We start from the raw sequence: 56,762 nt of genomic DNA, 5'->3' as shown, positions 1-56,762 counted from the left end.
TGGCGCCTTCCACGAGGACTGCACCGTGATGATCGGCAAGCGCATCGCCAGCGAGATCAAGCCGAAATGGCTGCGCATCGGCGGCTATTGGTATCCGCGCGGCGGCATTCCGATCGACGTGTTCTGGCAGACCGGCCGCGTGCCCAAGGGCCTGTGGGTGCCGGAGCAAGGCGTCGCGCCCTATCGCGGACGGGGCTGACGACAACGCGAACAGACGCGCGTGGATATGCTCACACGCGACGCGCTACTTGGTGACGGATGACCTTTCCCAGGGACGTTTGCCGTTGGCATCTCTGTCCCATGGACGCGTGGTCGGCGCGCTCTTTTCCTCGGCAGCAGCTTTCGCGCGGTCGGCTTGCACCTGCTCGCGATCGGTCACGGGTGGCTTGGGCTGTGCTTCAGACGTCTGCGCGGCGACCGGAGCCATGGCATGCAGCATGGCGAGCAGCGCGGCGATCACAAACTTTGTCATTCCCGGCTGTAGCACGCTGAAGGTCAGTCCGTCCGATTTAGTTGCAGGGTTCCCGAGCGACTTTCGTCAGACCCGCGCGTCAGACGGCGCACGCTGCTTGAGCAGCCGGGCACAGACGACGCCCAGCACCACCATGACCGCGGCGCTGGCAAACAGGGTCGGCATCTTGCCGGCATGCTGGAGCCCGAAGCCGTAGGCGAGCGGTCCGACGGTCTGTCCCATGAAGAAGAAAAACGAATGCAACGATAGCGCGGTGGCGCGCGCTTCGACCGAGAGCTCGCTGGCGAAGACCTGCAGACAGCCGTGGGCGATGTAGAAGCCCCACCCCATCACGATGAGATTCAGCGCCTGCACTTCCCAGCGCGGGCCGAAGGCGACCGCAACGAGCTGCGAGGCCACCAGCGTCATGCCCGCGATCATCATGCCCTTGACGCCGAGCCAGGGCAGCAGGCGGGACACCGTCAGCGTGTAGAACAGGCCGCCGACCGCAAAGCCCGCGATGACCATGCCGGCGATCGAGAGCGAGGTCTGGCCGAGCTCGAACAGGAACGAGGCGATGTAAGGAAACAGGCCGAGCACGCAGCAGCCTTCGATGAACACCGCCGAATAGCAGACATAGGCGTTCGGATTGGTGAAGATGGTGCGATAGCCGGCCTTCAGTGCCGACAGGCTCGTCTTCGGCGGATGCTGGACCTTGGCGCCGCGAAAGCCGGCGGCGACCGCGATCGAGGCCACGATCACGAGCGCGCCGAGCACTGCGAGCACGCCGCGCCAGCCGAGCAGATCGCCGATCAGGCCGGAGGCCGAGGCGCCGAGCAGATTGCCCGTCATGGCGCCGGCCAGCGTGCGGCTGATCGCGACCTGGCGCTTCTCGGGCCCGACCAGATCGCTGGTCAGGCTGAGCGCCACCGGAAACACGCCGCCCGAGCCGATGCCGGCGAGGATGCGGGTCGCGAACAGAACCGAGAACGAGGACGAAAGCGCGCCCAGGATGTTGGCGAGGCCGAGCAGCGCGAGGCAGCCGATCATCAACCGCGTCTTGCCGAACAGATCAGCGGCAGCGCCGACGATGGGCTGGATGATCGAGAAGGTGAAGGCGAACACCGCGGCAAAGCCGGCGGCGGTCGCGATGCTGACGCCGAAATCCTCGGCGACGTGCGGCAGCACCGGATCAAGCGCGCGCGCCGACAGCGCTGCGGCAAAGCTTGCTCCTGAGATGACGTAGAGCGCCGTCGGCAGACCGTGATCGTGCGGCCGCGCCTCGCCCTTCTGCATCAGCGCGGGTTCTTTGCCAGCGCGTCGAACCCCATCAATCTCGCGATCAGCCCTTCGAACTCGCGCAGCGGCACCATGTTGGGCCCGTCGGAAGGCGCGCGATCAGGATCGGGATGGGTCTCGATGAAGACGCCGGCGACGCCGACCGCGACGGCGGCGCGCGCCAGCACCGGCACGAATTCGCGCTCGCCGCCCGACGAAGTCCCCTTCCCGCCCGGCTGCTGCACCGAATGGGTGGCGTCGAAGATCACGGGCGCGCCGGTGGTGCGCGCCAGGATCGGCAGCGCGCGCATGTCGGAGACCAGCGTGTTGTAGCCGAAGGACACCCCGCGCTCGGTGACGAGCACGTTGGGATTGTCAGCGCTGGTGATCTTGGTGACGACGTTCGCCATGTCCCAGGGCGCCAGGAACTGGCCCTTCTTGACGTTGACGACCTTGCCGGTCGCGGCCGCTGCCAGCAGCAGATCGGTCTGCCGGCACAGGAAGGCCGGGATCTGCAGGATGTCCACGGCCTGCGCCACCTCGGCGCATTGCGTGGCCTCGTGCACGTCGGTCAGGACAGGCAGGCCGAGCGAGGAGCGGATCTCGGCGAAGATCGGCAGCGACTGCGACAGGCCGAGCCCGCGCGCCGCCGACGCGCTGGTGCGGTTGGCCTTGTCGAACGAGGTCTTGTAGACGAGGCCGATGTTCAGCCGCGCCGCGATCTCCTTCAGCGCGGAAGCGACCTCCAGCGCATGCTGACGGCTTTCGAGCTGGCAGGGTCCGGCAATGATCGAGATCGGCAGATCATTGCCGAATTTGACGCTGCCAATGGTGACGACCGGCGCCGCTGAATGCGAAGAGCTCAAGGCAAATCCCTCGTTTCGGCGCGACCATAGCCGCGATGAGGGTCGGATCAACCCTATTCGCCCCGGGCCATCAGAATATCAGGGTTGCGCCGGAGTTCCCCGCTGCGGCGGGAATCGCTACTTCACCGCCGAGAATGCGGTGGGCGTGAGGATCTGGCTGACGATGTTGCCGACGATCTGGCCGTCGGCTTCGCTCTCGGCGCGGGCCTTCATCCAGTCCGGATCGGTCATGAACGCGCCCCACTTCTTCTCGCGCTCGGCGAGCGAGTCCCAGGCCAGGAAATAGGTCAGCTCCTGGTTGGATTCACCGATCATCGTCGTGAAGAACCCGGCCTGCTTGATGCCGTGCTTCTCCCAGATTTTCAGCGTGGCGGTCTCGAAGCGCTTGAGGAGCGCCGGCAGCCGGCCGGGCACGCAGCGATAGATGCGCATTTCGTAGATCATTGGACTAACCTCCCTCAAATTGCCGGCGAGTTATAGCGGCGGTGGCCGTGGCTGTCTTGAGGTCGAGCGCACATGGCACCCCTGCCGTTTGCCGCTCGCAATTGAGGGAGCCACGCCCAGATTGTATGTACAGAAAAATGGCCGCTTCGATCGCGCGAAGGACTTGGCGAACGTCGCGAAGCACGGCGTCTCGCTCGCGCGTTGGTCCGATATGGAAATCCGGGCGATCGTTCCAGTTGGACCGTTCGATCATGGCGATCCGCGTTATCGAGCCTACGGGTTCATTGATGGCATTGCCTGGTGTTCACCATTCGCGATGAGCGATATCGACCGATCAGCCTGCGACGCGCCCATGCCAAGGAGGTGAAGCGCTATGTCCCGGAAGACTAAGCAATCCGCCGTGGACGAGAACCCCGAGTGGACCCGAGCCGAATTCGCGAAGGCGGCAAAATTCCCTGCCGGTGTCCGGTTGAAGGATATCAAGCCCAATCAGCTCACTTCCATGGTCGGCAAACGCGGACCACAGAAGACTCCGACCAAGATTCCAGTGTCGATCCGGCTCAGCCCGGAAGTCGTGAAGCACTTCAAATCCACGGGGCCAGGCTGGCAGTCGCGGATCGACACTGCGCTACGCAGAATGATCAAGAAGGCAAGTTGAGCCGGCTACACCAGCCGGCTCTGCTTCGCCGCCGCCTCGATGAACGAGGCGAACAGCGGATGCGGCTCGAACGGCCGCGACTTCAGCTCGGGGTGGAACTGGACGCCGATGAACCAGGGGTGATCCTCGTACTCGACGATTTCAGGCAGCACGCCGTCGGGCGACAGGCCTGAGAATTTCAGGCCGTGCTGCTCGAGGCGATCCTTGTAGGCCGTGTTGACCTCGTAGCGATGACGGTGACGCTCGGAGATCTCGGTGGCGCCGCCATAGACCTGGGAGACGCGGCTGCCGCGATTGAGCGCGGCGGGATAGGCGCCGAGCCGCATCGTGCCGCCGAGGTCACCGGCTTGCGAGCGCTTCTCGAGCTCGTTGCCGCGCAGCCATTCCGTCATCAGGCCGACCAGGGGCTCCTTGGTCGGGCCGAACTCGGTGGAGTTGGCGTCCTCGATGCCGACGAGGTTTCGCGCGGCCTCGATCACCGCCATCTGCATGCCGAAGCAGATGCCGAAATACGGTACGTCCCGCTCGCGCGCGAATTGCGCCGCCTTGATCTTGCCCTCGGCGCCACGCTGGCCGAACCCGCCGGGGACGAGGATGCCGTTGACGTGCTCGAGGAACGGCGCGGGATCTTCCTTCTCGAAGATCTCGCTCTCGATCCAGTCGAGATTGACCTTCACCTTGTTGGCGATGCCGCCATGCGAGAGCGCCTCGATCAGCGACTTATACGCATCCTTCATGCCGGTATATTTGCCGACGATCGCGATGGTGACGTTGCCCTCGGGATTGCGCACGCGCTCGTTGATCTGTTGCCAGCTGCGCAGCTCCGGCGGAATCCGCGAGCCGATGCCGAAGGCGGCGAGCACTTCGTCGTCGAGACCCGCATTGTGATAGGCCTCGGGCACCGCGTAGATGTTGTCGACGTCGCGCGCCTCGATCACGGCACTTTCGCGCACGTTGCAGAACAGGCCGAGCTTGCGGCGCTCCTCCTTCGGGATCTCGCGGTCGGTACGGCAGAGCAGAATATCAGGCTGAATGCCGATCGAACGCAGCTCCTTCACAGAATGCTGCGTCGGCTTGGTCTTCAGCTCGCCTGCGCTCGGGATAAAGGGCAGCAGCGTCAGATGGATGTAGACGGCGTGATCGCGCGGCAGCTCGTTCTTGAGCTGGCGGATCGCCTCGAAGAACGGCAGGCCCTCGATGTCGCCGACGGTGCCGCCGATCTCGACGAGGACGAAATCGTAGTCGTCATTGCCATCGAGGACGAATTCCTTGATGGCGTTGGTGACGTGCGGAACCACCTGGATGGTCGCGCCGAGGTAATCGCCGCGGCGCTCCTTGGTGATGATGTCCTGGTAGATGCGTCCCGTGGTGATGTTGTCGGCCTTGGTCGCAGGCCGCCCGGTGAAGCGCTCGTAGTGACCGAGATCGAGATCGGTCTCCGCGCCGTCATCGGTCACGAACACTTCGCCGTGCTGATACGGCGACATCGTTCCGGGATCGAGATTGAGATAGGGGTCGAGCTTGCGGAGGCGGACCTTGTAGCCCCGGGCTTGCAACAGCGCACCGAGTGCCGCTGAAGCCAGACCCTTGCCGAGCGAAGAAACCACGCCGCCGGTGATGAATATGTACCGCGCCATGGGACTTAACCTCTAATCCCTCGAATTCGATTCGCCAAAGCGATTCGTATTCCGCCCCAAAAGATTCTGCGGGCCTGTGGGTGAGCCAAAACTAAGAGTGGTGACAGTGCCTTGATGGGGATTGTTGATGCAGGACGGTAGCTATCGCCCTGCATGGCCCCCCTGCTTTATTGCGAACGCGGCACCTGCGGGCCGGTCGGAGCCGGCGCCTGCTGCTGCTCGTCGGCCTTCTTCAGCGAATCCAGGATGCCGCCCGAGGTCGGCGGCGCGATTGGCGAGCCGCCGGCCGGCTGGCCCTGCGACGCCGGCGTGCCGATGATCGACGACGGCGCGCGGCTGTAGCCGGCGTGCCAGGACAGGAACATGCTGGTGAGGAAGAAGCCCGCGGCGAGGACCGCGGTGGTCCGCGTCAACAGGTTCGCGGTGCCCCGGCTCGACATGAAGCCCGCGCCGCCGCCCATGCCGAGGCCGCCGCCTTCCGACTTCTGGAGCAGGACGGCGCCGATCATGACGGCGACGATCATGAGGTGAATGACGATGACAACGGTCTGCATAGTGCCCTTCCGTCACAAGCGGGCGGCGCCTGACGGCGGCCGATCGCGCTTCGCGGGTTTTCCTGAAGTTGCGCGGTGTTACACGATCGGAGGGGGTATTGCCACCCCCGATCGGCTCCGAACCAACGGTTTGAATGAGTTAGGGGCAGCCCTTGGCAATCGCAAGGAAATCGGCCGCCTTCAGGCTGGCGCCGCCAACCAGCGCCCCGTTGACGTTCTTCACGGCCATCAATTCGGCCGCGTTCGAAGGCTTGACCGAGCCGCCGTAGAGGATGCGCATCCGGCTACCCTCGGCCTTGAACCTGGCGGTCAGGAATTCCCGGATAAACCCATGAATCTGCTCGACATCCTGGGACGTGGGGGTCAGGCCGGTGCCGATCGCCCAGACCGGCTCATAGGCCACGATGAGATTCGCGGCGGTCGAGCCATCGGGAAGCGAGCCGGCGAGCTGCCCGCGCAGAATGTCCAGGGTCTGGCCGGCGTCGCGCTGGCCCTGCGTCTCGCCGATGCAGACGATCGCGGTCGCCCCGGCGCGCCAGGCCGCTTCCGCCTTCTGGCGGATCAGGCCATCGCCCTCGCCGTGGTCGGCGCGGCGCTCGGAATGGCCGACAATGATGGCGCCGGCCCCGGCATCCACCAGCATTTCGGCGGAGATATCGCCGGTATGGGCTCCGGAGGCCTTGGGATGGCAATCCTGGGCCCCGACCGCGACCGTCTTGCCACGCGCCTTCTCGGCAAAGGCTGCGATCAGGGTCACCGGGGGGCAGACCAACAGATCGGCTTTTGCGGCCACATCTGCCGCGCCGGTGAGCATGGCGTCGAACTCGGCAGCCTGGGCCTTCAGGCCGTTCATTTTCCAATTGCCGGCGATCAGGGGGCGGATGGCGTCGGTCATGTCAACTTCCAGCAAAATGAGGTTTGCGCATGCGCTAGCAGAGCTGCCGCGGCAGTTCCAGAGACCAGAGGCCTTTAACCGCAGTCTCCAGCGGTCACTGGGCCTGAGGTTGCGGGGGGAAAGCCGCCACTTTATGATGATTGATCAATTTGGTGACGCGCTTTTGCGGAATCTGCATTAAGACGCGCTCCCGTTCCCCTCCTGCTCAGACAAGTTGGACCAAATGCTTCGAGGAATGCGCAAGGCCTCATCAAACTGGCTCGGCAAGACCATTATGGCCGTGGTGATGGGCGTGTTGATCATCAGTTTCGGCATTTGGGGCATCGCCGACATCTTCAAGGGCTTCGGGCAGTCCACGGTGGCCAAGATCGGCCGCACCGAGATTTCGCTGAACGAGTTCCGCCAGATCTATACCGACCGCCTGCAGCAGATCAGCCGCCAGTTCGGCCGTCCGCTGACGCCGGATCAGGCCCGCGCCTTCGGCCTCGACCGCCAGGTGCTGCAGCAGACCATCGCGGAAGCAGCCCTCGACGAGGAGGCGCGCCGGCTCGGGCTTGGTCAGTCCGATGACCAGATCCGCCAGGTCATCATGAACGACCCCAACTTCAAGGGCGTCGGCGGCAATTTCGATGCGAACCGCTTCCAGGCCATGATCCGCAATTTCGGCTATACCGAGCAGCGCTACGTCGCCGAGCAGCGCAAGGTGTCGCTGCGCCGGCAGATCACCGGCACGATCGGGGCCGGCCTCGAGCCGCCGAAGGCTATGATCGACGCGCTGACGCGCTTCCAGAACGAGCAGCGCGCCATTGAATTCGTCAGGCTCGATGCCGCCCAGGCAGGCCAGATCGACGCGCCCTCGCCCGAGGCGCTCGCGGCCTATTTCGAGGATCACAAGGTCCAGTTCCGCGCGCCCGAATATCGCAAGATCTCCTTCGTGGTGCTGTCGCCGGAAGAAATCGGAAAATGGAGCGAAGTCTCGGACGAGGACGCCAAGAAGGTGTTCGAGCAGCGCAAGGACCGGCTCGGCACGCCGGAGAAGCGCCAGATCCAGCAGATCGTCTTCCCCAACGCAGCTGAAGCGCAGGCCGCCCGGGAGCGCCTTGTGGGCGGCATGTCGTTCGAGGACCTCGGCAAGGAGCGCGGACTGAGCGCCTCAGACGTCGATCTTGGCCTCGTCACCAAATCCTCGCTGGATGCTGTGGTCGGCGAAGCCGCCTTCGCGCTTCCCGCCGGCGAGATCAGCCAGCCGATCCAGGGCGCGCTCGGCACGTCCATCGTCAAGGTCGACAAGATCGAGCCGGGTGCCGAGGCCGACTATGCGAAGCTTGCCGGCGACATCAAGCGCGAGATCGCCACCGAGCGCGCGCGCGTCAAGGTCAACGATCTCCGCGACAAGATGGAAGACGAGCGTGGCGGCGGGGCCAGCGTGATCGACGCAGCGCAGAAGCTCGGCCTCACCGCCGTGACCATCGATGCCGTCGACCGCTCCGGCCGCGCCCCGAACGGCCAGCAGGTCGCCAACATCCCGCAGGGCCTCGACGTGGTGTCGCAGGCCTTCAACACCGATGTCGGCGTCGACAACGACTCGATCTCGTTCAAGGGCGGCTATGTCTGGTACGACGTGCTCGCCATCACGCCCTCCCGCGACCGCAATCTCGACGAGGTCCGCGACCAGGTCGAGGCGCGCTGGCGCCAGGACCAGATCGCGACCAAGCTCAAGGCCAAGGCGACCGAGATGGTGCAGAAGCTCGAAGCGGGCGGCAAGCTCGCCGATGAAGCCTCCGCCATCGGCGCCAAGGTCGAGACCGCGACCGGCTTCAAGCGCGACGATACGCCCGCCAGCGTGCCTGCAGCGGTCGTCGCCGCTGCCTTCCGCGCCGCCAAGGATGGCGTCGGACAGACGCCGGTGACCGGCGGCACCGAGGTCATCGTCTTCCGCGTCACCGACATCGTCGATCCCGCGGTCGACGTTGCCTCCGACGCGGTCAAGAAGCTGAAGGAGAGCCTCGACCGCGCCCAGACCGAGGAGCAGGTCGCCTCCTACGTCAACAAGCTTGAAACCGACATCGGGACCACCATTAATCAGGCCGCCTTCGCGCAGGTGACCGGCGCGAACCAGCAGTAAGTTGAAAGCACGCGATGGACGACCTGAAATCGATCATTGGAAAAGTGGCGACCGGCGCCAGCCTGTCGCGTGACGAGGCCGCCTCCGCCTTCGACGCCATGATGAGTGGCGAGGCCACGCCCTCGCAGATGGGCGGCCTGTTGATGGCGCTCAGGGTGCGCGGCGAAACCGTGGACGAGATCACCGGCGCGGTATCGGCGATGCGCTCCAAGATGCTGACCGTGACGGCACCGCCCGATGCCGTCGACATCGTCGGCACCGGCGGCGACGGCTCCGGCTCCGTCAACGTCTCGACCTGCGCCTCCTTCATCGTGTCAGGGGCCGGCGTGCCCGTGGCCAAGCACGGCAACCGCGCCCTGTCGTCGCGCTCGGGCGCCGCCGACGTGCTGGCTTCGCTCGGCGTCAAGATCGACCTCAGGCCCGATCAGGTCGGCCGCTGCGTGCGCGAATGCGGCATCGGCTTCATGTTCGCTCCCGCCCACCATCCCGCCATGAAGAACGTCGGCCCGACCCGGGTCGAGCTTGCGACGCGCACGATCTTCAATCTGCTCGGCCCTCTCTCCAATCCGGCCGGCGTGAAGCGGCAGATGGTCGGCGTATTCTCCCGGCAATGGGTGCAGCCGCTGGCGCAGGTGCTGAAGAACCTCGGCTCCGAATCCGCCTGGGTGGTGCACGGCTCCGATGGTCTCGACGAGATCACCCTCACCGGACCGACTTTCGTGTCCACGCTGCACAATGGCGAGATCCGGAATTTCGAGGTGACGCCCGAGGACGCCGGCCTGCCGCGTTGCGACGCAGGCGCGCTGAGGGGCGGTGACGCCGATGCCAATGCGATCGCACTGCAAAGCGTGCTCGACGGCAAGCCGAGTGCCTACCGCGACGTCGCCCTGATGAACGCCGCGGCCGCGTTGATCGTCGCCGGCCGCGCCAAGGACCTCAAGGAAGGCGTCGCGATCGGCATGAAGTCGATCGACAGCGGCGCAGCCAACGCGAAGCTGAAGCACCTGATCGCGATCTCGAACGGCTGAGCCTGACATGTCGGACATCCTGACCAAGATCGAAGCCTACAAGCGCGAGGAGATCGCAGCCGCCAAGCGCGCGCAGCCGCTCGCGGCGGTCGAGGCGCAGGCCAAGGCGCAAGGGGCCCCGCGCGGCTTCGTGCGCGCGATCAAGGCCAAGCACGCCCATGGCGACTACGCGCTGATCGCGGAGGTGAAGAAGGCTTCCCCGTCCAAGGGCCTGATCCGCGCGGATTTCGATCCGCCCGCCCTCGCGAAAGCCTATGAGGTCGGCGGCGCGGCCTGTTTGTCGGTGCTGACGGACACGCCCTCGTTCCAGGGCCATCTCGACTTCATGGTGGCGGCGCGCGCGGCAACGTCGCTGCCGGTGCTGCGCAAGGATTTCATGTTCGACACCTACCAGGTGGTCGAGGCCCGCGCGCACGGCGCCGATTGCATCCTGATCATCATGGCGGCGCTCGATGATGCTACCGCCCGGGATCTCGAAGACGCCGCGATGGCCTACGGCATGGACGTGCTGATCGAAATCCACGACCGCGCCGAGCTCGACCGGGCGCTGAAACTTCGTTCGCCGATGATCGGCGTCAACAACCGCAATCTCCGCACCTTCGAAACCACGCTCGCGACCAGCGAGGCCCTGGCGCCGCTGATTCCCGCGGACCGGCTAACGGTCGGCGAAAGCGGCATCTTCACGCCGGCTGATCTCGCCCGGCTCGAGCGCGTGGGCATGTCGACCTTCCTGGTCGGCGAGAGCCTGATGCGGCAGGCCGACGTGACCGCGGCGACGCGCACGCTGCTCGCGCGCGAAGGCGCAACGCGCGCCACGGGTACGCGCTGACATGGCGCGCAAAAATATGGCGCGCAAGCCGTCCAAGAAGGCCGTCCCTGCCCTCACCCATATCGGCGCCTCCGGCGAGGCGCGCATGGTCGACGTGTCGGACAAGCCGGCGACCGAGCGGCTCGCGGTCGCGGAAGGCCGCGTCATCATGACCAAGGCGACGCTCGATCTCATCGTGTCAGGCAACGCCAAGAAGGGCGACGTGCTGGGCACAGCCCGCATCGCCGGCATCATGGCCGCCAAACGCACCTCGGAGCTGATCCCGCTCTGCCATCCGCTGGCGCTGTCGAAGGTCATCGTCGACATCGAGCCCGATGCAAAGCTGCCGGGCTGTGTGGTACGCGCCAGCGTCAAAGTGACGGGACCGACCGGCGTCGAGATGGAGGCCCTCACCGCGGTGTCCGTCGCCTGCCTCACCATCTACGACATGATCAAGGCGGTCGAGCGCCGCGTGCGTATCGAAGGCATTCACCTCGTCGAGAAGCTCGGCGGCAAATCCGGCCACTATCGCGCCTGATCGCGCGGTCCGGTCTATTTCGCCTCGCGCTGCCGCTCGCGATAGGCGCGCGTCTTCATCCGGTTGCCGCACAGCGTCGACATGCACCAGCGCCGCGTCGACGGTTTCGACCGGTCGAAGAACACCCGCCGGCATTCCTCCGACGCGCACATCTTCAGCCGGTCCAGCGTTCCCACGAGCGTTGCATCATGAAGCTCGATCGCGATGGCCGACAGGCCGGCGAGCGCATCCTCGCGCGCAGCCGACAGCGTTGCGCCGCGGCCTGCGCGCGCCTCCACCTGCAACGGAAACGGCGCGAGCGCGTCATTGAGCGCGCCGAGAACGCTTCTGTTCCGGAGCCGCTCGCTCGGCTCACATTGCAGATAGGCACGCAAAGCGCCCCGCAGCTTTAGCGCAAGCTCGAACATCGCGGGCGTGACGCGACCGCCCTCGGCGCCGAGGCCGCGTTCCCGCATCCAGTCCGCCAGCTCCTTCGGCCCGCCAAGCTCATCGCTCTCCGGATGTTCAACGCCGAAATGCGTGAAGTGACGAACATCGAGCGTGTTGGCGAAGTCGTAGACGTTCGCGAGCTCGTCTGGAACCTGGAATTTGCGTGACTCTTTCGACATCGGAACACCCGGAAATGGAACACCAGTAAAACAGATTTACCGGTTGACGGCAAGCGACACCAGTATAATGATTATGATGGTGTTTACAGAGTCGCCTGGGGATCGTGTCCCTCTGCGATCTCATCACTGGAGAACCGCGCCGTGACCGACGCCCTGCACTACCTCGAACTCACTGCGCTCGCCGCACGGCTCAAGGCGCGCGAAATCTCTGCGCTGGAGGTGACGCGCGCACAACTCGACCGCATCGACGCCATCGACCGCGACCTCGGCAGTTACGTCCACGTGATGGCGGAAACGGCCGTCACGGAAGCGAAAGCCGCGGACGCCGAGATCGCGCAGGGCCGGTATCGGGGCCCGCTGCATGGCGTGCCGATTGCTCTCAAGGACCTGCTCTGGACCAAGGGCACTCCGACGGCCGCGGGCACCACGCTTCATCGCAACTTCCGTCCAGATGAAGACGCAACCGTCGTGCGCCGGCTGAAGGACGCCGGCGCCGTGATCCTCGGCAAGGTGCAACTCACCGAAGGCGCCTATGCCGACCACCATCCGCGGGTGAAGCCGCCGAAGAATCCCTGGAATGCAAGTTACTGGCCGGGTATCTCGTCGAGCGGCTCCGCCGTCGCCACAGCCGCCGGGCTTTGCTACGGCTCGCTCGGCTCCGACACCGGCGGCTCGATCCGCTGGCCCTGCGCCGCCAACGGCTTGACCGGACTGAAGCCGAGCTGGGGTCGCGTCAGCCGCCACGGCGCGTTCGAGCTCGCCGCAACGCTCGACCATATCGGACCGATCGGCCGCAGCGCGGCCGACGCCGGCGCGCTGCTCGGCGCCATCGCCGGACAGGATCCGAACGACCCGACGTCGCTGTTCGATCCAGTGCCCGACTATCTGGCTGCGGCTGCACGGGACGTGCGGGGATTGCGGATCGGCGTCGATGCCGCCTGGAACAGCGACGACGTCGACGTCACGACACAGCATGTGTTGGCGGACGCTATCGATGCTTTCCGCACGCTTGGCGCCGACATCGTCGATGTCCGATTTCCCGACGTCGTGCAGGCCATCGCCGATTGGACGCCGAATTGTGCGGTGGAAGCTGCGGTCGCGCACGAGGCGACCTATCCTGCCCACCGGGACGAGTATGGTCCGATCCTCGCCTCCGTGATCGAGGCGGGGCGCGCGCTCTCTGCCCTCGACTATCAGAAGATCCTGCTGCGCCGGCTGGCGTTTCGCGGCCGGGTGACCGCGCTGTTCGAGATCATCGACCTCCTGCTGACCCCGGTGCAGCCATTCCCGCCACTGACGCTCGCCATGATTCAGACGCTCGGCGAGCAGCCGGACCTGATCGCAAAGCTGCAGCGCTACACCTGCCCGTTCGACATGACCGGCCATCCCACGATCACGCTGCCAGGTGGTGCGTCGGCGGACGGACTGCCGATCGCGTTCCAGCTGGTCGCCGCCCGTCTCGACGAAGCCATGCTCGTGCGTGCCGGCGCCGCGTTCCAGCGGGCGACGTCCTGGCACCGCCGCCGTCCTTCCCTCATTTCGCGGAGGCCGCAATGACCATTCAATCCACGATCACCCGGCAAGGCATTTTCCATGGCTGGTTCGTCGTCGCAGCAGCCTTTACCGTCACGTTCGTTGGTTTCGGCTCCGCCTACACATTCAGCGCGTTTCTGGAGCCGCTCCAGCGCGATTTCGGCGCCTCGCGCGGTTCGATCTCGCTGGTGTTTTCGATTGCGGGCTTCCTGTACTTCGCGCTCGGACTCGTCAGCGGGCCCCTCGCCGACCGGCTCGGTTCGCGTTCGCTGGCCGTCGCCGGCATGATCCTGGTCGCGGTCGGACTTGCGGCCGCGAGCGCTGCACGCTCCCTCGTCGAGGTCTATCTCGCCTATGGGCTCGGCATCGGCCTCGGCGTCGGCTGCGCCTATGTTCCCGCCATCGGCGCGGTACAACGCTGGTTCGTCAGGCGCCGCGGCTTTGCCTCCGGGCTCGCGGTGAGCGGCATCGGGATCGGCACGCTTGCGATGCCGCCGCTCGCCTCATTGCTGATCGCATCGATGGGCTGGCGCGGCGCCTATATAGTGCTGGGCGCGATCGTGCTGGTGCTGGGTGGCGGGATGTCCCTGCTCATAGAGAACGATCCGAAGGACCGTGGCCTCGGACCCGATGGCGATCCGCCCCGCGATGCCGCGGCTGCAAACAACGCCGGCGGCGCATCGGTGCGCGAGGCCGTCCGGTCGACGCGATTCGCCGGCCTCTATGTGTCGTGCCTGGTTTGCTCGTTCGGCGCCTTCATCCCGTTCGTCCATCTCGTGCCTTACGCACGCGACCACGGGGTCGCGGCGTCCTCCGCGGTGTTGCTGCTCGGCGTAATCGGCGCCGGCAGCACCGCGGGCCGCTTCTTTCTCGGCGCGCTGGCCGACCGGATGGGCCGGGACCGCTCGCTGATCATGGTCCTGATCGGAATGGCGTTCGCGATGGTGATCTGGGCGATTGCCGCTGACGTCTGGACCCTCGCCGCCTTTGCCTTCGTCTATGGCGCGTTCTACGGCGGATGGGTCGCGGTGCTGCCCTCTGTGGTCATGGACTATTTCGGCGGACGCAACGTCAGTGGAATCATCGGCATCCTCTACACCAGCGTGGCGTTCGGCACGCTTGTCGGTCCGAGTGCGGCCGGTTTCGCCTACGACGTCAACCACAGCTACGTGTTGCCGATCCTGGTCAGCGCCGCCGCCAACGTCATCGCGGCGCTGGTCGTGGCGGCGATACTGGCGCGCAATGGCCCTCCGCGATCAGCGCAATGAAGCGCTGATGGCGGTGAACTTGGCGTTGAGCTTGGTGCCCAGGCCATTCACGACGGTGATGATCGCAAGCGCGATGCCGGCGGCGATCAGCCCGTATTCGATCGCGGTCGCACCACGCTCGTCGGCAATGAAGCTCTTCACAATGTTCGTCATGATCGCGTCCCTCTCTGTTGTCGGTGGCTGACGTGTTCGCAAATCACGTGCCAATACGCTTTCGAGCCCCGCCAACACGTTAGATGGTTAAGCCTTGGTTGATCGCGGCGCGGCCGGCAGGAAATGACCGGCATTGCGGATGCGGGCGGCAATTCCTGCCCGGTCCTGGCGCCCAGCGCATCGATTGCTTTTATGCGCGGCCGTTCACATCGCATTAACCGCGCTTCCTAACTTCGCCTCCATACCGTTCCCGTAAACCCACGGATGCTTTCGGGACCAAGAATTGACCCCGACGTGTGCACGGCAATGACCCAGCATGATGACGAGATTCGGCAGTCGCCTCTTTGACCAGGCCTTCGTGCGCAGCGGACCGATCCGCTGGCTGGTGGTGGGCGGCACGCTGCTGATCGCGGCCATCGCCGTAGGCTCCGTCCTGATGGCGCAGAATTTCCGCGAGCGGGCGCTGCGCAATGCGGGCCGCGAGCTGGAAAATACCGTGCTGCTGCTCGCCCATCATTTCGATCAGCAATTGCAGGATTTTGCGGTCATCCAGCGAGACTTCGTCGATCACGCGCGTACGATCGGCATTGCCAGCGTTGCAGACTTCCGCACGCGCCTCTCTGGTCAGGGCGTCCACCAGATGCTGCGTTCGAAGATCGATGCACTGCCCTATATCGGCGGCGTCAACATCATCGATGCCGACGGCAATCTGATCAATTCGTCGACGGCGTGGCCGGTCCCAAAGGTCAACATGGCCGACCGCGCCTATTTTCGCACTTTCAAGTACGACCCCAATTCGCCTGAAGTCCTGATCGAGCCGCTGCACAGCCGCATCTCGGGTGCCTGGACCGTCCTGATCGTGCGCAAGATCGTCGGGCCCAACGGCGAGTTCCTGGGTGTCGTCGGCCGCGGCATCGAGCCCGCCAACTTCGAGAAGTTCTTCGCCACCGTCGCGCTCGGCGAAAGCGCGACGATCTCGATGCTGCATCGGGACGGCACGCTGCTCGCCCGTTATCCGCACTCGGGCGAATTGATGGGACGAAACTTCAAGACGGGTTCGTTCGAACAGCAGAGGGTTTTCGGCCTCGATCACTTCGCCGGCCGTTTCACCAGCCCGATCGACGGCGAAGACCGGCTGATCTCCTCGCGCGCACTGCCCCATTTCCCGATCCTGATGATGGCGACCACGACGCGTGCGGCGGCCCTGAGCGACTGGCGCGAGCAGATCGGCATGCTGATCTCGGTCGCCGCCGCCTCCGCGCTCGCCATCGCAGGCGTGCTGATCGCGGTCGTGCGCAAGCTGCTGGAGCAGCACCGCGCCTCGCGCGAGCGGCTGACGCTGGAGAAGCAGCGGCTCGACCGCGCCGTCAACAACATGACGCAGGGTCTCTTGCTGTTCGACGCCGAGCGGCGGCTGGTGGTCTGCAACCAGCGCTACATCGAAATGTACGGATTGTCGGCCGAGATCGTGAAGCCCGGCTGCAGTTTCCACGACATCATCGCCCATCGCAAGGCAACCGGCTCCTTCACAGGCGACGTCGACCGCTATGTCGTTCGCGTGCTGAAGGGCATCCACGCACGCAACTCCATGGTGGTCGACACCTCCGATGGCCGCTCGATCCACATCCTCAACGAGCCGCTCGCGGACGGCGGCTGGGTGGCGACCCATGAGGACATCACCGAGCGCCGCCGCATCGAGGAGCGCATCACCCATCTCGCCCATTACGACGCGCTGACCGATCTGCCCAACCGCACCATGTTCCACGAGCATCTGCGCGAGGAGCTCGCCGCCCTCGGCAACGGCGAAGAGATCGCGGTGCATTACATCGACATCGACGAGTTCAAGGGCGTCAACGACGCGCTCGGCCACCTCGTCGGCGACGAGCTGTTGAAATCGGTTGCCACGAGCCTGCGTCGCTGTGCGGGTCCGGCGGATTTCGTCGCGCGGCTCGGCGGCGATGAATTCGCCATCGTCCAGAGCGCAGTGACGTCGCGTGATCAGGTCGATGAGCTGGTCGCGCGGGTGTTCGCGGCCATCCGCGCGCCGTTCGACTGCATGGGGCATCATCTCACCACCGACGCCAGCATCGGCATCGCACTCGCGCCGGAGCACGGCACGGCGCTCGACCAGATCCTCAAGAACGCGGACATGGCGATGTACGCCGCCAAGTCCGCCGGACGCCGTACCTATCGCTTCTTCGAGCCGGAGATGGATGCCAAGGTGCGCGAGCGCCGCCAGCTCGAGAGCGACCTTCGCCATGCCATCGCCGAAGGGGGTCTCGAAGTCTACTACCAGCCCTGCCTCAGCCTGAAGGATGATCGCATCACCGGCTGCGAGGCCCTGGTGCGCTGGCGCCATCCCGAGCGCGGCATGGTCTCGCCGGCGGAGTTCATCCCGATCGCCGAAGACACCGGCCTGATCAACGAGATCGGCGAATGGGTGCTGGCGACCGCCTGCCGGGACGCTGCGAACTGGCCCGACGATATCCGCCTCGCGGTCAACGTCTCACCGGTGCAATTCAAGAGCGGCACGCTGGCGCTGAAGATCATGGCGGCGCTCGCTGCTTCGAACCTGCCGGCAAGCCGGCTGGAGCTCGAGATCACCGAGGCGGTGCTGATCCGCGACGACGATGCCGCGCTCACGATCCTGCACCAGCTCCGTGCCATAGGCGTGCGCATCGCGCTCGACGATTTCGGCACCGGCTACTCCTCGCTGAGCTATCTGCACCGCTTCCCGTTCGACAAGATCAAGATCGACCGCTGCTTCGTCGATGACATCGCCGGCCCCGACGGCTCCGCCAGCATCGTCCAGGCCGTCGTCAATCTGGCGGCGGCGCGCCGCATGACCACCACGGCAGAGGGCGTCGAGACCGAGGAGCAGCAGCGCCTGCTGCGTGCGCTCGGCTGCTCGGAAATGCAGGGCTATCTGTTCAGCGCCGCCAAGCCCGCCGACAAGGTGCTGGAGCTGTTCGCGCTGCATCGCAGCCGGCTTGCCCGGCGCGAAGGCAACGGCGGCCGCCGCCGCGAGGCGGGTTAGAATTCGTCCGTCCCGTCAGGCTTGACGATGACGACCGGCCAAAGTATCTCCCGACATGCAGCTGCCGAGACGGCGCTGCCGTAGGCGTTACCGTCATCCAACGCGTCCTTTGTCGAGAGGATCCCAGCAGGGAGTTCTCGATTCACGAGACGCCACGGTCATGCCATCACTTTTCCTGTCAGCGGATGTTCACCCGTTCGAGACCCTTAAGCCGGCGCACGCGCCGCGCTGCCGGCCGTCTTGCCGGATCGCTCGCCATGAGGATTTGCGGGATTGCCGTGGCCTTTCTCAATCGAAAGGCGACCCCATGAAGATGACTGGCAATACGATCCTTGTCACCGGCGGCACCAGCGGCATCGGCCGCGCGCTGGCCGAGGCTTTTCACGATCGCGGCAATCGCGTCATCGTCACCGGCCGGCGGCCGGCCCTGCTCGAGCAGATCGCGGCCGAGCGGCCTGGCGTGATCGGCCTGCCGCTCGACCTCGACGATCCCGCATCGCTGTCGCGCTTGTCGGCCGATATTCAGGCAGGCTCTCCCGGGCTCAACGTTCTGATCGCCAATGCCGGCATCTCGCGGCCGGAGGACCTTGCTGCGGAAGGCTGGGATGCCTCGGATGCGGAGGCCATCGTCGAGACCAACATTCTCGGCGTGCTGCGCGCGACGGCGGCGTTCCTGCCGATCCTGAAGAGGCAACCGGAGGCGACGATCATCGCAACCAGCTCGAACCTCGCCTTCGTGCCGCGAGCCGATTTCCCGACCTACTGCGCCAGCAAGGCATTCCTGCACTCCTGGCTGCAGTCGCTGCGGCACCAGCTCCGCAGGATTCCCGTCGAGGTGCTGGAGCTCGCGCCGCCTTATGTACAGACCGAGCTGACCGGGGCGCAGCAGGCCAGCGACGCGCGCGCCATGCCGCTGGCCGCTTACATCGCGGAGGTCATGCAATTGCTGGAGCTGCGGCTTCACCCGCGCGACGAGGTGCTGGTGGAGCGTGACCGCGCCCGCCGCTGGGCCGAGCGCGACGGCCGCTACGAGGCGACCTTTGCGGCCATGAATCCAAGCTGAGGCGACGTTCCAGACGAATTCGCCCGGAAGCGGCTATCCGCTTCCGGGCGATCCGTAGACTGGGAGTCGCAGAATTTAGTTCGGCACCGCGCCTTTCGAGGCAGGCTTGGCCGCAACCGCGTTCGCGGTGACGCCGTGCAGGAAGTCGTAAGCCGCATGCAAGGCCTTGTCGTCTTCCTCCTTGGGCGGGACGTAGGACTGCGACCCCGTCTGCTCGCCACCCTCACCCGCCGACAGATGCCCGCGCATCTGGGACTCCGCCATGGTGTCCATGCGGCCCTTCAGCTCCGGCGGCACGTCCTGCAGGATCTCGATGTCGGGGGCGATGCCCTGGGCCTGGATCGAGCGGCCCGACGGCGTGTAATAGCGCGCCGTGGTCAGCGCCAGCGCGCCATTGCCGGCGCCGAGCGGAATGATCGTCTGCACTGAACCCTTGCCGAACGAGCGCGTGCCGATGATCGTCGCGCGCTTGTGGTCGTGCAGCGCGCCGGCGACGATCTCCGAGGCCGAGGCCGAGCCGCCATTGACGAGCACCACCAGCGGCTTGCCCTTGGTGAGATCGCCGCCATGCGCGGTGAAGCGCTGGGTCTCCTCCGGGCTGCGGCCGCGGGTCGAAACGACCTCGCCGCGCTGCAGGAACGCGCTCGACACCGACACGGCCTGGTCGAGCAGACCGCCCGGATTGTTGCGCAGGTCCACCACGTAGCCGACGAGCTTCTCCTGCGCGACGTCCTTGGTGATCGAGGCGATCGCCTTCTTCAGGCCGTCGGTGGTCTGCTCGTTGAACGAGGTGATGCGGACATAGCCGATGTCGCCGTTCTCGACATGGAAGCGCACCGGGCGCACATGAATGATCTCGCGCTTGATCGCGACGTCGAGCGGAGCGTCGGCGCCCTTGCGCACGATGGTGAGCTTGGTCTGGGTATCGACCGGGCCCTTCATCTTGTTGACCGCCTGCTCGAGCGTCATGCCCTGCACGGCCTCGCCGTCGATCTTGCTGATGAGGTCGCCGGACATCAGGCCGGCCTTCGAGGCGGGGGTATCGTCGATCGGCGAGACGACCTTGACGAGGCCGTCCTCCATCGTGACCTCGATGCCGAGGCCGCCGAACTCACCGGAGGTGGTCTCCTGCATCTCGGTCCAGGCCTTCGCGTTCATGTAGCGCGAATGCGGATCGAGCGAGGTCACCATGCCGGTGATCGCGCCTTCGACCAGCTTGGCATTGTCGGGCTTCTCGACATAGCTCGCCTTCACGCGCTCGAACACTTCGCCGAACAGGTTGAGCTGGGAATAGGCATCATTCGCGTTAGCTGCCGCCCGCGCCGCCCATACGCCGCCGTGCGGGCTGGCTACCAGAAGGGTGAGACACGCTCCGGTGAGCGTGCCCAGAGGGAACAGCAGGGATTTCCGCATGGATGGGCTGGCCTTTTCGCTGGGCGGTTCGCTTTAAGCTTGTCTCTCGAGACTTGTCTTTCAACACTCGTCCTTCAAGACTTGTCTTTCGGGACTTGGAAGGCGCCATGCAATTGGCGATCCAGTCTGCTTCTCACAATACCATTCTGGTTTCTTCAAGGCCGGGATGCCGCGCCGACGGGTGCACCGCAGAAATCGCTTCGCCCGGACCTAAACTTTTGGCAACGTTGCAGGACTGGCCGGCCCGCAAGGGGAATCATCGGCCGGTCCACGCCCTGCTGCTATGCGATTTTAGGATAGTTTTGGAGGCCTGGACGGGTTAGGCGATGACATAAGGCTTCAAATTCTCGGGAGGATAACAATGAACGAAGCACCCCGCATCCGGCCAGAACGGAACGTCGAGCTCGGCGCCAGCAACGAGCCGTTCCAGAATCTGCACGAATTCATCCGGAAAGCGCGGGCCAACCTCAACCAGAACGCCTGGGACTACATCGTCGGCGCCGCCGAGACCGAAACCACGATGCGCCGCAACCGCATGGCGCTGGACGAGATCGCCTTCCGCCCGCGCGTGCTGCGCGACGTCCGCAAGGTCGACGGCGCGGTTCAGCAATTTGGCCGCAAGATGCGCCTTCCGGTGGTGCTGGCGCCCGTCGGCGCGCTCGAAATCTTCGATCCGGACGGCGCGGCGAGCGTCGCGCGCGGTGCCGGCACCTTCGGTGCGGCGCACATGCTGAGCTCGGTGTCCGAGCCGGGCCTGGAGAAGACCGCCGAGATGGCCCCCGATGCACTCCGGCTCTACCAGCTCTATGTCCGCGGCGACGATTCCTTCGTCGCGGATGTCGTCAGCCGAAGCGAGAAGAACGGCTATGCCGCCTTCTGCCTGACCGTCGACACCGCCCATTACAGCCGTCGCGAACGTGACATCGCCAAGCGCTACGTTCGCGAGAGTCGCCTGCGCGCCACCGGCGGCGATTTCCAGAAGGGCCTGGAGTGGCGGACCGTGAAGATGATCAAGGACAAGTTCAAGATCCCGCTGATCCTGAAGGGCATCGCCACCGCCGAGGACGCGCTGATCGCGGTCGATCACGGCGTCGAATGGATCTACGTCTCCAATCACGGCGGCCGCCAGCTCGACCATGGCCGCGGTGCCATGCATGTGCTGCCCGAAATCGTCGAGGCCGTGAAGGGCCGCGCCAAGATCATGGTCGACGGCGGCATCTGTCGCGGCACCGACATCGTCAAGGCGATCGCGGCAGGGGCAGATCTCGTCGGCATCGGCCGGCTGCAATGCTGGGCGCTGGCGGCAGCCGGCGAAGCCGGCATCACGCGGATGCTGGAGCTGCTCGAGGACGAGGTGCTGCGCTGCCTCGGCCTGCTCGGCGCCACGTCGTTTGCCGAGGTCGACAAATCCTGCCTGCATCCGGCGACCGCCACCAACGCGCCGAGCGTGTTCAGCGCGTTTCCGCTGTTCGACCACGAACCTTATCGGTACTGAGTAAGAGGATTGCAGGTGACATCGCTCTCTCCCGGCAGCGCGGATGCGCTTCTGTTCGATCTCGGGCGCGTGGTGCTCGACATCGACTTCTCCAAGGCGATCGCTTGCTGGGCGGGACATGCCGGCTGCCATCCCGAAAGCATCGTCGCGCGCTATGTGCGCGACGAGGCCTACCGGCTGCACGAGATGGGCAAGATCAGCGACGAGGATTATTTCGCCTCGCTACGCGCTTCGCTGGGGATCGGCATTTCGGATGCCCAGTTCCTGGAGGGCTGGAACGCGATCTTCGCCGGCGAGATGCCTGATATCGCCGAGTTGTTGCCGCGGGCGGCGAAACAGATGCCGCTCTACGCCTTCTCCAACACCAACCGGCCGCATGTCGATTATTTCTCGAAGGAATATGCCGATCTGCTCGGCCATTTCCGCGAGCTGTACCTGTCATCGAGCATCGGCCTGCGCAAACCGGATGCGGAGGCTTTCGACCATGTCGTCGCCGCGATCGGCGTTCCCGCCGAGCGCATCGTGTTCTTCGACGACCTCGCTGAGAACATCGAAGGCGCGCGAGCCCGCGGCCTGACGGCCGTGCATGTGACCTCGCCGCGCGACGTCGGGAAGGCCTTGAAAGCATTGGGCATCTGACGCCAGCCGCGGGTGCCACCCGGCCTCCCGGCAGCGACATCTTCCGGAACTAAATCTGCTGGAATTTTGGAACCTGATCACTTTGTGCATTTTTATACAGAGTTCCGGGAACGGAATACCGCCCTTCGGACTCTTGAGTCCGTTGGGACTTCTACATCGGACTGATCGACGTGCTGGGCAAAACCTATCTCACCAAGCAAGCCTCTCTCCTGCTTGAATTCGCAAGAAACACCTCGGATTCTGACCTTTCCGCCAAGCTGATCAGCAAGGCCGCCGACCTGAAATCGCAGGCCGATCCGCTCCCCGACAAGGATCAAGGGCCCAAAGCGCCCGACGTCGCATTTGAGATCAGTCCGGACGATCCGGCGGCACGGTGACCGTATCGGTGTTGGCGCTCGTGATTCTCGTCCTTCACGGCGCGCTGTCTCGGCTTCCAGATCATGCCCTGACGAACTTGCACTCCTCCACCACGGAGATCACGCAGGATAGATCATCCCGCGCGCTGCTTTGCCTCGCGCCTGCGGTCGGCTAGAACTCTCGCCGCCCCATTGAACGATGTGCGAGCAGGAGTTTTGCCCGTGGCCCTGATGCCGGTTTCCGACGCCCTTGCCGCGGTGCTGGCAGGTGCAGAGCCGCTGCCTGAACAGATGGTTGCACTCGACGAGGCCTATCACCGCGTGCTGGCACATGATGTCGCGGCGCGGCGCACGCAGCCGCCGCAAGCCATGTCGGCGATGGACGGCTATGCGGTGCGCGCGGCCGACGCGGCAGCGATCGATTCCCGGCTGACGGTGATTGGCGAGGTCGCCGCCGGCCGTCCTTTCGCGAGAGCGGTCGGCGCCGGCGAAGCCGTGCGGATCTTCACCGGCGGCGTCGTTCCCGACGGTGCGGACGCGGTCGTGATCCAGGAGGACACCGTCGTGGACGGCAACAGCGTCACGATCAAGGAAGCCGCCATCATCGGACGGCACATCCGCCCGGCCGGCGTCGACTTCCGTGAGGGTGACGTCCTCCTCCGCAAGGGGACGCGTCTGACCGAACGTGACCTCGCGCTCGCTGCCGGAATGAACTACCCGCAGCTCGCCGTCTGCCGCCGTCCCAAGGTCGCGATCCTCGCCACCGGTGACGAACTGGTGATGCCGGGCTCAGCGCCAAGGCACGGCCAGATCGTCTATTCCAACGGCTACGCCCTGCACGCGCTCGCCCGCAGCGAGGGCGCCGACACCGTCGACCTCGGCGTCGCCGCCGACACGCTGGAGGCCACCACATCAGGCATCCGCCGCGCTCGCGAGAGCGGTGCCGATATCCTGATCACGACCGGCGGCGCGTCGGTCGGCGACCACGACCTGGTCCAGCAGGCACTCAGGGACGAAGGCATCGCGATGGCGTTCTGGAAGATCGCCATGCGGCCGGGCAAGCCGATGATGCACGGGCGGCTCGGCGCCATGCGCGTGATCGGCCTGCCCGGCAATCCCGTGTCGTCCTATGTGTGCGCCTTCCTGTTCATGGTGCCGCTGATTCGCGCCTTGTCAGGCCGCTCGGTGATTCATCATCGTCGCGAACGTGCCGTGCTCGCCTGCGATCTCGGTGCCAACGACCAGCGCGAGGATTACTTGCGCGCGCGCCTCGAGCTGCGCGACGACGGCACGCTGGTCGCGCTTCCCGTCAGCCATCAGGATTCCTCTCTGCTTGCGAATCTTGCTGCGGCACAGGTACTTCTCGTGCGCCCACCGTTCGCGCCGAAGGCCAAGGCCGGCAGCCCCTGCGAGGTGCTGCGGCTCCCCGTCTGAGTGCACGGCCACACGCATTCCGCGAACCGCGCTTCGTTCACGGTAAATTAAGCAGTTGCGGAACATGTATCGAACATATAGTGTCCGTTCATGATTTGTTTCGAGGATGTAGCTGCTTATCGCTGAACTCATCGTCTCGGAATCGAACGACATCAACCGGGGGACTTTGGTCGAGATGTTAACGCGCAAACAATACGAGCTTCTGCGGTTCATCAGCGAGCGTTTGAAGGAAAGCGGCGTGCCGCCCTCCTTCGACGAGATGAAGGATGCGCTCGACCTGCGCTCGAAGTCGGGCATCCACCGCCTGATCACCGCGCTCGAGGAGCGCGGCTTCATCCGCCGGCTGCCCAACCGCGCCCGCGCCATCGAAGTGATCAAGCTGCCGGAGCTCCAGGCTGCCGCCGGCGCCCGGCGCGGCTTCACGCCGAGCGTCATCGAGGGCAATCTCGGCAAGATCCGCGCGAGCTCCAGCCCGCCCGTGGACGAGGGCGAGCGGCCCGTTGCGGTGCCCGTGATGGGCCGGATCGCGGCCGGCACGCCGATCGAGGCGTTGCAGACCCGCAGCCACACCATCAGCGTGCCGCCCGACATGCTCGGCTCGGGCGAGCATTACGCTCTCGAGGTGCGCGGTGATTCCATGGTCGAGGCCGGTATCCTGGACGGCGACATGGCGCTGATCCAGCGCAACGAGAGCGCCGACACCGGCGACATCGTGGTGGCGCTGATCGACGACGAGGAGGCTACGCTCAAGCGCTTCCGCCGCCGCGGCGCGTCGATCGCGCTCGAGCCTGCCAATGCCGCCTATGAGGTGCGTATCCTGCCGCCGAACCGGGTGAAGATTCAGGGCAAGCTAATTGGGCTTTACCGGAAGTACTGAGTCCGGAAGGACTCAGTCCGAAAGTAGTTTTGGCGCCTGCGTGCCGCCTTCGATCGGCGTCGCCGATCTGAGATTGGAGCGGATGAATGTCCGCTCCGGCTGGATGATCATTCTGGTTCTGCACAGATTATCCGGCCCCTCCTCCACGGCCATCTTCGGCGGACCGCAGCGACATCGCGTCTGGGCGTTTCGGGTTCGGAAGACCAGATCGTTTGGGTGCAGCGGTAGCGGCATCGGGGCACGGGGCCGTTGCCGCGCCATCGCATTGCCATGTCCGCAACACCCAATTGCGCAGCGCCGCGATCGCGCCGGCAATGCGAAGTGTCGCTTTTGCAGTCGCTGACAGGCGCCCGGCGTAATGCACCTCAGCCAGCTTTGTTCCTGGCGAATTCGGGAAAGTTAAAGTGATCGCGGGGTGCGGATCCCAGCCGCAGATTTGCCTACAACCAAGCACAGCGTTGGTGTTTAAACTCTGACAGAGGCCTGTGCCTCCAAGAGAGGCGCGGGTCGCTATCTTCACATGAGGAGCACCCGATGTGTGACTATAGCCTGCATGCCGTCGCGACGCGCCCCGCAGAAGTCGGCGAGACGATCGTCACGACAACCTTCCGCGGCACCTCGACGCGCGGCTTCGCATCCGAAGCCGACCTCTCCGTTGCGGTCTGCCTGCTGCCGGGAACGGAGCTCGCCTTCGCAGACAACGTCCGTTACGACAACCGCTGGATCTGGACACGCACCGTCAACTCCCGCGTCGGCAAGTTCGGCAAGGTCGATCCGCACATTCCCGATCGCCATCACGACGCGATCGAATTCCCTGATGGCAAATACGTGCTGGTGACTCAGCTCGTCGAAGGCCAGCGCGCAACCGTGCTGCAATTGCCCGTGACCCAACCGGTCGGCGAGCGCGAGCACAAGCCTGGGATCATCGCCGATAGCCGTTCGCCCGTCACACCGCTGCCGCTGGGCTGACAGAGGCTCAGTCCTCTGCTTGAAGATCGGCCTCCGACGGGGTCGCATCCTTTGCGCGCGGAGCCGCCGCCCGCGGCATGAGGGCTCCTTCGAAATCTCCCTCGCCGGCGGCCGCCGGCGACCAGGGACGGTTCGTGCCCCTCGCCCTCACCGCCTGAACTGCAAATCCGTCGCCACGCCGTGTCAACGCCAGCGCGCCCTGGCGAACGAGCCGCTGCCGATCCACCACCATCGCCGCGCAATCGGGCGATGCGGGCCGTGACGTCACGACCAGTGCGGCACGGCTGCAATCGTCCGCGAGCGCGTCGATGCGCGAGGCGAACGCGACCAGGCGCCCGTCGGCAAGCGGCGTGACGCAGCCGGCCTCGTCGCACGACACCCCCTCGGCCAGCGCGCTGCTGCCGGCATCGCGCGGATCGGCGTCGGCCGCCAGCCACTCCTTCAGCATGAAATTGTCCTTGCCCGTCCTGATCAGGTGCAGGCGCCCGTCCCCGCCCCGCACCGCGACGCTCGCGCCGTCCCCGGCGATCAGGATATCGGGCTGCCGCGCCGACAGGCCCCACGCGATGGACGCCAGCAGCGCCACGGCACCGCACCAGCGCAAGGGCGTGCGCAACAGGCCCATCACGATGATGCCGAGGCTCGCGGCGATCAGCGGCGCGATCCCGAACGCCGGGATGCGGCCGACCGCGCCCGGCAAGGCCGCCACCCAGCGCGAGACCGCGACCATCCAGTCGATGCCGAGGCCCATCAGCCACCAGAAGACGCGATCGAGCCCGAAGGGCGCGGCCAGCAATCCCAACAGCCCCGCCGGCATCACCAGTGCCGAGACCACCGGCATCGCACCGAGATTGGCGAGCACGCCATAGGGCGTGACACGATGGAAGTGGAAGGCGGCATAGGGCGTGGTCGCAAGCCCCGCGATCAGCGAGGCCAGGAACAGCATCGCGATCTCGCGGCCGCCCCACAGCGCGACGCGCGCGGTGGCCGAATGATCGGGCGAGGCCAGCAGGTTCGGCATGCCGATCTGCACCAGCGCCACCAGCCCGAGCGTTGCCGCAAACGACATCTGGAAGCTCGGATGCACCAGCGCCTCCGGCGCGACCGCAAGCACGATCAGCGCCGCCACCGCCAGCGTGCGGAAGGTGATGGCGCGGCGATCGACCATCACCGCGATCAGCACCACCGCCGTCATGAAGAACGACCGTTGGGTTGCGACCTCGGCGCCCGAGAGCAGCAGATAGAACGCAGCCGCGACGAATGCTGCAGCCGCCGACCATTTCTTGATGGCGAAGCCGGCCGCCAGGCCCGGGATCAACGCCAGCAGCGCGCGCACCGCGAAGAAGACGACGCCGGCGACCACCGCCATGTGATAGCCGGAGATCGAGAGAACGTGTCCAAGCCCGGAGATGAACATCGCATCGTTGACAGGGGCGGAAATCGCATCGCGCCGCCCGGTGAGCAGTGCAGTTGCAATCGCGCGGTTGTCGCCCTCGAGCGTTGCGCGGATGCGGGCGTCGATCGCATCGCGCAGGCCCTGCATGAAGGCGGCATAGCGCAGCCGCAGGCCGCCGGCATCAGGCGGGATTGCAGCCGTAATTGCGCCCATCACGAAGCCGGAGGCGCCGATGCCCTGGAAGAACATGTCGCGTGAAAAGTCGTAGCTGCCGGGGCGGACCGGCGTGAGCGGCGGCATCAGCCGCGCCTTCAATTGAACGAAGCTGCCGACCTCGGGCGCGGTGCCCTTGCGCACGGAGAGGCGGACGCGGTCGAGCTTGACGTCGCTGCGCTGCGCCTCCATCGCGGTGACACGCAGCACGAAGCGATCGGTGCGCTCGCGGATGTCGCGCGTCTCGACGAAGCCCGACAGCGACACCGAATAGAGTGGTTTTGCGAGTACGGTGTGGGCAATGCGCGCGGTCTTCCAGGTCGCCACGGCAAAGCCCGCCGCGACCGCTGCGATCATGATCGCCGGCGCGAACAGCCGGCTCCGCCGCAACAGGGCCGCGCCGAGCAGCAGCGCGATCGCCGTCGCGGCGACAATCCACAGCACCGGCTCATGATCGGCGGCAAAATAGAGCGCGATGCCGCCGCCGAAGGCGACCGGCACCCATGGCAGCAGGCGCCCGGGGCCGGCCTCGGCCCGAGCCCATCCGCGGATTGTTTCGACGATCGCGGGCCAAATGCCGAAGCCCGCCGGAACGAAGCCGCCGGCGGGCGCAACGCGGCCGACCGGCCACGTCCCGGCAATACCTTGGGACCGTACTGGCCGGCCCGGCTCCGCCATCTTCCCTGCACCCTACGCGACGCGATTGCCGCCAAGGCTACCGGAACGTGCGGTCGGGCGAATAGCGGTACAGATCGGGAACGCGAGAGGACGTCTCTACTTTTCCTCTTCCATGGTCACGGCCACCGATGCCTTGGCCGACAGCCGCACCTTGTTGCCTTCGACATCGGCAACGAGGCCCTTGTCGATGAAATGATGATGGCCCTTGTGGCTGCCCTCACCGCTGTCCTTCTTGGTCAGCTTGATGCGGTTGCCTTCGACCTTGTCGACCGTGCCGATGTGAACGCCGTCGGCGCCGATGACTTCCATATGCTCTGCGATGTTCTGCATGGTGAGTTCCTTGTTGAACCCACCCAACGCACAGAAACGACGTTCGTTCTGGCCCTCGGGAATGACGATGCCGTGTACGATGGCCGTCAGATCAGCGGCGCCTGCGACGAGGCGTGGTGATTGACGATCTTCCAGTCGCCGTCCTCGCGGATGATGACCCAGCTCATCTTGACGACGAGATCATCCCGCTCGCCGGCGAGGTCGAACGAGATTGTCGCGGCCATGTTGATCAGATCGGGGCCGGCTTGCGCTGCGTTCACATCGGAGAACACGGCGCTTGGCCTCCGCCAGCGCGGCAGGCCGTTGAAATAGTCGGCGACGCCGGCCCTGCCCCGATAGAGTTTCGGGTTGGAGCCGAAGAAGAACGCGTTTCTCGAATACAGCGACGAGAGCGCGGCCGCATCGAGGCTGGCGAAGCCGGCGCACCATTTCGCGATGATGGCGGAAACGATGGCGTCGGCTTCACTGCTCATGCCTCAATCCTCATCCTTTCGCGACTTCCTTCGCGAACGTGTCGCGCAGCCCGATGGTGCGCGAGAATACCGGCTTTCCGGGCGTCGAGTCCTTGTCGCGGACGAAATAGCCCTGGCGCTCGAACTGCATCGGCTCGGTCGCATTGCTCTCTGCCACCGATGCCTCGATCCGCGCGTCGGGCAGGATCTCCAGCGAGTTCGGATTGAGATCGGCCGCGAAGTTCGAAGCGTCCGGGCTCGGATTGGCGAACAGCTGGTTGTAGATGCGGATTTCAGCCGGCACCGACGTTGCCGCGGGCAGCCAGTGCATCGTCGCCTTGACCTTGCGGCCGTCGGGCGCGTTGCCGCCCTTGGTCGCGGGGTCGTAGGTGCAGCGCAGCTCCACCACCTCGCCCTTGTCGTTCTTGATCACGCCGGTGCACTTGACGAAATAGGCGTAGCGCAGCCGCACCTCGTTGCCCGGCGACAGGCGGAAGAACTTCTTCGGCGGGTTCTCCATGAAGTCGTCCTGCTCGATATAGAGCTCGCGGCCGAACGTGATTTTCCGCGTGCCCGCGCTGGGATCATCGGGGTGATTGATCGCCTCGAGCTGCTCGGTCTGCCCTTCCGGATAGTTCTCGATCACCACTTTCAGTGGCCGCAGCACGCCCATGCGCCGCTGCGACGTGCGGTTCAGCTCCTCGCGGATGCAGAACTCCAGCATGCCGACATCGACGACGCTGTTGGCCTTGGCAACGCCGATGCGCTTGACGAATTCGCGAAGCGCGGCCGGCGGCACGCCGCGGCGGCGCATCCCCGCCATGGTCGGCATGCGCGGATCGTCCCAGCCCGCGACATGGCCGTCGCGGACGAGCTGGGTCAGCACGCGCTTGGACAGCAGCGTGTAGGTCAGGTTCAGCCGCGCGAACTCGTACTGGTGCGGCTTCGACGGCACCGGCAGCTTCTCGATGAACCAGTCGTAGAGCGGACGGTGGTCCTCGAACTCCAGCGTGCAGATCGAGTGCGTGATGCCTTCGATGGCGTCAGACTGACCGTGCGCGTAATCGTAGCTCGGATAGATGTGCCACTTGGTGCCGGTGCGTGGATGGTGCGCGTGCAGGATGCGGTACAGCACGGGATCGCGCAGATTGATGTTGCCCGCGGCCATGTCGATCTTGGCCCGCAGCACGCGCGCGCCGTTCGGGAATTCGCCCGCCTTCATGCGGCGGAACAGGTCGAGGTTCTCGTCCACGCTGCGGTCGCGGAACGGCGAGTTCTTGCCTGGCTCGGTCAGCGTGCCGCGAGAGACGCGGATCTCCTCCTGGGTCTGGTCGTCGACATAAGCGAGCCCGTCGCGAATCAGCTGCTCGGCCCATTCGTACAGGCGGTCGAAATAGTCCGAGGCGAAGAACAGGTTCTTGCCCCAGTCGAAGCCGAGCCAGCGCACGTCGGCCTGGATGGAATCGATATATTCCTGCTCTTCCTTGACCGGATTGGTGTCGTCGAAACGCAGATGGCAGCGGCCCGGAAACTCCTGGGCGATGCCGAAGTTGAGTGCGATCGACTTGGCGTGGCCGATATGCAGGTAGCCGTTCGGCTCCGGCGGGAACCGGGTCACGATCTCGCTGTACTTACCCTGATCGAGGTCGGCCTGGATGATGTCACGAATGAAATCGCGCCCAACCTCAGCTGCCACCGGTTCTGTCATTACGATAATCCTGTCGGGAAATCAGCGGTCCTTCTGCCAAATTCGGGAGGCTGAGCCAAGAGCTTAAGCACAGCCGCGAGCAAGGCCCGGCAGGTCCGTCGTCGGGCTTTAGTTATGTCCCGGTCCTGCTATATACCACCGCCTCCAATGCATAGGCCCTGCCAAGAATGACCGATTCCGTCGTCACCCGCTTCGCCCCCTCGCCGACCGGCTTCCTCCATATCGGCGGCGCCCGCACGGCACTGTTCAATTGGCTCTACGCGAAGAAGCACGGCGGCAAGATGCTGCTGCGGATCGAGGACACCGACCGGGAGCGCTCCACCGAGGCTGCGATCGGCGCCATCCTCGATGGTCTCAAATGGCTAGAGCTCGGCTGGGATGGCGACGTCATCTACCAGTTCAGCCGCGCCGCGCGTCACCGCGAGGTCGCCGAGCAGCTGCTCGCCGACGGCAAGGCCTATCGCTGTTACGCCACCGCGGAGGAGCTCGCCGCCATGCGCGAGAAGGCGCGCGCCGAGGGGCGCACCCGCCTCTATGACGGCATGTGGCGCGACCGCGATCCCGCGACCGCCCCGAGCGACGTGAAGCCGACCATCCGCCTGCGTGCGCCGCAGACCGGCGAGACCGTGATCGAGGATCAGGTTCAGGGCCGCGTCGTCTGGCAGAACGAGAACCTCGACGACCTCGTCCTGCTGCGCGGCGATGGCAACCCGACCTACATGCTCGCGGTGGTGGTCGACGACCACGACATGGGCGTCACCCATGTGATCCGCGGCGACGACCATCTGATCAACGCCGCCCGCCAGAAGCAGATCTACGATGCGATGGGCTGGACGCTGCCGAACATGTCCCACATCCCCCTGATCCATGGTCCGGACGGCTCAAAACTCTCGAAGCGCCACGGCGCGCTGGGGGTCGATGCCTACCGCGCCATGGGATACCTCCCGGCGGCGCTGCGCAATTACCTCGTCCGGCTCGGCTGGAGCCATGGCGACCAGGAGATATTCTCGACCGAGGAGATGATCGCCGCTTTCGATCTCGGCAGCGTCGGCCGCGCCGCCGCGCGCTTCGATTTCGCCAAGCTGGAAAACCTCAACGGCCACTACATCCGCCACGCCGACGATCAATCGCTCGTGAAGATGTTCGAGGACGTGCTCCACCATCTCGTGCCCAGCCGCAACGAGCTTAAGGCCAAGTTAAACGACACCACGCGCGCGCAGCTCGTGAAGGCCATGCCGGCCCTGAAGGAGCGCGCCAAGACGCTGATCGAGCTGATCGACGGCGCCTATTTCATCTTCGCCGACCGGCCGCTTGAGCTCGATCCCAAGGCGCAGGCGCTGCTGACGCCGGAGAACCGCAAGCTGATCGGCCAGCTTCATTCCGCGCTGGAGAAAGTCGAGACGTGGAGCGGCGCCAGCACCGAAGCCGCGTTGCGCGCGTTTGCCGAGGAAAATAGTCTCAAGCTCGGCGCGGTCGCCCAGCCCTTGCGGGCGGCGCTGACCGGACGGACGACGTCGCCTGGTATATTTGAGGTTTTGGACGTCCTGGGACGGCAGGAAAGCCTCGCCCGGCTTAAGGACCAGTCTACGACGTAAGTCGACCATGCGTGCGGCGATCTTGCAGCGCACATAGCAATAATATACCCATCTCCCCCGTACCTTCTGGAACATCCGGCGTGCCCCCATGATCGTCTTAGGGGCCCCCGGCTCCGGCCCGTTTCACCATACATCGGGGACCTCTGATGGACGCAAAACCAAGCCCAAAGACCGCTACGCTGACGGTCGGAAACAAGAACTACGATCTCCCGATCCACAGCGGCAGCGTCGGGCCTGATGTCATCGATATCGGCAAGCTCTACGGCCAGTCGGGCCTGTTCACCTACGATCCCGGCTTCACCTCGACCGCAAGCTGCCAGTCCAAGATCACCTATATCGACGGCGACGCTGGCGTGCTGGAATACCGCGGCTACCCCATCGAACAGCTCGCCGAGAACGGTGACTTCCTCGAGACCTGCTATCTCCTGCTGTACGGGAACCTGCCGACCGCCGCGCAGAAGAAGGATTTCGACGACCGCGTGACCCGTCACACGATGGTTCACGAGCAGATGGCCCGCTTCTTCCAAGGCTTCCGCCGCGACGCCCATCCGATGGCCGTGATGGTGGCTTCCGTCGGCGCGCTCGCCGCGTTCTATCACGACTCCACCGACATCAACGATCCGAAGCAGCGCATGATCGCTTCCATGCGCATGATCGCGAAGATCCCGACGCTGGCGGCGATGGCCTACAAGTACACGGTCGGCCAGCCCTTCGTGTATCCGAAGAACTCGCTGACCTTCGCCGAGAACTTCCTCAACATGTGCTTCGCCGTGCCGTGCGAGGACTACAAGATCAACCCGGTGCTCGCTGATGCGCTGGACAAGATCTTCATCCTGCACGCTGACCACGAGCAGAACGCCTCGACCTCGACGGTGCGCATCGCCGGCTCGTCCGGCGCCAACCCGTTCGCCTGCATCGCCGCCGGCATCGCCTGCCTGTGGGGTCCGGCGCATGGTGGCGCCAACGAAGCCGCGCTCGCGATGCTCGCCGAGATCGGCACCGTGGACAAGATTCCCGAATTCATCGCCAAGGTGAAGGACAAGAACTCCGAAGTTCGCCTGATGGGCTTCGGTCACCGCGTCTACAAGAACTACGATCCGCGCGCCAAGATCATGCAGAAGATGTGTCACGCCGTGCTCAAGGAGACCGGCCATGGCGACGATCCGATGCTGAAGGTGGCGCTCGAGCTCGAGAAGATCGCGCTCAGCGACCAGTACTTCATCGACCGCAAGCTCTACCCGAACGTCGACTTCTATTCGGGCATCACGCTGAAGGCGATGGGCTTCCCGGTCTCGATGTTCACCGTGCTGTTCGCGGTCGCCCGCACCGTCGGCTGGATCAGCCAGTGGAGCGAGATGATCGAGGACCCGCAGCAGAAGATCGGTCGTCCCCGCCAGCTCTACACCGGCGTCACCAAGCGCGACTACGTCGCGATCAAGGATCGCAAGTAAGATCGGGCCTCAGGGCTTTTGAAGAAGCGGCGCCATCGCAGGATGGCGCCGTTTTCGTTTGGCGCAGATGCCGTAGGGTGGGTTACGCCCTGCCGATGCGCTTTGCGCATCCGCAGAGCGTAAACCCACGAGACCAATCGCCCCGGCGTGCTGCCACGCACAACAACAAGTCGGCGCATCGCGCCGCCGGACGCTTGACAGCCGAAACGCTCCGCGCGCATTCTTACACTAAGTAAGAATGACGACAGGGATGGACATGCCGGAGCAGCCGCGAAGTCGGCGGCAGACGCGCGCTGCCATTTTGACCCATCTGCTTCAGTCGGGCGGCTCGTTTCGTCCGCCGCTGGCCAAGGCCGTGCGGCTGTCGGAAGCGAGCCTGTCGCGCATCCTGTTCGACCTGAAGGCCGAAGGCCTGATCGAGGAGGTGCGGCGCCCTGCCCCTTACGTCGGCGGCCCGACGGGCCTCGTGTCGCTCGACGGCTCGGTGGCGCTGGCGGCCTTCGAGCTGACCACGCAGCATCTCAGCGTCGGTGTCGGCGGCCTGTCCGGCGAACTCCATTACACCGAGCGTGTGAAGCTGCCGAAGATGCCGACCGCCGAGGCCGTCGGCCGGGCGTTTCGCGAAGCCATGACGTTGTTGCGCGACTGGACGCGGCGCCGCCGCATCAGGCTTTCCCAGATCGGCGTCTCCATTCCCGGCCTTGGCCGTCTCAGCATATCGGCCAACCCGATCATTCCCTGCGACGTCGGGTGCGTCAGCGACATGTTCGGCGAGATGTTCGCGGACGTGCCGCTTGAAATCACCAATTCGGTGGTCGCCCACGCCACCTTTCACCGCTGCCGCACCGAGAACTATCCGTTTGGTGACCCGCATCTGTTCGTGCTGGTCAGCCATGGCGTTGCCGGCGCCTGGATGGACGACCCGGCGAAGGCCGATGCCCTGCAACCGATCGAGCTCGGCCACATGGTGTTCGGGCCCGAGGGACCGCGCTGCCGCTGCGGACATCACGGCTGCGTCGAGGCCTATGCGTCGATTCCGGCATTGGCCGATCTGCTCGGTGTGTCCGAAACCGAGCTGCTCCAGCTCGGCAACGAATGGGTGAACGCGATTTCGATCTCGTCGCGCGTGCGGCAGGAGCTGCGCCGGCGGCTGTTCCGGCTCGGCCTTGCGATCGGCAACACGCTGAACGTGAAGCCATGTGGCGGCGTTGCCATCAGCGGCTGGCCGTCGCTTCTCGCCGAGGACGATCGCAACGCCGTGATCGAAGGGATCGACGCCTGCCTGCTGGGTGGACGGAAATTGGCGCAGGTGTCTCTCGCCTTCGTGCCGCCGTCGACCGGCAACGATCCGCAGGCCGCGCTCGCCTTCGCCGCTTTTTGCCTGGCCAGCCGTGGCGGCATGCCGGTGGCATCGACGGAGGCGGCCTGAGATGACCTGAGCCTGCACGTCCCACACGCGCCGAGACTTCACACCGGGAGGAACTGAAATGCCGATCACAACAACAAGGCGTCGTCTGCTCGCTGGATCCGTTGCCACGCTCGCGCTGCCGGCCTTTGCCCGCGCGCAAGGCGCGGTCAAGCCGCGCCTGACCGCGATCTCGCAATGGTCCGCGGGCAGCGACGGCGCGGCCATCACGGCGCTCGGCAAGAAGTTCGAGGAGAAGGGCGGCGTCTGGCAGCATTCGCCCGTCCCCGGCTTCACCACCGAGATGATGAACAAGTTGCGCGCCCAGATCATGGCCGGCGATCCCCCGGCCTGCTCGCAACTCAAGGGTCCCGAGATTGCGGCCTGGTCGAAGATCGCCCCGACCGTCGATCTCGACGCCGTCGTCGCGGCTGCCGGTTACGAGAAGGTCGTGGCGCCGGACCTTGCGAAACTGCACAAGCCCGGCGGCAAATGGATCGCGCTGCCGCTGCAGATCTACAGCACCAACATGCTGTTCCTGTCCAAGCGCGCGATGGACAAGGCCAAGGCCGATAAGATCCCGGTCACATGGGCGGAGTTCAACGACCTCGCCGAAAAGATGAAGGCGGGCGGCGTCCCCTTTCCCATCGCCAACGGCGGAACGCGGCCGGACGACGGACAGAAATTCGAGGCCGCTCTCGCCGGCATCAGTCCCCTCGCCTACCGCGCGGCCATCATGAACCTCGAGAAGAAGGCCCTGGAGGGTCCCGAGATCAAGGCTGCGTTCGCGCAGGTGCGCAAGATCGCCGACTGGATGGATCCCAATGTCGGCGCCCAACACTTCTCGACCAATTTGAAGCGCTTCGTCGACGGCGACATGGGCATGATGATCATGGGCGGCTGGGCGCAGGGCGTGTTGCGCAACGCCGGTTTCAAGTTCGAGGATTTTACGATTGCGCCCGGCCCCAGCGACAACGGCAAGCCGGTGTTCCTGCTCAATGCCGATGCCTTCATCTTCTGGCAGCGCAAGGAGGCTGACCTGCAAGCCGGCCAGACGCTGATGGCCCAGCTCGTGATGGATCCGGCCATCCAGACCATGTACTCGCAGATCACGGGATCAATCCCCGTTCGCACCGATGTCGATCTGTCCGGCGAGGGTTGGTCGGACGGTCAGCGCACCACCGCAAAGGCGCTGAAGGATGCCATTGCCAGCAACCAGGCCGTCCTCAGCATGGCGCACAACATGGCGCAGGAAAACGGCATGACGGCCGCGATGATCGACGTGATCACGGAATACGTGAAGAACAAGACGATCAAGCCCGAGCAGGCGGCGACCCGCCTCGCCGAGGCCGTCGAGGGCGCGCGTTGAGCAATGCCGGCGCGATGAGACCGGCCCGGCCGGCGCTTCCCGAATGGGTGCGCCGGCTGCCCGAATATCTGATGATCTGGGTGCCGCTGCTGCTCTCCGCCGCGCATCTCGTGTCGTTTTCGCTGTGGACGATCTGGATCTCGTTCACGCCGTCCACGCTGATCCCTGTTACGGGCTGGGTCGGCTTGCGCAACTATTCCGCGGTCGCGGCCTCGCGAAACTGGCAGATCGCCTTCGACAATCTGCTGCTGTTCGGCAGCGCCTTCGTGGTGTTGAGCGCGGCGACCGGCCTCATTCTTGCGATCCTGCTCGATCAGCGCATTCGCGGCGAAAATCTGCTGCGATCGATCTTCCTCTATCCTCTCGCGGTGTCGTTCGTGGTCACCGGCACGGTGTGGAGCTGGCTGCTCAATCCCGGCCTCGGGATCCAGAAGCTGGTCCATGATCTCGGCTGGACCTCCTTCAGGTTCGACTGGCTGATCGACCGCGACATGGCGATCTGGACCATCGTCATCGCGGCGATCTGGCAATCCTCCGGCTTTGCCATGGCGCTCTTCCTTGCCGGCCTCAGGTCCGTCGACGCCGACATCATCAAGGCCGCGCAGATCGACGGCGCCGGACCCGTCCGCATCTACCGACGCATCATCCTGCCCTCGCTCTGGCCGATCACCATCACCGTCGTCGTGATCCAGCTGCAGTTCGCGATCTCGACGTTCGACCTCGTCCGCGCGCTCACCAATGGCGGGCCGGGAATCGCGACCCAGCTCCCCGCCCTCGTCGTCTATGACCTGATGTTCCAGCGCAGCCTGCTCGGCCGGGGCGCTGCCGCAGCAGTCCTGATGCTGCTCATTCTTCTGGCGGTGCTGCTGCCCTATGCGGCGTGGCGATACGTCCAGCGACGGCGGGCCGTCCATGCGTGAGCGCAGCTTCACCCCAAGCCGGATCTTGATCTACCTCGCCGTTTCACTGATCGCTGTGGCCTGGCTCGCGCCGCTCGCCGTCGTCGTCCTGAACTCGCTCCGCACCAACGAGGAGATCGCGCAGGGCTCGATGATCGGCTGGCCGCAACATCTCGCCTGGGCCAACTACGCAGCGGCCTGGAGCGGCTTCTGCGTCGCCGAGACCTGCGCCGGCATCCGGCCCTACATGCTGAACTCCGCGCTGGTCACGATCCCTGCGACAATCTTCTCGACACTGCTCGGCGCGATCGCCGGTTACGCCATATCGCTCTGGCGCTTTCGCGGCGACACCTGGATCTACGGGATCGTGACCCTCGGCCTTTTCCTGCCCCAGCAGATGCGCCTGTTGCCCTGGACCATTGTGCTGCGCGACATCGGTCTCATCAACACGCTGGCCGGCCTCGTGCTGATCCACACCATCCAGGGTCTATCCTTCACCACGCTGTTCTGCCGCAACTACTATGTCGCCATTCCCCATGAACTGATCAGGGCCGCGCGGATTGACGGCGCCGGCTTCTTCTGCATCTTCTGGCGCATCATCCTGCCGCTCTCCGGGCCGATCCTGATCGTCACGGTGATCTGGCAATTCACCCATATCTGGAATGAGTTCCTGTATGGCGTGACGTTCACGACCGGCCAGCAGCAGCCCGTCACGGCGGCGCTGATCGCGCTCTCCGCCGCAGTCGCCGATATCCCGCAGCATGGCGTGCAGAGCGCGGCGGTGATCATCGCGGCGCTGCCGACGCTGCTGATCTACCTCCTCGGCGGCAAATACTTCGTCCGCGGCCTGACTGCCGGGGCCGTGAAATGATGGAGACGTCATGGCAGCACTGAGCATTCGCGCTTTGTCCAAGCGCTACGCCAATCTGGAGGTGCTGAAGGACATCGCCCTCGACATCGAAAGCGGCGAATTCACCGTGCTGGTCGGACCGTCCGGCTGCGGCAAGTCCACGCTGCTCAACATCGTCGCCGGGCTCGACCACCCGAGTGCCGGGACGATCGAGATCGGCGGGCGCGTCGTCAACGACGTCGCGCCGAAAGACCGCGACATCGCCATGGTGTTCCAGTCCTACGCGCTCTATCCGTCGATGACGGTGCGGCAGAACATCACCTTCGGCATGGAATGCCGTCACGTGCCCAAGGCCGAGCAAGACAAGGCGGTCGCCAATGTCGCAAAGCTGCTGCAGATCGAGACGCTGCTCGGCCGCAAACCGTCGCAGCTCTCCGGCGGGCAGCGCCAGCGCGTCGCGATGGGGCGCGCCTTGGTGCGCGATCCCCTGCTCTTCCTGTTCGACGAGCCGCTCTCCAATCTCGACGCCAAGCTGCGCGTCGAGATGCGGATGGAGATCAAGCGCCTGCACCAGCGTATCGGCGCCACCATCGTCTATGTCACCCACGACCAGATCGAAGCCATGACGATGGCGACGCGGATCGCCGTGATGCATCAGGGCCGCGTCCAGCAATTCGCCGACCCCGATACCGTGTACCGCTATCCCGCGAATCTGTTCGTCGCGCGTTTCATGGGCTCGCCGCCGATGAACACGATCCCGGCACGGCTCGAGAGCGAAAATGACGGGCTGGTGGTCGTGATCGGCGCGGGCCGGCCGGACCAGATCCGCCTGCGCCTGAAAGACTATGCCGGCGCAGCGCCCTTTGTCGGCCGCGACGTGGTGTTCGGGATCAGGCCTGAATGCATTGCCGAGGGCAGCCGCGTGTTTTCGAACGATGCACCTGTCCTCGTCGAGGCCCCCGTGGACATGGTCGAACCGACCGGCGCCGAGACCATGGTGTCGCTGCGGCTCGGGGGCGAGCCCGCAATGGCACGCATCTCGCCCGATATCCGGCCCGCGCCAGGCGCGTCCGCCTCCTTCGCGCTCGACACCCGCCGCATTTGCCTGTTCGACCCCGAGACGGAGCGACTGATCGCATGACCAAGACGAGCTATGCCGGCCTCGCGGACCGCGTGGTGCTGATCACCGGTGGCGCCAGCGGCATTGGTGCCGCCTTCGTGCGCGCCTTCGCCGCCCAAGGCGCCCGGGTCGCTTTCCTCGATATCGACGATGCCGCCGGCACAGCACTGACCGCCGAGGTCGCGGACGCCTGCGGGACCGCGCCGCTGTTCGTGCCCTGCGATCTCCTGGACATCGAAGCCTTGCGCGCCGGCATGGCAGAGATCCAGCGCGCGCTCGGCAACGCCGCAGTGCTCGTCAACAACGCCGCCAACGACCAGCGCCAGATGCTGGCGGAGGTGACGCCCGCCGAGTTCGACTGGATGGTCGGCGTCAATTTCAAGCACGTCTTCTTCGCCGCCCAAGCGGTCGTGCCGCAGATGCAGGCGCGCGGCGGCGGCTCGATCGTCAACATGTCCTCGATCGCCTGGATGCGCGGCGCCCCGGCGTTGCCGGTCTATGCCGGGGCAAAAGCCGCGATCGTCGGCTTCACCAACTCGCTGGCCCGTTCGGTCGGCCCCGACCGCATCCGCGTCAATGCGATCGCACCCGGCATGGTCGTCACCGAACGCCAGCGCCGGCTGTGGTATCCGGACGAGCGGGTCATTACCGAGATGCGCGCGCGCCAGGCCGTTCCCGATGCGGTGACGCCCGAGGACATTGCCAGCATGGCGCTCTTCCTCGCCTCAGATGACAGCCAACGCATTACCGGTCAGTGTTTTCGGGTCGATGCGGGCTTGTCGTAGCGTGCGCAGCAAATTTGTGTTGGGTCCGCTTTATTCTCCGAAGCAGACGTGAAGCATACGTTGACGCAAGTCGCCCTTGAGCCAATAGCCGACCAGCCGGCGCATCACAGATTTTTCAACAAGCGCCGATGTATCGTTGCGGCGTTGGGCTGCCTGGCGGCCCACTCCAGATTACGTTCGCCATCGATCTTCACCCAGAACGTACGGGTAGGCGCATCGCTCCCATCAAGCGAGTTGAAAGTACATGACGCCCTTTCTCGAATGATGGCGCCGATGGAGTCCTGAGCTTGGTAGTCAATGAGCGCCACGTACTGAACCGGCGGGTGGCGCGCAGCTTGCATCATGGATCGTCTGGTTGACGCGGAGACGGCGCGCTCCGGCTCGGCGAAAAATTCGTCCCAGGTGATCGTTCTTCTGGAGTCGTCCAGCCCGATCCGTTGATAGGTGGAGGGAACCGCTAACCGCTCCTGGATTGCCATTTCGCAAGTCTGTACAAATTGAGAGGTGAACGGCGGATAGCCACGGGCGTAGGCATAGCCGAGAACAGCGATGCCGAGGACTAGGAACGCTGCGAGAGCAAGCTTAATCTTCATCTGTAACTCTTACAGAACTTTGCCTGCCTGATTTTGAGCGACTGGCCCGCAGGGTGCACGCTCCCGACCTAACTCGAACTAAGCTAAGCGTGCATTAACGATCTCGCACAACCCGCCAACTCAAATGTGCCATTTTGTCGCCGGCGGTTGCGGCGACCATTCGGCTTTGATTTGGCTTGGCCGATGTCCGCTTTGGGTCAAAAGCCGCCAATTGCGCTCACACCAAGTGACTTCCGCTCGGCCGCTGCCAGCCGACGCTTGCGAGGCGCCCTAGCCTGGTCTTCCGCCCTTCCGCATCGTGGCCAGCACGATGTCGGCCGCCAGCACGCTCGGTGACCTGTTGCCCGTCGACATGATTCGGTCGAGCTGGGCAAAGGCTTCGACTTGCCGCCGGCGCAGCGGGGAATCCGTCAGCACATCGTGAAGCGCCGGCGCCAGCTTCTCCGGCGTGCAGTCCTCCTGCAGATACTCGGGAATGACGTCCTCACCGATCACGAGATTGGCGAGGATCACCGAGGAGACGCGGATCGCGCGGCGCAGAATGAAGGCCTCGACCGCGCCGACGCGATAGGCGGTCACCATCGGAATGCCCGACAACGCGAGCTCCAGCGTCACCGTGCCGGATTTGGCCAGGGCTGCACGCGCGATGCGGAATACGGCGCGCTTCTCGTTCTCCCCGGTCACGATCCTCGGTTTGACCGGCCAATTCGCGATGCCTTCGCGGATGGTGGCTTCGAGATGCGGCATGGTCGGCAGTATCAGCTCGAAGGCGAGACCGTCCGCCTGCAAGCGGCCGAGCGTTGCGCCGAACACGTCGAGATGGTGCCTGACCTCGCTGCGACGGCTGCCGGGCAACACCAGCAGCACCGGCGGCTCGCCGTCGCGGCGGGCCTGCTCGTCCGCGTTCGGGCGCAGCGAGGACAATTGCTCGACCAGGGGATGGCCGACATAACTGCATGGCGGCCCGCCGAGCTTGCGGTATTCCTCCGGCTCGAACGGCAGCAGGCCGAGAACGTGGTCGACATAGCCGAGCATGGTCCGCGCGCGCCCCGGCCGCCACGCCCAGAGCTGCGGCGAGACGTAATCGACCACCGGAATCGCGGAATTCTTCGCGCGCACGCGGCGGGCGACGCGATGGGTGAAATCGGGACTGTCGATGATGACAAGCGCGTCAGGCGCAGCTTCGAGCACGGCGTCGGCGGTATCGCGGATCAACCGCAGGATCTTCGGCAATTGCTGCACCACTGCGGCGAAGCCGACGATCGACAGCTCCTCGATCGGAAACAGCGATTCCAGCCCTTCGCGCGCCATGGTGCGGCCGCCGACGCCTGCGAACTCGACGCCGTCGCCGAGGCGCTGGCGCAGCACCTTCATCAAGGCGCTGCCGAGCCGGTCGCCGGATTCCTCGGTGGCGATCAGGAAGATCCTGCGCTTGGGATCGCGGGATTGCATCACGCCGGCAGGCCGATGACGAAGAGGTATTTGGCGTCTGCCAGCGTAATCATCGCCTGCGGCTCGGCCGCGATGGTGTTGCCGGCAATGACGGCGATGCCGGCGAGGCCCGCGGCGGCGACACCTTCGAGCGTGCGCGGACCGATCGTCGGCAGATCGAAGCGCAGATCCTGGTTGCTCTTCGGCGCCTTCACCAGCACGCCGCGGCCCGTAGCTGCGCGAATGCGCCCCTCCTCGCGCAGCCGCGCGACGCGCGCCAGCAGCGCGTCGGTGCCCTCGATGTCCTCGACCGCGACCACATGGCCGTCGATCACGACCGCAGCCTGGCCGATGTCGAACGGGCCGAGCGCGGCCAGCACCGCGCGGCCCCGCGCGATGTCGGTCTTGCTGTTGTCGTTCGGCCAGGCGCGACTGATGCAGCCCTCGGGCATCAGCAGGTCGGGTGCGACGTCCTTGATGCCGACCATGCGGAAGCCGTCCTGCTCGAGGATGCGGCCGACGCCGGACAACAGATGATCGTCGCCGCCGCGAAAGGCGCGGATCACGTTGCCGAGCAGGCGCAGCGTCTTGACGTCGAACCGGATCTCCGAGAGCGAGGGCCGCACCAATGTGCCGATGAAGATCAGGTCGCGGCAGCCTTCCTCGCGAAACAGCCGCATTGCGCGGCCGAGCTGGCCGACCGAAATCCAGCGGTGACGGAATTTCTCAAGCCGCGCCGGATCGCAGGCCCCCCGCAGCGGAAACAGCACCGGCGTGATGCCGCGGGCGGCAAGCGAGTCGGCGACCGCGAACGGCATCGCGCCGCCGCCGGCGACGATGCCGACCGGCGATGCGATCTCCGCAGCCGCCGATGTCATGCCCGCGGCCATCCCAAAATCACTTCGCGATGGCGGGAAGGCAGAGCGGGCGTTTGCCCTTGCCGATGAAGTCGAGGATTTCGGCGATCGCCGGATCTTCGCCCGCGAGCGGCCGGGATGCCTCCAGCCGCTCGGCGAAGGTGCCGGGGCCATGGAAGAGCTTTTGGTAGAATCCGCGCACCGTCGCCAGCCGCTGCTTGGTGAACTTGCGCCGCTTCATGCCGATGATGTTGAGGCCCTCGAGCACCGCGTATTGGCCGTTGACGAGACCGAACGGGATGATGTCGTCGCGCACGCCGCAGACGCCGCCGACCATGACCTGCGGTCCGATACGGGTAAACTGGTGCACCGCGGACAGGCCGCCGATGAAGACGAAGTCGCCGATCTCGGCGTGACCGCCGAGCGTCGCCGAGGTCGCGAAGATCACGTCATTGCCGACATGGCAGTCATGGCCGACATGGCTGCAATTCATGAAGTAGCCGCGATCGCCGACCGTCGTGACGCCGCCGCCGGCGACCGTGCCGGCGTTCATCGTCACGGATTCCCGGATGGTGCATCCCGATCCGATCGTGAGCTTCGTCAGCTCGCCACGATAGCTGAGCGACTGCGGCGGCGTGCCGAGCGAGGCGAACGGGTAGATGGTGCAATCATCACCGACGGTCGTCTGCGCTGTGACATGCACATGCCCGATCAGCTTGCAGTTCGCGCCGATCACGACGTTCGGGCCGATGATGCAATAGGGCCCGATCTCGGTGCCCTCGCCGATCACGGCGCCGTCCGCGACCCGTGCGGTGGGATCAATCTTGCTCATCAAGCAATCTTACTCGTTAGGAAGCTCTGATTATGTATTGAAGTCGCTCGGTTTTCCGGTGGTTAGCGCGTCTATGCCCGATCTGTCCAGTGACGTATCATCTCTGCCTGTTTCAAGTATCGGATGAGGCAGCCGTCCCGGTCCGTCAACACGTTCATGCGGAGCTTCAACACTCGTGGTCAGGGCCCTGGCACTTCTGCTTGCACAGCTTTCGACCGCGCCGATCGTCTCGGAAACGGTCGAGACCGTCGATCGCCGGCCCATCGACCTTGCGACATTCGAATGCCGCGACATCAGTCGCAGCACGGTGCTTCAACGCGTCTGCTACGACCGCGCACAGCATGACCTCGTCGTTGCGACCGGCGGCTCCTATGCGCGCTATTGCGGCGTCGCGGCCGAGACGGTCGACAACCTTCTGGGCGCGCCGTCCATGGGCCAGTTCTTTAACCGGCATATCAGGCGCGAGGCCGTCGGCGGCCGCTACGATTGCAGCGCGTGAGGTCCAGCTCGACGCCGAAGCCGCCTCAGTCCGTCAGCATGGCGCCGACATCGGCTTCCGCAACCACCTGGCCGTTGACCTTGGCATCGCCGTGAAACCACCACATGGCCTTGCGGCGGCCGAGCGAGCGCATGTGGTACTCGATGGTGTCGCCGGGCAGCACGGGCTTGCGGAACTTGCACTTGTCGATGGTGAGGAAATACACCGCGCGGGGTTTCTCGGTGCCTTCGACCGACTTGATGCCGATCACGCCCGCCGTCTGCGCCATCGCCTCGATCATCATGACGCCGGGATAGACCGGGCGCTCCGGGAAATGCCCCTGGAAGGCCGGCTCGTTGAAGGTGACGTTCTTGATGCCGATGCCGCTGTAGTCGGCGCGGATGTTGATCACGCGGTCGATCAGCAGCATCGGAAAGCGGTGCGGCAGGGTCTGGAGGATCGCATTGATGTCCACCAGCTCGAACTTCACAGGTGATTCCGCCGTCATTCCCGTCCCTCGTCCTTCGCATCGGCCTTGCTGTCGCGTACCAGACGCTCCACCGCGATGATCTCCTTGAACCATTGCTTGGTCGGTTTGGCAAAAAATCCGCCCCAGCGTCCGCCCGCCGGGATGTCGTCCTTGACGCCGCTCATCGCGGTGACCTGGGCTCCGTCGCCGATCTTGAGGTGGTTGTTGATGCCCACCTTGGCACCCAGCGCCACGTTGTCGCCGATGGTCAGGCTGCCGGCGAGACCGATCTGAGCCGCCAGCAGACAATTCCGGCCGATGGTCACATTGTGGCCGATCTGGACCTGATTGTCGATTTTGGTGCCCTCCCCGATCACGGTGTCGCGCAAGGACCCGCGATCGATGGTGGTGCCGGCGCCGACCTCCACATGGTTCTGGATCAGCACGCGGCCGGTCTGCGGCACTTTCAGGTGGCCCTCGGGGCCGAAGAAGATGAAACCGTAACCGTCCTGGCCGATCGAGCAGCCGGGATGGATCAGCACGTCGTTGCCGATCAGGGCGCACTGGATGGCCGTGCGGGCGCCGACATTGCAGTCCCGGCCGATCTTGACGCCAGGGCCGATGACCGCGCCGGCGCCGATCACCGTGCCGCTGCCGATCTCGACGTCCGGGCCGATGACCGCCAGGGGCTCGACGATGACGTCGTCCTCGATCCGGGCCGAGGGATCGATGATGGCGGACGGTGCAATACCTTCGATGCCGAACCAGGACTGCGGGCGCAGCGCATCGGCATGCCATTCCCGTGCGATCCCGACGAAGGCGCGGAACGGCTGCGCCACCCGCAGCACGGCCACGTGGGCAGGCACCTGGGCCTCGAAGCGCGGGCTCACCAGGCAGGCCCCGGCGCGGGTCGCCTTGAGCTCCCCGATGTATTTGAGGTTGTCAAAAAAGGCCAAGTGCATCGGGCCGGCTTCGTCAAGCGAAGCAAGACCCGTGACGATCTGGTCGCCCCTCGACGGGTCGATCAGCTGCGCCTTGGTCTGCGCGGCGATGCCGGCCAGCGTCGAGGCCGGCGGCTTTTTGAAGAAGGTCGGCTGCGCCATTCCACCCCGTCGCGGTCCGGCTTCGGCATGAAGCGGTCAAGCCGCATCATGCCCCATCTCTTGGAATGGCACGATCCCTTTCGGAAACCGGCTCTATTGATCCGGATCGTGCCGTGCTGATCGAATTAGAACGTGGTGCCGCCGCCGAACCGGAACTCCTGGACGCGGTCGTACTTGCCCTTGCTGAGCGGCACGGCGTAGTCGAAGCGCAGCGGACCGAACGGCGACTGCCAGATCAGACCGACACCAACCGACGAGCGGACGACCTTGCTATCGTCATAGACGAGGCCGGTACAGGTTCCGGTGCTCGATGGATTGATGGTCGAGGGGATACAGCCGGGAGCGTTGACCTCGTTGGTCGTGGTCCAGCTGGTCGGTCCCTTATAGTCGTAGAGGCCGCCGGCGTCGGCATAGACCGCACCCTTCAGACCCACTTCCTTCGGCAGGAACCAGAACGGCATCTGCAGTTCGAGCGAAGCGCCCCAATACTTGGTGCCGCCGAGCGCATCCTGCGTGCCGTAGGGATTCAAATCGCGCGGGCCGATACCGTTCGGAGCAAAGCCGCGAACGAGGTTCGAACCCATCTGGAAGTGATCGAGCATGCGCAGATCGCTGCCGATCTTGTTCAGCATGCCGCTCTGCACGCGGACGAGGCCGACGATGTCAGACACCAGCGGAGTGTAGTACTTCGCGTCGACCACGGACTTCAGGTAGGAGACGTCGCCGCCGACGCCGGCGAAATCCTGACGGAAGTCGACGAGCAGACCGTCGGTCGGGTTCTTGTTGTTGTCCAGCGTGTTGTAGGTCAGCGTGTAACCGAGCGCCGAGGTCAGGGTCTTGCCATTGGCAAGCTCCTTGCGCACCGGCAGCGAGGCTTCACCGTCGCTGTAGCAGCCGAGGCCGTTGGTCCCGCTCAGGTCGATGCCGTTGACGGCGGCAAAGGCCGGGCTCGGGTTGAACGCCGCGGTGCCGATGTTGTTGTTACAGTTCGCCAGATAGTACGGCAGCGTGATTTCCTGCCGGTAGATCGAGTAGCGCAGCTGCAGCGACAGATCCTCGCGCAGCGAGAAGCCGAGGCGCGGCGAGAAGCCGAGCGTCTTGGTGCCGTAGGAGATGTAGCTGTTGGACTTCTGCTCACGCTGATAGAGGTCGAGGCCGAGCGCGACGCGGTAGTCGAGCAGATACGGCTCGACGAACGACAGCGAGTAGCCGCGTGCATACTGGCCATAGGTCACCGACGCCTTGGCGAACAGGCCGCGGCCGAGCAGGTTGCGCTCGGAGATCGAGACTTCGGCCAGCGCGCCGTCAGTGGTGGAGTAACCGCCCGAGATCGAGAAGTCGCCGGTCGATTTCTCTTCCATGTCGACGATCAGGACCACGCGATCGCTCGACGAGCCGGGCTCCGTCGTGATCTTCACGCTCTTGAAGTAGTCGAGGTTCTTCAGGCGCCGTTCGGCACGGTCGACCAGGGCGCGGTTGTAGGCATCGCCCTCGGAGATGTCGAACTCGCGGCGGATCACGTAGTCGCGGGTGCGGGTGTTGCCGCGCAGGTTGATGCGCTCGATATAGGTGCGCGGGCCCTCGTCGATGTTGAACACCACGGAGACGGTGTGCGCCTCGAAGTTGCGGTCGCCGCCGGGACGGACCACGGCGAAGGCGTAGCCGCGGCGCGAGGCCTCGATCTGCATCTCCTCGACCGACTTCTCGACCGATTCGACGTTGTAGAGCGAGCCGGCATGGACGCGCGAATAGCCGCGCATCGAGGTGGGATCGAAGTTCGGAATGCTGGAGCGGAAGTCGACCGCGCCGACGCGGTACTGGGCGCCTTCCTCGATCTTGAAGGTGACGTTGAAGCCCTTCTTCTCCGGATCGTATTCGGTGAGCGCGGCCACCACCTGGACGTCGGCGTAACCGTTCTTGAGATAGAAGCGGCGGATCAGGTCGCGGTCGGCTTCGACGCGGTCGGGATCGTAGATGTCACCGCTGGCGAGGAAGCTCAAGAGGTTCGATTCGCGCGTCTTGATGACGTCACGCAGGCGATAGGACGAGAATGCGCTGTTGCCGACGAACTCGATCGACTTGACGCCGGTCTTGGCGCCTTCCTCGACCGTAAAGATGAGGTCGACGCGGTTGTTCGGCTGCTCGATGATCTCGGGCGTGACGCGCACGTCGTAGCGGCCGGACCGGCGATAGATCTCAGCGATTCGCAGCGTGTCGGACTGCACCATGGCGCGCGAGAAGGTGCCGCGCGCCTTGGACTGGACCTCAGTGGTGAGCTGCTCGTCCTTGATCTTCTTGTTGCCCTCGAAGGCGACACGGCCGATCACCGGGTTTTCCACCACGGACACGATTATCTGGCCGCCGGCACCGCGGTTGATCCTGACGTCCTGGAACAGGCCGGTCTCGATCAGCGCCTTGAGGCCGTCGTCGATCGCCGCTTGATCCAGGCGACCGCCCGGACCCGGCTTGAAATAGGAGCGGATGGTCTCCACCTCGACGCGGCGATTTCCTTCGACGGAAATCGACTGAACGGTCTGAGCGAGCGCAGACGAAGACACAAAAACAGCCCCGACCGGGGCAACCACCGGCGCGCCGAACATGATCAGGGTTGCGAGCAAGCCCCCCCGGAGTCGCAGTCCAAACTTCATCGCGCAACGCGCCCTTATCATTCCGAGCCAGACCCAACCCCAACGCCGGTCTGGAAGATTCCCCAAGTCGAGGCCGCTTGTAGCCAATTTCGCCGACGCCGCAAACGGCCGAAAGCGTCGTGATTTCAATTTCATTCCAAGACGTTGCTCAACAGCAACGCCACAAAAAAGCCGCCATCAGGATGCCGCCATCCGCAGGATGTCGTTGTAGGTCGCAAACACCATCAACATCAGCACCAAACCGAGCCCGATTCGGAACCCCATCTCCTGAGTCCGCTCGGACAAGGGCCGGCCGCGGACCACTTCAGCCGCATAGAACATCAGGTGGCCGCCATCGAGCAGCGGAATCGGGAACAGGTTCAGCAGGCCGATCGACACCGACAGCACCGCGCACAGGTTGATCACGAATTGGAACCCGGCGCTGGCCGCCTGCCCCGACATCTTCGCGATTCCCAGGACGCCGCTGACCTCGTTGGGGTTGCCGTTACCGACGAACAGCGAGCCCAGGAACTTGAAGGTGCTGGTGATGATGAACCAGACCTGCTCGACCCCGATCTTGAGCGCCTCGCCGATGCCGACCGGCGCGGTCGAGGCCTCGCCGGCCTGCGATTTGTGCTCGACGCCGAGCACGCCCAGACGGTGACTGTTGCCGAACGGATCCTTGCGCTCGAGCAGCGCCGGCGTCGCCGTCAGCGATACGATCGTACCGTCCCGCTTCACCTGGAAGGCAAGCGCTGAACCGGCATTCGTCGCAACGATTCGCTGCATGTCGGCAAAGCTCTCGATCGGCTTGCCGTCGATCTGGACGACGACGTCCCCGACCTTGAAGCCGGCCGCCGCCGCCGCGCCGTCGGCGACGATGCCGTCAACGCGCGCGATCGTGCTCGGCTTGCCGTAATACAGGGCCATGCCCGCGAAAATCAGCGCGCCCAGGATGAAATTGGCGATCGGTCCGGCCGCGACGATGGCGGCGCGCGGGGCGACCTTCTTGTGGTGGAAGCTGCCGGCGCGCTCCTCAGCCGACATGGCCGCAAGCGTCTGCGCGGACGGGGTCGAGGCCTCGCTCTCGTCGCCGAAGAACTTGACGTAGCCGCCGAGCGGGATCGCCGAAATCTTCCAGCGGGTGCCGTGGCGGTCGTTGAAGCCGACCAGCTCAGGTCCGAAACCGAGCGAGAAGGTCAGGACGCGCACGCCTGCCCAGCGCGCGACCAAAAAGTGGCCGAGCTCGTGGAAGAACACGACGATCGTCAGGACGAACAGGAAGGGAACCGCGTAGCCGAGGAGCCCATGGCTCAACGTATTGAAACTATGGGTAAAAAAGTCGATCATCGAATTCCCTCATCCAGCGCCGCAAGGCCCTGGCCCCGAACCATCTAGGATGCCTTTAAGGCAATTTGAGGCAATAGGGCGGCAGCTTTATTTCGCGCAACATGGTCAACAGAGATTGCATCATCGGCTGACGTCATGGGAGCCTGGTTCCCTTCGCGGATCCAGTCGTTCAGCGTCGCCTCCACCAACCGGGCAATGGCCCCGAACCGGATCTTGCCGGCGATGAACGCAGCCACCGCGACCTCGTTGGCCGCGTTGTAGACGGTGGTCGCACCCTTCCCGGTCCGGAGCGAGTCGAAAGCCAAGCGCAGCCCGGGGAAGCGCTCGAAGTCCGGCGCCTCGAAAGTCAGCTGGCCGATCTTGGCCAGATCCAGCTTCGCCGCCGGCCCCTTGATGCGGTCGGGCCAGCCGAGGCAATGCGCGATCGGGGTGCGCATGTCGGGCGCGCCGAGCTGGGCCATCACCGACCGGTCGGAGAACTCGACCATGCCGTGGATGATCGACTGCGGATGCACGAGCACGTCGATCTCGTCGGGCGTGAGTGCGAACAGATAGGAGGCCTCGATTACCTCGAGGCCCTTGTTCATCATGGAGGCCGAATCGATCGTGATCTTCTGGCCCATGCTCCAGTTCGGGTGCTTCAGGGCCTGCTCGAGCGTGGCCTGCTCGATGTCGGCGGGCTTCCAGGTGCGGAACGGGCCGCCCGACGCCGTGATGATGACGCGGACGAGTTCATCGCGATTGCCGGATGCCAAGGCCTGGAACAGCGCGTTGTGCTCGGAATCGGCCGGCAGGATGCACGCGCCCGCCTTGGCCGCCCGCTGCATGAAGAAATCACCGGCGCAAACCAGGCATTCCTTGTTGGCCAGCGCCACATGCGCGCCGCGATCGACCGCGGCCAGTGCCGGCTTCAATCCGGCCGCGCCGCTGACGGCCGCCATCACCCAATCGGCCGGGCGAGCGCCGGCCTCGATCACGGCACTTTCGCCGGCACCGCATTCGGTGCTCGTGCCCGCGAGTGCAGCCTTGAGCTCAGCGAGCTTGGAGGTGTCGGCGACCGCGGCGTAGCGCGCGGAAAATTCCTTCGCGAGCTTTGCCAGCGCCGCGACATTGCTGTTCGCCGTCAAGGCTTCGACGCGATAGCGCTCGGGCGAGGCGCGCAGCAGGTCCATCGTGCTGTCGCCGATCGAGCCGGTGGCGCCGAGCACCGTGACGCTGCGGACGGACGTCGCCGCAGCCTTGTTGTTTCGCAATGGGACTGCGCTCATAACCTCACCAAACCATAAGACCGCTTCCGGCGCTATGCACACCATGGCGGAGAAAGCCGATAATCCAGGCCGCCAGGATGGCGGCGACAAAACCGTCCAGGCGGTCCATAAGCCCGCCATGGCCGGGAATTAAGTGACTGGAATCCTTGACACCGAAGCGCCGTTTCACGGCGGATTCGAACAGATCGCCCAATGCCGACACCACGGAGAGGATGGCGCTGACGAAAAGCAAGGGCGCCATCTTCCCGAGCCCAGAAGCCGCGAACCCGACCGCAACCAGGAGGCTTGCGACAAAGCCGCCGATCGCGCCGGCCCAGGTTTTCTTGGGGCTCACGCGCGGCCAGAGCTTCGGCCCGCCGATACTGCGGCCGGCGAAATAGCCGCCGATATCGGTCGCCCACACCACCAGCAGCACGAACATCAGCGCGGAGAAGCCGTTGACGAGATCCTTCCGCACCAGGATCGAGGCCAGCAGAGCCGCCGCGGCATAGGCAAATCCCGTCGCCGCCCAGACGAACTTGCCGCGCGCGATCAGCGTCACGATCGCGCCGCCGACGAGCCCAACGACGACTGAGGTCTTGAGCCCGCCAAAAGCAACGGCGGCGCCCATCATGGCGATGACGATCGTCCCTGCCCCCGTCAGCGCGGCGGAGCCTGCGCCGACCACCGTCAGCCATTCCGCGAACAGCCCGATCGAAACCAGGGTGACCAGCAGCGCCCACAGCCAGCCGCCGGCATAAGCGATCGCGATGGTCAGCGGCGCCAGAACCAGCGCTGCGAGGACTCGCATCACGAGATTGCTCGGGGCAGGCTTGGCGCCCACCGATGCGGAATCCTGTTCGCTCACGAGGCGGTTTTCGCGACCAGGCCGCCGAAACGGCGCTCGCGCCTGGCGAATTCGGCGATCGCGCTTTCCAGCGCCGCCTTGTCGAAATCGGGCCAATGGATCGGCACGAACACGAGCTCGCTATAGGCCGCCTGCCACATCAAGAAATTGGACAGGCGCTGCTCGCCGCTGGTGCGGATGATGAGATCGGGATCGGGAATGTCGGGCGCATCGAGATGCGCGCCGAGCGTCTCGGCGTCGATCGTGGCAGGGTTGCGCTTGCCTTCCGCAACCTCGCGGGCGAGCTTCTGCGCCGCTTTCGCGATCTCCTGGCGGGAGCCGTAGTTGAAGGCGACGACGAGCGTCAGGCGCGTGTTGTCGCGCGTCAGCTCCTCGGCCTCGTTCAAGAGCGCGCAGATGTCGCTCTCGAGCCCCTCGCGCTCGCCGATGATGCGGACCTTGACGCCGTCGCGATGCAGGCTCGCCAAATCGTTGCGGATGAAGCGGCGCAGCAGGCCGAACAGATCGCCGATCTCGCTCGCCGGGCGCGACCAGTTCTCCGACGAGAAGGAGAAGATGGTGAGATAGCGGATGCCGAGCTCGTGCGAGGCGCGCACCACGCGGCGCAGGGCCTCGACGCCGCGGCGATGCCCCTCGGCACGCGGCAGACCTCGCGCGGCCGCCCAACGCCCGTTGCCATCCATGATGATGGCGACATGCGCGGGCGCCTCGGACCGATCGGGTCCTTCCGTGACAGGCGCGGCGGCGTTGGACATCGGGGGCGGCCTTAAACGGTGAGGATCTCTTTTTCCTTGGCAGCCAGCAACTGGTCGATTTCGGCGATCGTGCCGTCGGTCGCCTTCTGCACCTCGTCGGCGTGACGCTTCTGGTCATCTTCCGACATTTCGTGATTCTTCTCGAGCTTCTTGAGCACGTCGAGGCCGTCGCGGCGGACGTGGCGCGCGGCGACCTTGGCGGCCTCCGCATATTTATGCGCGACCTTCACCAATTCCTTGCGCCGCTCCTCGTTCAGCTCGGGGATGCGCAGGCGCAGCACCTGGCCCTCGGTCGCGGGCGACAGGCCGAGATTGGAATCGACGATCGCCTTCTCCACCGCCTTGACCATCGACTTGTCCCAGACCTGCACCGAGATCAGGCGCGGCTCCGGCACGCTGACGGTGGCGAGCTGATTGAGCGGCATGTGGCTGCCATAAGCGTCGACCTGCACCGGATCGAGCATCGAGGCGGAGGCACGCCCGGTCCGCAGGCCACCAAGCTCGTGCTTGAGCGAGGCGACGGCGCCTTGCATGCGGCGCTTCACTTCGTTGAGGTCGAAATTACCCGTGGGCATCACGTTTCTCCTTCAAAATCCCGGCGACTGCTCCAGCGCCCTTCCCTTTCGGGCGCGTCAGGGGAGCCTTCAGCCGGCGACGATGGTTCCGTGGCCGGCGCCGCGCAGAATCGCGCCGATCGACCCCGGCTCCGCGATCGAGAATACGATGATAGGCAGCGACGTCTCGCGGGCAAGCGCGAAGGCGGTCGCATCCATCACCTTGTAGCCGCCCTCGATCGCCTGCGAATGGGTCAGCCGGTCAAACCGCGTGGCGGCAGGATCCTTCTTCGGATCGGCCGAGTAGACGCCGTCGACATTGGTTGCCTTCAGCACCGCCTGGGCGCCGATCTCGGCGGCGCGCAGCACCGCGGTCGTATCGGTGGTGAAGAACGGATTGCCGGTTCCGCCGCCGAGCAGCACGATGCGGCCCTCGGCGAGGTATTTGTGCGCCGCAGTGCGGGTGAACAGCTCGGAAATCTCGGGCATGACGAAGGCCGACAGCGTGCGCGCCGGCGCGCCCTTGCGCTCGATCGCCGCTTCCAGCGCGAGGCAGTTCATCATGGTGGCGAGCATGCCCATGGTGTCGCCGGTCGGGCGCGACACGCCGCGGGCGGAGACCTCGACGCCGCGCACGATATTGCCGCCGCCGATCACGACCGCAACCTCGCAGCCGAGCTTGCGGGCCGCGATCAGATCGTCCGCAACCCGGTCGACGGTCGCCTGGTCGATGCCAAACCCCTGCTGTCCCGCGAGATATTCGCCGGACAGCTTGATCACGACGCGACGATAGACCGGATCAGTCATGTGCACTTTCCTTGCCCGGGCGCCGCTTCCGGCGGCACGCCGGAAGGAGGTGTTCCGGCGCTTACTTCTTGCCGCTGGCCGCGGCGACCTCGGCCGCGAAGTCGCTTTCCTGCTTCTCGATTCCCTCGCCGAGAGCATAGCGCACAAAGCCCGCGATCTTCACAGCGCCGCCGACCTTGCCCTCGGCTTCCTTCACGGCCTGCGCCACCGACTTGCCGGTGTCGTGGATGAAGGCCTGCTCGAGCAGGCAGACTTCCTTGTAGTAGGTCTTGAGGCCGGACTCGACGATCTTCTCGATCACGTTCTCGGGCTTGCCCTGCTGGCGATATTTGTCGGCGAGCACGTCCTTCTCGCGCTTGGTGACCGCCGGATCGAGGCCGGACGGATCGAGCGCAAGCGGGTTGGCGGCGGCGACATGCATCGCGATCTGGCGGCCGAGGGCCGCGAGCTCGTCGGCCTTGCCCGGCGATTCCAGCGCCACGATCACGCCCATCTTGCCGGCGCCGTCGACGACGGCACCGTGGACGTAATGCGCGACAACGCCCTGGCTCACTTCGAGCAAAGCGGCGCGGCGCAGCGTCATGTTCTCGCCGATGGTGGCGATCGCGTCATTGATCGCGGCTTCGACCGTGACGTCACCGACCTTGGCGGCCTTGATCTTCTCGACATCGGCGCCGACGTCGAATGCGACCTGGGCGATCATCTTGACCAGGCCCTGGAACTGACCGTTGCGCGCGACGAAGTCGGTCTCGGAATTGACCTCGACCACGACGCCCTTGTTGCCCTTGGTGAGCGCGCCGATCAGACCCTCGGCCGCGACGCGGCCCGACTTCTTGGCGGCCTTGGACAGGCCCTTCTTGCGCAGCCAATCCTGCGCCGCTTCCATGTTGCCGTCGTTTTCCGTCAGCGCGGCCTTGCAGTCCATCATGCCCGCGCCGGTCGACTCGCGCAGGTCCTTGACCATCGCAGCTGTGATCGTTGCCATCGTTGAAAATCCTTTGTGCCTGCCGGTTCGCCGCGGCGCGGCTTGATCGCCCCGCCGCGGTCCATCTCAGGGATTCGCGTCAATTGAAATGGTGGCCGGATCCACTCCGGCCAACCCATCGCTCTCTTTGACTTTATTCCGCTTCCGCGGTCAGCGCCTTGGCCTTGGCCACCCAGGCGTCCGCACGGCTCGGCAAACCGACTTCTTCGCCGATCTTGTGCGCGGTGTCGTGGTCGAGCTCGGCGAGCTGCCAATAGTGGAAGATGCCGAGGTCATTGAACTTCTTCTCGATCGCACCCGACACGCCCGGGAGCTTCTTGAGGTCGTCGGCGGTGCCGCGCGGGCCGGCAAGGCCCTGGAAGCCGCTCGACGAGGCCGCCGGCAGTTCTTCAGCGAGCGGACGGGCCGACGCACCGACGTCGATGCCCGAATCGCCCTGGGCGCGGGAGATGCCGTCGATCGCTGCGCGCGCGATCAGATCGCAATAAAGCGCGATCGCACGGCCGGCGTCGTCGTTGCCCGGCACCACATAGGTGATGCCCTTCGGGTCCGAATTGGTGTCGACGATCGCCGCGACCGGGATGTTGAGGCGCTGGGCCTCCTGGATCGCGATGTCTTCCTTGTTGGTGTCGATCACGAAGATCAGGTCGGGCAGACCGCCCATGTCCTTGATGCCGCCGAGCGAGCGGTCGAGCTTGTCGCGCTCGCGCTGCAGCGTCAGGCGCTCCTTCTTGGTGTAGGAGCTGGCATCGCCGCCCGACAGCACGTCGTCGAGGTGACGCAGGCGCTTAATCGAGGCAGAGATCGTCTTCCAGTTGGTCAGCGTGCCGCCGAGCCAGCGCGAATTCACGAAATACTGCGCGCAACGCTTGGCAGCGTCCGCGACGCCGTCCTGCGCCTGGCGCTTGGTGCCGACGAACAGGATGCGGCCGCCCTTGGCGACGGTGTCGCTGACCGCCTGCAAGGCGGTGTGCAGCATCGGCACGGTCTGCGCGAGGTCGACGATGTGAATGTTGTTGCGGGCGCCGAAAATGAACGGAGCCATTTTCGGATTCCAGCGGTGAGACTGGTGACCAAAGTGCACGCCAGCTTCAAGCAGCTGACGCATAGTGAAATCGGGTAGCGCCATCGTTCTAATTCTCCGGTTGGTTCCTCCGGAAACGTGTGAGCAAGACGGAGCGTTCTCGCCCCGGCTGCCACCGGACGGCCTTGTGAGCCATGTTTCCGTGTGAGATGGCGCGCTGTATAGCGCCATTTCGGCCAGAAGCAAGGAAATAAGGGCCTGATCCGGGCGGTTTTCGCCCGCTCAAGGCTCCCTTCCGTAAAGACCACGCAGATCGCCCGGCGCCCCGCTGGTACCGGGTTAGCACCTGGGCTGGTTCGGCGGGCACTTCTTTGCCGCCGCCGGCGGCGGCGCGGCAGGCCGCG

55 protein-coding genes (1 of these 55 running past the window's edge) are annotated in these 56,762 nt (G+C 65.2%); 26 read left to right on the top strand and 29 right to left on the bottom strand.

The annotated features are described in order from the left end of the window. Window positions 1-199, top strand: the 3' end of a protein-coding gene (gene queF, locus RPS27_RS07800; RefSeq protein ID WP_194407939.1) for a preQ(1) synthase. The gene continues 278 nt to the left of window position 1, outside the view; 199 of the gene's 477 nt are visible here — the last part of the coding sequence; its start codon lies beyond the left edge, outside the window; its stop codon occupies window positions 197-199. A 45-nt stretch (window positions 200-244) separates the two neighbouring features. On the opposite strand, the gene RPS27_RS07795 is transcribed toward queF, so the two are convergent. The 4 genes from RPS27_RS07795 to RPS27_RS07780 all read right to left on the bottom strand — a co-directional run bounded on the left by RPS27_RS07795 (window position 245) and on the right by RPS27_RS07780 (window position 3,039). Then, entirely contained in the window at window positions 245-472 is a 228-nt protein-coding gene (locus RPS27_RS07795) for a hypothetical protein (RefSeq protein ID WP_212069119.1), read from the bottom strand. 66 nt (window positions 473-538) lie between these two features. After that, window positions 539-1,747 carry an MFS transporter gene (locus RPS27_RS07790; RefSeq protein ID WP_212069120.1) on the bottom strand — a complete coding sequence of 403 codons (1,209 nt, stop codon included), beginning with the start codon at window positions 1,745-1,747 and terminating at the stop codon, window positions 539-541. After that, window positions 1,747-2,595 carry a 3-deoxy-8-phosphooctulonate synthase gene (gene kdsA, locus RPS27_RS07785; RefSeq protein WP_212069121.1) on the bottom strand — a complete coding sequence of 283 codons (849 nt, stop codon included), beginning with the start codon at window positions 2,593-2,595 and terminating at the stop codon, window positions 1,747-1,749. The genes RPS27_RS07790 and kdsA overlap by 1 nt, the downstream gene beginning before the upstream one ends. A 117-nt stretch (window positions 2,596-2,712) precedes the next feature. Further along, the gene (locus RPS27_RS07780) at window positions 2,713-3,039 is read right to left on the bottom strand and encodes an NIPSNAP family protein (protein ID WP_211416870.1); all 327 of its coding nucleotides are present in this window, start codon (window positions 3,037-3,039) and stop codon (window positions 2,713-2,715) included. 121 nt (window positions 3,040-3,160) lie between these two features. Here RPS27_RS07780 and RPS27_RS07775 point away from each other — a divergent pair, with 121 nt between their 5' ends. Next, window positions 3,161-3,406: a hypothetical protein gene (locus RPS27_RS07775; RefSeq protein WP_313753954.1), complete on the top strand. Its 246-nt coding sequence runs from the start codon at window positions 3,161-3,163 to the stop codon at window positions 3,404-3,406. Window positions 3,407-3,439: 33 nt separating this feature from the next. Continuing rightward, window positions 3,440-3,697 (top strand): BrnA antitoxin family protein, encoded by a 258-nt coding sequence (locus RPS27_RS07770; protein WP_313753953.1) that lies wholly within the window; start codon window positions 3,440-3,442, stop codon window positions 3,695-3,697. Between the two features lie 5 nt (window positions 3,698-3,702). Here RPS27_RS07770 and RPS27_RS07765 read toward each other — a convergent pair whose 3' ends face one another. The 3 genes from RPS27_RS07765 to tpiA all read right to left on the bottom strand — a co-directional run bounded on the left by RPS27_RS07765 (window position 3,703) and on the right by tpiA (window position 6,783). Continuing rightward, window positions 3,703-5,334: a CTP synthase gene (locus RPS27_RS07765; protein WP_194407932.1), complete on the bottom strand. Its 1,632-nt coding sequence runs from the start codon at window positions 5,332-5,334 to the stop codon at window positions 3,703-3,705. 167 nt (window positions 5,335-5,501) lie between these two features. Then, a complete protein-coding gene (secG, locus tag RPS27_RS07760) occupies window positions 5,502-5,888 on the bottom strand; it encodes a preprotein translocase subunit SecG (RefSeq protein ID WP_211416868.1) in 387 nt (128 codons plus the stop codon). 139 nt (window positions 5,889-6,027) lie between these two features. Then, entirely contained in the window at window positions 6,028-6,783 is a 756-nt protein-coding gene (tpiA, locus tag RPS27_RS07755; RefSeq protein WP_211416867.1) for a triose-phosphate isomerase, read from the bottom strand. Window positions 6,784-7,006: 223 nt separating this feature from the next. On the opposite strand from tpiA, the gene RPS27_RS07750 reads away from it, so the two are divergent. The 4 genes from RPS27_RS07750 to moaC are packed head-to-tail and all read left to right on the top strand — an operon-like array spanning window position 7,007 to window position 11,282. Next, window positions 7,007-8,908, top strand: coding sequence for a peptidylprolyl isomerase (locus RPS27_RS07750; RefSeq protein WP_212069123.1), 1,902 nt, complete (start codon window positions 7,007-7,009; stop codon window positions 8,906-8,908). A 14-nt stretch (window positions 8,909-8,922) separates the two neighbouring features. Next, window positions 8,923-9,936: an anthranilate phosphoribosyltransferase gene (gene trpD / locus RPS27_RS07745; protein ID WP_194407929.1), complete on the top strand. Its 1,014-nt coding sequence runs from the start codon at window positions 8,923-8,925 to the stop codon at window positions 9,934-9,936. A gap of 7 nt (window positions 9,937-9,943) precedes the next feature. After that, a complete protein-coding gene (gene trpC, locus RPS27_RS07740; protein WP_212069124.1) occupies window positions 9,944-10,765 on the top strand; it encodes an indole-3-glycerol phosphate synthase TrpC in 822 nt (273 codons plus the stop codon). Between the two features lies 1 nt (window position 10,766). Next, on the top strand, window positions 10,767-11,282 hold the full coding sequence (gene moaC, locus RPS27_RS07735) for a cyclic pyranopterin monophosphate synthase MoaC (protein ID WP_212069126.1): 516 nt from the start codon (window positions 10,767-10,769) through the stop codon (window positions 11,280-11,282). Between the two features lie 14 nt (window positions 11,283-11,296). On the opposite strand, the gene RPS27_RS07730 is transcribed toward moaC, so the two are convergent. Further along, entirely contained in the window at window positions 11,297-11,890 is a 594-nt protein-coding gene (locus RPS27_RS07730; RefSeq protein WP_212069128.1) for a CGNR zinc finger domain-containing protein, read from the bottom strand. A gap of 141 nt (window positions 11,891-12,031) precedes the next feature. Here RPS27_RS07730 and RPS27_RS07725 point away from each other — a divergent pair, with 141 nt between their 5' ends. Beyond that, window positions 12,032-13,447: an amidase gene (locus RPS27_RS07725; protein ID WP_212069130.1), complete on the top strand. Its 1,416-nt coding sequence runs from the start codon at window positions 12,032-12,034 to the stop codon at window positions 13,445-13,447. Then, window positions 13,444-14,691 carry an MFS transporter gene (locus RPS27_RS07720; protein WP_212069132.1) on the top strand — a complete coding sequence of 416 codons (1,248 nt, stop codon included), beginning with the start codon at window positions 13,444-13,446 and terminating at the stop codon, window positions 14,689-14,691. The genes RPS27_RS07725 and RPS27_RS07720 overlap by 4 nt, the downstream gene beginning before the upstream one ends. On the opposite strand, the gene RPS27_RS07715 is transcribed toward RPS27_RS07720, so the two are convergent. After that, on the bottom strand, window positions 14,680-14,844 hold the full coding sequence (locus tag RPS27_RS07715; RefSeq protein ID WP_194407923.1) for a Flp family type IVb pilin: 165 nt from the start codon (window positions 14,842-14,844) through the stop codon (window positions 14,680-14,682). The two genes, RPS27_RS07720 and RPS27_RS07715, sit on opposite strands and share 12 nt — an antisense overlap. Window positions 14,845-15,160: 316 nt before the next feature. Between RPS27_RS07715 and RPS27_RS07710 the strand changes: the two genes are divergently transcribed. Continuing rightward, window positions 15,161-17,881, top strand: coding sequence for an EAL domain-containing protein (locus RPS27_RS07710; RefSeq protein ID WP_212069134.1), 2,721 nt, complete (start codon window positions 15,161-15,163; stop codon window positions 17,879-17,881). Between the two features lie 307 nt (window positions 17,882-18,188). Then, complete coding sequence (locus RPS27_RS07705) at window positions 18,189-18,944, top strand: SDR family oxidoreductase (protein WP_212069135.1); 756 nt, start codon at window positions 18,189-18,191, stop codon at window positions 18,942-18,944. Between the two features lie 75 nt (window positions 18,945-19,019). Here RPS27_RS07705 and RPS27_RS07700 read toward each other — a convergent pair whose 3' ends face one another. After that, entirely contained in the window at window positions 19,020-20,357 is a 1,338-nt protein-coding gene (locus RPS27_RS07700; protein WP_211416857.1) for a S41 family peptidase, read from the bottom strand. Window positions 20,358-20,718: 361 nt separating this feature from the next. On the opposite strand from RPS27_RS07700, the gene RPS27_RS07695 reads away from it, so the two are divergent. The 6 genes from RPS27_RS07695 to RPS27_RS07670 all read left to right on the top strand — a co-directional run bounded on the left by RPS27_RS07695 (window position 20,719) and on the right by RPS27_RS07670 (window position 26,127). After that, window positions 20,719-21,852, top strand: coding sequence for an alpha-hydroxy acid oxidase (locus RPS27_RS07695; protein WP_194407919.1), 1,134 nt, complete (start codon window positions 20,719-20,721; stop codon window positions 21,850-21,852). 9 nt (window positions 21,853-21,861) lie between these two features. Beyond that, complete coding sequence (locus tag RPS27_RS07690; RefSeq protein WP_212069136.1) at window positions 21,862-22,491, top strand: HAD family hydrolase; 630 nt, start codon at window positions 21,862-21,864, stop codon at window positions 22,489-22,491. 170 nt (window positions 22,492-22,661) lie between these two features. Next, window positions 22,662-22,868: a hypothetical protein gene (locus RPS27_RS07685; RefSeq protein WP_194407917.1), complete on the top strand. Its 207-nt coding sequence runs from the start codon at window positions 22,662-22,664 to the stop codon at window positions 22,866-22,868. A gap of 201 nt (window positions 22,869-23,069) precedes the next feature. Continuing rightward, window positions 23,070-24,281, top strand: coding sequence for a gephyrin-like molybdotransferase Glp (gene glp / locus RPS27_RS07680; RefSeq protein ID WP_212069137.1), 1,212 nt, complete (start codon window positions 23,070-23,072; stop codon window positions 24,279-24,281). A gap of 175 nt (window positions 24,282-24,456) precedes the next feature. After that, window positions 24,457-25,158, top strand: coding sequence for a transcriptional repressor LexA (gene lexA, locus RPS27_RS07675; protein ID WP_194407915.1), 702 nt, complete (start codon window positions 24,457-24,459; stop codon window positions 25,156-25,158). 534 nt (window positions 25,159-25,692) lie between these two features. Continuing rightward, window positions 25,693-26,127 (top strand): hypothetical protein, encoded by a 435-nt coding sequence (locus tag RPS27_RS07670; RefSeq protein WP_313753952.1) that lies wholly within the window; start codon window positions 25,693-25,695, stop codon window positions 26,125-26,127. 7 nt (window positions 26,128-26,134) lie between these two features. Here RPS27_RS07670 and RPS27_RS07665 read toward each other — a convergent pair whose 3' ends face one another. The 4 genes from RPS27_RS07665 to RPS27_RS07650 all read right to left on the bottom strand — a co-directional run bounded on the left by RPS27_RS07665 (window position 26,135) and on the right by RPS27_RS07650 (window position 30,904). After that, window positions 26,135-28,414: a ComEC/Rec2 family competence protein gene (locus RPS27_RS07665; RefSeq protein ID WP_313753951.1), complete on the bottom strand. Its 2,280-nt coding sequence runs from the start codon at window positions 28,412-28,414 to the stop codon at window positions 26,135-26,137. A gap of 96 nt (window positions 28,415-28,510) precedes the next feature. Continuing rightward, window positions 28,511-28,744, bottom strand: coding sequence for a DUF2171 domain-containing protein (locus RPS27_RS07660; RefSeq protein WP_194407912.1), 234 nt, complete (start codon window positions 28,742-28,744; stop codon window positions 28,511-28,513). 86 nt (window positions 28,745-28,830) lie between these two features. After that, on the bottom strand, window positions 28,831-29,217 hold the full coding sequence (locus tag RPS27_RS07655) for a nuclear transport factor 2 family protein (protein WP_194407911.1): 387 nt from the start codon (window positions 29,215-29,217) through the stop codon (window positions 28,831-28,833). A 10-nt stretch (window positions 29,218-29,227) separates the two neighbouring features. Further along, window positions 29,228-30,904 (bottom strand): glutamine--tRNA ligase/YqeY domain fusion protein, encoded by a 1,677-nt coding sequence (locus tag RPS27_RS07650; RefSeq protein ID WP_212069140.1) that lies wholly within the window; start codon window positions 30,902-30,904, stop codon window positions 29,228-29,230. 167 nt (window positions 30,905-31,071) lie between these two features. On the opposite strand from RPS27_RS07650, the gene gltX reads away from it, so the two are divergent. The 8 genes from gltX (at window position 31,072) to RPS27_RS07610 (ending at window position 40,378) form a co-directional block, all read left to right on the top strand. Continuing rightward, on the top strand, window positions 31,072-32,499 hold the full coding sequence (gene gltX, locus RPS27_RS07645) for a glutamate--tRNA ligase (protein ID WP_212069141.1): 1,428 nt from the start codon (window positions 31,072-31,074) through the stop codon (window positions 32,497-32,499). Between the two features lie 146 nt (window positions 32,500-32,645). After that, complete coding sequence (gltA, locus tag RPS27_RS07640) at window positions 32,646-33,950, top strand: citrate synthase (RefSeq protein ID WP_194407908.1); 1,305 nt, start codon at window positions 32,646-32,648, stop codon at window positions 33,948-33,950. Between the two features lie 250 nt (window positions 33,951-34,200). Next, window positions 34,201-35,379, top strand: coding sequence for an ROK family transcriptional regulator (locus RPS27_RS07635; protein ID WP_212069166.1), 1,179 nt, complete (start codon window positions 34,201-34,203; stop codon window positions 35,377-35,379). A 58-nt stretch (window positions 35,380-35,437) separates the two neighbouring features. Next, window positions 35,438-36,724 (top strand): ABC transporter substrate-binding protein, encoded by a 1,287-nt coding sequence (locus RPS27_RS07630; protein WP_212069143.1) that lies wholly within the window; start codon window positions 35,438-35,440, stop codon window positions 36,722-36,724. Window positions 36,725-36,738: 14 nt separating this feature from the next. Then, on the top strand, window positions 36,739-37,644 hold the full coding sequence (locus tag RPS27_RS07625) for a carbohydrate ABC transporter permease (protein ID WP_211417485.1): 906 nt from the start codon (window positions 36,739-36,741) through the stop codon (window positions 37,642-37,644). Further along, complete coding sequence (locus RPS27_RS07620; RefSeq protein ID WP_313753950.1) at window positions 37,637-38,494, top strand: carbohydrate ABC transporter permease; 858 nt, start codon at window positions 37,637-37,639, stop codon at window positions 38,492-38,494. Before RPS27_RS07625 ends, RPS27_RS07620 begins: the two co-directional genes overlap by 8 nt. Before the next feature lie 10 nt (window positions 38,495-38,504). After that, entirely contained in the window at window positions 38,505-39,614 is a 1,110-nt protein-coding gene (locus RPS27_RS07615; RefSeq protein WP_212069145.1) for an ABC transporter ATP-binding protein, read from the top strand. Further along, window positions 39,611-40,378: an SDR family NAD(P)-dependent oxidoreductase gene (locus RPS27_RS07610; protein ID WP_212069147.1), complete on the top strand. Its 768-nt coding sequence runs from the start codon at window positions 39,611-39,613 to the stop codon at window positions 40,376-40,378. The genes RPS27_RS07615 and RPS27_RS07610 overlap by 4 nt, the downstream gene beginning before the upstream one ends. A 104-nt stretch (window positions 40,379-40,482) precedes the next feature. Here the strand turns inward: RPS27_RS07610 and RPS27_RS07605 are convergent, their stop codons facing one another. The 4 genes from RPS27_RS07605 to lpxA form a co-directional block, all read right to left on the bottom strand. Further along, window positions 40,483-40,971 carry a hypothetical protein gene (locus RPS27_RS07605; RefSeq protein WP_212069149.1) on the bottom strand — a complete coding sequence of 163 codons (489 nt, stop codon included), beginning with the start codon at window positions 40,969-40,971 and terminating at the stop codon, window positions 40,483-40,485. A 270-nt stretch (window positions 40,972-41,241) separates the two neighbouring features. After that, a complete protein-coding gene (lpxB, locus tag RPS27_RS07600) occupies window positions 41,242-42,426 on the bottom strand; it encodes a lipid-A-disaccharide synthase (protein WP_212069151.1) in 1,185 nt (394 codons plus the stop codon). Next, complete coding sequence (locus RPS27_RS07595) at window positions 42,423-43,280, bottom strand: LpxI family protein (RefSeq protein ID WP_211416844.1); 858 nt, start codon at window positions 43,278-43,280, stop codon at window positions 42,423-42,425. Before RPS27_RS07595 ends, lpxB begins: the two co-directional genes overlap by 4 nt. Before the next feature lie 19 nt (window positions 43,281-43,299). Next, window positions 43,300-44,091 (bottom strand): acyl-ACP--UDP-N-acetylglucosamine O-acyltransferase, encoded by a 792-nt coding sequence (gene lpxA, locus RPS27_RS07590; protein ID WP_212069153.1) that lies wholly within the window; start codon window positions 44,089-44,091, stop codon window positions 43,300-43,302. Between the two features lie 175 nt (window positions 44,092-44,266). Here lpxA and RPS27_RS07585 point away from each other — a divergent pair, with 175 nt between their 5' ends. Continuing rightward, window positions 44,267-44,590: a KTSC domain-containing protein gene (locus RPS27_RS07585; RefSeq protein ID WP_212069156.1), complete on the top strand. Its 324-nt coding sequence runs from the start codon at window positions 44,267-44,269 to the stop codon at window positions 44,588-44,590. Window positions 44,591-44,615: 25 nt separating this feature from the next. Here the strand turns inward: RPS27_RS07585 and fabZ are convergent, their stop codons facing one another. The 11 genes from fabZ to RPS27_RS07530 form a co-directional block, all read right to left on the bottom strand. Further along, window positions 44,616-45,077, bottom strand: a complete 462-nt coding sequence (fabZ, locus tag RPS27_RS07580) for a 3-hydroxyacyl-ACP dehydratase FabZ (RefSeq protein ID WP_024341283.1) — start codon at window positions 45,075-45,077, stop codon at window positions 44,616-44,618. Further along, entirely contained in the window at window positions 45,074-46,141 is a 1,068-nt protein-coding gene (lpxD, locus tag RPS27_RS07575) for a UDP-3-O-(3-hydroxymyristoyl)glucosamine N-acyltransferase (RefSeq protein WP_212069158.1), read from the bottom strand. Before lpxD ends, fabZ begins: the two co-directional genes overlap by 4 nt. 125 nt (window positions 46,142-46,266) lie before the next feature. Next, a complete protein-coding gene (gene bamA / locus RPS27_RS07570) occupies window positions 46,267-48,789 on the bottom strand; it encodes an outer membrane protein assembly factor BamA (RefSeq protein ID WP_194407895.1) in 2,523 nt (840 codons plus the stop codon). 177 nt (window positions 48,790-48,966) lie between these two features. After that, window positions 48,967-50,118 carry an RIP metalloprotease RseP gene (rseP, locus tag RPS27_RS07565; RefSeq protein ID WP_194407894.1) on the bottom strand — a complete coding sequence of 384 codons (1,152 nt, stop codon included), beginning with the start codon at window positions 50,116-50,118 and terminating at the stop codon, window positions 48,967-48,969. A 44-nt stretch (window positions 50,119-50,162) separates the two neighbouring features. Beyond that, complete coding sequence (dxr, locus tag RPS27_RS07560; protein WP_212069160.1) at window positions 50,163-51,386, bottom strand: 1-deoxy-D-xylulose-5-phosphate reductoisomerase; 1,224 nt, start codon at window positions 51,384-51,386, stop codon at window positions 50,163-50,165. A gap of 4 nt (window positions 51,387-51,390) precedes the next feature. After that, a complete protein-coding gene (locus tag RPS27_RS07555) occupies window positions 51,391-52,233 on the bottom strand; it encodes a phosphatidate cytidylyltransferase (RefSeq protein WP_212069162.1) in 843 nt (280 codons plus the stop codon). Then, on the bottom strand, window positions 52,230-52,988 hold the full coding sequence (locus RPS27_RS07550) for an isoprenyl transferase (RefSeq protein ID WP_212069164.1): 759 nt from the start codon (window positions 52,986-52,988) through the stop codon (window positions 52,230-52,232). Before RPS27_RS07550 ends, RPS27_RS07555 begins: the two co-directional genes overlap by 4 nt. Before the next feature lie 11 nt (window positions 52,989-52,999). Further along, complete coding sequence (gene frr / locus RPS27_RS07545) at window positions 53,000-53,563, bottom strand: ribosome recycling factor (RefSeq protein ID WP_100179729.1); 564 nt, start codon at window positions 53,561-53,563, stop codon at window positions 53,000-53,002. Window positions 53,564-53,632: 69 nt separating this feature from the next. Beyond that, window positions 53,633-54,349: a UMP kinase gene (gene pyrH / locus RPS27_RS07540; RefSeq protein WP_194407890.1), complete on the bottom strand. Its 717-nt coding sequence runs from the start codon at window positions 54,347-54,349 to the stop codon at window positions 53,633-53,635. Between the two features lie 61 nt (window positions 54,350-54,410). Beyond that, on the bottom strand, window positions 54,411-55,334 hold the full coding sequence (gene tsf / locus RPS27_RS07535; RefSeq protein ID WP_194407889.1) for a translation elongation factor Ts: 924 nt from the start codon (window positions 55,332-55,334) through the stop codon (window positions 54,411-54,413). A gap of 133 nt (window positions 55,335-55,467) precedes the next feature. Continuing rightward, the gene (locus RPS27_RS07530) at window positions 55,468-56,463 is read right to left on the bottom strand and encodes a 30S ribosomal protein S2 (protein ID WP_194407888.1); all 996 of its coding nucleotides are present in this window, start codon (window positions 56,461-56,463) and stop codon (window positions 55,468-55,470) included. Between the last annotated feature and the right edge of the window lie 299 nt (window positions 56,464-56,762).

The sequence above is a fragment of the Bradyrhizobium sp. WYCCWR 12699 genome, assembly GCF_032144035.1.
Classification (GTDB): domain Bacteria; phylum Pseudomonadota; class Alphaproteobacteria; order Rhizobiales; family Xanthobacteraceae; genus Bradyrhizobium.
Note: the sequence above shows the minus strand (reverse complement) of the source record. Positions and strands in the feature narration are given on the sequence as shown.

Coding starts and splice junctions, on each gene's coding strand:
- tpiA (WP_211416867.1), bottom strand. CDS start 6,783: ATGACCGACGCCATCCGCCCCCTGATCGCCGGCAATTGGAAAATGAAC.
- RPS27_RS07610 (WP_212069147.1), top strand. CDS start 39,611: ATGACCAAGACGAGCTATGCCGGCCTCGCGGACCGCGTGGTGCTGATC.
- gltA (WP_194407908.1), top strand. CDS start 32,646: ATGGACGCAAAACCAAGCCCAAAGACCGCTACGCTGACGGTCGGAAAC.
- lexA (WP_194407915.1), top strand. CDS start 24,457: ATGTTAACGCGCAAACAATACGAGCTTCTGCGGTTCATCAGCGAGCGT.
- trpC (WP_212069124.1), top strand. CDS start 9,944: ATGTCGGACATCCTGACCAAGATCGAAGCCTACAAGCGCGAGGAGATC.
- fabZ (WP_024341283.1), bottom strand. CDS start 45,077: ATGACGGCGGAATCACCTGTGAAGTTCGAGCTGGTGGACATCAATGCG.
- RPS27_RS07655 (WP_194407911.1), bottom strand. CDS start 29,217: ATGAGCAGTGAAGCCGACGCCATCGTTTCCGCCATCATCGCGAAATGG.
- trpD (WP_194407929.1), top strand. CDS start 8,923: ATGGACGACCTGAAATCGATCATTGGAAAAGTGGCGACCGGCGCCAGC.
- RPS27_RS07630 (WP_212069143.1), top strand. CDS start 35,438: ATGCCGATCACAACAACAAGGCGTCGTCTGCTCGCTGGATCCGTTGCC.
- RPS27_RS07530 (WP_194407888.1), bottom strand. CDS start 56,463: ATGGCGCTACCCGATTTCACTATGCGTCAGCTGCTTGAAGCTGGCGTG.
- RPS27_RS07780 (WP_211416870.1), bottom strand. CDS start 3,039: ATGATCTACGAAATGCGCATCTATCGCTGCGTGCCCGGCCGGCTGCCG.
- RPS27_RS07625 (WP_211417485.1), top strand. CDS start 36,739: ATGAGACCGGCCCGGCCGGCGCTTCCCGAATGGGTGCGCCGGCTGCCC.
- RPS27_RS07730 (WP_212069128.1), bottom strand. CDS start 11,890: ATGTCGAAAGAGTCACGCAAATTCCAGGTTCCAGACGAGCTCGCGAAC.
- RPS27_RS07720 (WP_212069132.1), top strand. CDS start 13,444: ATGACCATTCAATCCACGATCACCCGGCAAGGCATTTTCCATGGCTGG.
- RPS27_RS07705 (WP_212069135.1), top strand. CDS start 18,189: ATGAAGATGACTGGCAATACGATCCTTGTCACCGGCGGCACCAGCGGC.
- gltX (WP_212069141.1), top strand. CDS start 31,072: ATGACCGATTCCGTCGTCACCCGCTTCGCCCCCTCGCCGACCGGCTTC.
- RPS27_RS07550 (WP_212069164.1), bottom strand. CDS start 52,988: ATGTCCAACGCCGCCGCGCCTGTCACGGAAGGACCCGATCGGTCCGAG.
- RPS27_RS07660 (WP_194407912.1), bottom strand. CDS start 28,744: ATGCAGAACATCGCAGAGCATATGGAAGTCATCGGCGCCGACGGCGTT.
- RPS27_RS07650 (WP_212069140.1), bottom strand. CDS start 30,904: ATGACAGAACCGGTGGCAGCTGAGGTTGGGCGCGATTTCATTCGTGAC.
- RPS27_RS07700 (WP_211416857.1), bottom strand. CDS start 20,357: ATGCGGAAATCCCTGCTGTTCCCTCTGGGCACGCTCACCGGAGCGTGT.
- moaC (WP_212069126.1), top strand. CDS start 10,767: ATGGCGCGCAAAAATATGGCGCGCAAGCCGTCCAAGAAGGCCGTCCCT.
- rseP (WP_194407894.1), bottom strand. CDS start 50,118: ATGATCGACTTTTTTACCCATAGTTTCAATACGTTGAGCCATGGGCTC.
- RPS27_RS07620 (WP_313753950.1), top strand. CDS start 37,637: ATGCGTGAGCGCAGCTTCACCCCAAGCCGGATCTTGATCTACCTCGCC.
- lpxD (WP_212069158.1), bottom strand. CDS start 46,141: ATGGCGCAGCCGACCTTCTTCAAAAAGCCGCCGGCCTCGACGCTGGCC.
- RPS27_RS07665 (WP_313753951.1), bottom strand. CDS start 28,414: ATGGCGGAGCCGGGCCGGCCAGTACGGTCCCAAGGTATTGCCGGGACG.
- RPS27_RS07795 (WP_212069119.1), bottom strand. CDS start 472: ATGACAAAGTTTGTGATCGCCGCGCTGCTCGCCATGCTGCATGCCATG.
- pyrH (WP_194407890.1), bottom strand. CDS start 54,349: ATGACTGATCCGGTCTATCGTCGCGTCGTGATCAAGCTGTCCGGCGAA.
- RPS27_RS07595 (WP_211416844.1), bottom strand. CDS start 43,280: ATGACATCGGCGGCTGCGGAGATCGCATCGCCGGTCGGCATCGTCGCC.
- lpxA (WP_212069153.1), bottom strand. CDS start 44,091: ATGAGCAAGATTGATCCCACCGCACGGGTCGCGGACGGCGCCGTGATC.
- RPS27_RS07615 (WP_212069145.1), top strand. CDS start 38,505: ATGGCAGCACTGAGCATTCGCGCTTTGTCCAAGCGCTACGCCAATCTG.
- frr (WP_100179729.1), bottom strand. CDS start 53,563: ATGCCCACGGGTAATTTCGACCTCAACGAAGTGAAGCGCCGCATGCAA.
- RPS27_RS07765 (WP_194407932.1), bottom strand. CDS start 5,334: ATGGCGCGGTACATATTCATCACCGGCGGCGTGGTTTCTTCGCTCGGC.
- RPS27_RS07670 (WP_313753952.1), top strand. CDS start 25,693: ATGTGTGACTATAGCCTGCATGCCGTCGCGACGCGCCCCGCAGAAGTC.
- RPS27_RS07695 (WP_194407919.1), top strand. CDS start 20,719: ATGAACGAAGCACCCCGCATCCGGCCAGAACGGAACGTCGAGCTCGGC.
- RPS27_RS07605 (WP_212069149.1), bottom strand. CDS start 40,971: ATGAAGATTAAGCTTGCTCTCGCAGCGTTCCTAGTCCTCGGCATCGCT.
- dxr (WP_212069160.1), bottom strand. CDS start 51,386: ATGAGCGCAGTCCCATTGCGAAACAACAAGGCTGCGGCGACGTCCGTC.
- secG (WP_211416868.1), bottom strand. CDS start 5,888: ATGCAGACCGTTGTCATCGTCATTCACCTCATGATCGTCGCCGTCATG.
- RPS27_RS07715 (WP_194407923.1), bottom strand. CDS start 14,844: ATGACGAACATTGTGAAGAGCTTCATTGCCGACGAGCGTGGTGCGACC.
- RPS27_RS07750 (WP_212069123.1), top strand. CDS start 7,007: ATGCTTCGAGGAATGCGCAAGGCCTCATCAAACTGGCTCGGCAAGACC.
- tsf (WP_194407889.1), bottom strand. CDS start 55,334: ATGGCAACGATCACAGCTGCGATGGTCAAGGACCTGCGCGAGTCGACC.
- RPS27_RS07790 (WP_212069120.1), bottom strand. CDS start 1,747: ATGCAGAAGGGCGAGGCGCGGCCGCACGATCACGGTCTGCCGACGGCG.
- RPS27_RS07710 (WP_212069134.1), top strand. CDS start 15,161: ATGATGACGAGATTCGGCAGTCGCCTCTTTGACCAGGCCTTCGTGCGC.
- bamA (WP_194407895.1), bottom strand. CDS start 48,789: ATGAAGTTTGGACTGCGACTCCGGGGGGGCTTGCTCGCAACCCTGATC.
- RPS27_RS07635 (WP_212069166.1), top strand. CDS start 34,201: ATGGACATGCCGGAGCAGCCGCGAAGTCGGCGGCAGACGCGCGCTGCC.